We start from the raw sequence: 55,941 nt of genomic DNA on the forward strand, positions 1-55,941 counted from the left end.
CGGTGGCGGTGGGCGCGCTGGTTCCGGTGGCGGTGGCCGATCCGGTTCCGGTGGCAGCGCCAGATTCGGCGGCGGTCGCGGTGGAGGTCCCGATTCCGGTGGCCGGGCCAGATCCAGTGACAGCGCCGGTTCCGGTCCCGGTGGCTGCGCCGGATTCGGTGGCGGCGGCGGGGGCCGTCGCGGTGGCCGTGGCCGTCCCGATTCCTGCGGTTCCGCTCTCGCTCCTGGAGGCGGTCGCGACCACGTTCGCCGTGCCGGACCCGGACCCCGTCGCGTTCGCGCTCGCGGTCTCGGAACCGATCCCGGATCCGGCCGCCTTCTCGGCCCCAGCCCCCGCGCCGGCCTTGTGGAGCGCGGCGAGCAGGATGCTGACCACCAGCCCCGCTTCCAGTCCTTCGCGCAAACCGATCAGCAGGTTCGGTGCAGCGTCAGCCCAAGTCATGCGCACTAAGGTAAGGCATACCTAATATTGTCGCGCAAGGGGGTGGCGTGCGGGAATCCGCGATGCGTGTGGCGGGCTGGCGTCGGGGAGGCGTTTTCGCGTGATCCGTACAGGGATATTTCGGCTTCACGCCAGATCTTGCCCGGCGGGGACATGCCTCGCGATACCGTCTGCCGGTGTCGATAACCGAGTCACCGCATCGCACGAAGATCTTCGTCGCCGCCGTCGCGGTCCTGCTCGCGGTCGCCGTGGGCGCTGTGGTCGTGGCGTATCAGGGTCGGCCCACGGCGCGCGCCGGGGTGAAGGGGACTGTGGTTCTCGACCAGTCCAGCAGTCTGGACACCGGTTCGGGGTACCTGCTGTACAAGACCACGGTCGCGGGTCCTGATTTCGGGACGCTGGCCGAGCTCAAGGTGTCGGGGAATTCGAGCACTGTCACGGGCGTCCCCACGTTGTCCAACATCCAGTGCGATCGGTCTTACACCGCGGCCGGGGTGCTGCTGTGTCTGCGTGCTGATGAGAACTTGGTGCGTGTGGCGTCGGTCGAGGTCTATGACAAGACGCTGAAACTGGTCAAAAAGGTGAAGGCGGCCGGGATTCCGAACCGGGCGCGGTTGTCGGCCGACGGCCGGATGGCTGCGTGGACCACGTTCGTGGCCGGCGACGCGTACAACGGGCCCGCATTCTCGACCCGGACGTCCATGCTGGATCTGAAGACCGGGGTGCTGACCGATTCGTTGGAGTCTTTCGCGATCACGGTGCAGGGCAAGCCGTACAGCAACGTCGACGAGAACTTGTGGGGCATGACGTTCGCGGCGGATGACAACACGTTCTATGCGACGCTCGGTACCGGCGGTAGGACGTGGCTGGTGCGGGGGAACGTCGCGGCGCACACGCTGACGACAGTGATCGACAACGTCGAGTGCCCGTCGCTGTCTCCGGACGGGACGCGGATCGTGTTCAAGAAGCGGGTTTCGAGCGACGCGTGGAAGATGTGGCACCTGGAGGTGCTGGATCTGGCGACGATGAAGGAGACGCCGCTGGCGGAGCAGCGCAGTGTGGACGATCAGGCCGCCTGGCTGGACGATCACACGGTGATGTACGGGGTGCCGCAGAAGGCGGGGACCGGGTACGACGTGTGGTCCACGCCGGCGGACGGGTCGGGGACGCCGGTGTTGTTGGCGCCGAACGCTTTCTCGCCGTCGGTGACTTCGGGGTGAGGTTGCTGGCGTCGCTGATGTAGCCGAAAGGCCAGGGTCAAGGTGACCCTGGCCGTCGAAGCGAGGCAATCAGTCGCGTCTAGTGCCTCGTGCCGCGTGTCTCGTGTCTCAGTTGGCCGCGGTGAACCGGCGGCGCCGGAAGGCCGGCTTCTCGATCTCGTCCAGCATCGCGACCGCGAAGTCCTCGGCGGAGATCTGGTCGCCGGCGGGGGAGTCGGTGCCGGTCTGGTAGGAGCCGGTGCGCTCGCCGGGCTGGACCACCGGGGCCGGGCTGAAGAACGTCCAGTCGGCGGTGTCGCCGAGGCCGCGGACGTACTCCAGGGCCTCGGCCGCGATGAGGGCTTCGGCCTTGTAGATCTCGGGGAACTCGGGGTCGTCGACCAGCCGGTGGCCGTTCACCAGCAGCGAGCCGGCGCCGCCGACGACGAGCAGGCGCGCGCTGCCGAGCGTCTCGGCCAGGGTGCGCAGCTCGGCGAGGAACTCGCGGCGGTCGCCGCCGGTGCGGCTGGGCCCGATCGCGGAGACGACGACGTCGGCGTCGGCGGCGACGCGCTTGGCGAGCTCGGCGTCACCGGCGTTGCCCTGCACCGCGCGCACGCCCTCGAGCAGCTCGCCGCCGGTGCGCGTGACGCCGGTGACGTCGTGGCCGCGGGTCAGCGCCTCGGCCACCACCCGGCTGCCGATCATGCCGGTGGCCCCGTAGACGGCGATCTTCATGGTCGTGTCTCCCTCACAGTGGCTCCAGCCGCGGGGTGCGCCTGGCTGCGTCAGACAGTAACCATTGGTAACTGATTACTTCAACGTGCTATAAGTACCTCATGGTTACTATTGCCGGACCAGCGCGACCACGCCTGGTCGACGAGCTCCGGCCCGCGCAGGAGGCGTCCGCGGACCGCGGCGACCTGTTCGACGCCGACTGCCCGACGCGCCAGATCCTGGACCGGATCGGCGACAAGTGGACGGTCCTGGTCGTCCTCCTGCTGTCCGACGGCCCGATGCGCTTCACCGAGCTGCGCGCCAACCTCGTCCGCGTCGCCCCGAAGGTCCTGACCCAATCCCTGCGCCGCATGGAACGCGACGGCCTGGTGACCCGCGAGATCTTCGCCGAAGTCCCGCCCCGCGTGGAGTACACCCTCACCGACCTGGGGCACTCGCTCGCCGAGCCGATCGCCGTGATCGGGAACTGGGCCGAGGCGAACATGCCGCGGTTCACGGCTGCGCAGGCGGCTTACGACGCGGCGCACGGAGATTGATCGCGGCGAGGTGAGTGGTCGGCTTGCGGCGCGCTGGTTGATCGTCGCGAGTTCGATCGCGAGCGGATCTCATCTCGGGTCGCTGGCGTGCCGAAGACTGTTGCAGTGATCTGAGTCAGGCGACCGTGCCTCAGCCGCCCTTCGCCGCCACCAGCACCTGCATCACCGGCGCCGGCACCTCCCGGTCCGGCCCGGAATCCGCCCCGGCGAGCTTGCATCCGTTGAGCTCCACCACGCTCCAGTCGCCCGCGCCGGAGTTGGTGAACAGGACCGCGTACTCCGTCGCCGGGCTGGTGCAGTTCTTGGCGTTGGTGGCGGTGGGGGCGTTCGTCAGGCCGTCGTAGATGGTGGTGGCCGGGGTGCCGGTGATGATCGTGGCGGTCTCGAAGTCGCCGGCGGGTTTGGTCTTGTCGGTGGTGTCCGTGAGCTTGTAGTAGCAGACGCGGAAGGGCTTGCCGGCGTTCTGCCCCGCGAAGAACGGCCTGTTCGCCGCCGATCCGCTCAGCTGCGCGCCGACGAACGCCATCTCGGCGAACTGCTGCTCGCAGCCGCTCGCCTTCGCGCCGGGCGAGACCGTCTGGCGGATCCGCTCGGTGGACGTGACCTTGGTCGGCACGGCCGCCAACACGGTCGCCAACACGGTCGTCACGTTGCGATCCGGCGCGGAGCACACGCCCCAGAACGGGATCTCGACGCGGTAGACCGTCCCGTCCGCGTCGATCAGCGCGAGCCACTGCGGGGTGTAGCCGATGGCGGCGCAGCTGTAGCTCCCACCCTGCGGAGTCGGCTCCGGGGGTCTGACGTAAGCGGCTCGCAAGGCACTGACAAACGCGTCCACCGAGCCCGTCGACCGCACCGTGTTGACCACTGAGAACTGTCCCTGGCCCGCGACGTCCTGGAAGTCCTGCACGCACTCCAGCAGCGAGACCGGATGCGCGGAGGCCGGAAGCGGGCCGATCTTCGGGGCGGGTCCCGTGTAGCCGGACTTGATCTGCGCCACGTAGTCCGTGCAGTCGTTCTTCGTCGTCACCGGCGCGAACGTGTTGGACGTGCTCACCGTGCTCACCGCCAGGCCCGGACCGCTGCCCGAGCCGACCGGCCTGCTGGCGCACCCACTCACCACCAGCGCCGACACGACGACACCAACACCTGCCAGAACCGTCCGCCGCATGGCCGCCCCTAAGAAACCTGAACCCCCAAGAACTGGTGCCACTTCGACGCACCGCACCCGCCCACGGTTCCCCTCAATCCACAATCCACCCAACCAAAAACAGATCACAGTACTGAGATAGGCGACGGCGCCTGGCAACGAAGCCTGGCGAAACCACGTCCAGCCAGCCACCAGCCAAAGCATCAAGCCGGCATCGGCAGCAACATGATCGGCGTGGTCGTCGGCTGCGCCGAACCCCCAGCCGGCTCCACCGTCAGCCCGATCGTCTGCGCGTCACCCAACCCGTGCGCCAGCACCGAGCCGGAAGCCTGCGCACCGGCGGGCAACACCCCGCCGGACCGCGTCCCCGACGGCCCCATCATCCACAGCTGATAAGCCTTCCCCGGCTCCAACTTCGCCAGCCCGTTGATCGTGATCGCCGCCTCGTCGCGCGACCGCGACACCAGCACCATCCCGGTCCCGCCGGTACTGACGTTCACGCTGTCGGCGTGGGCGTCCGGCGCCGACAGCAGCGTCGAGATCGCCGTGCTGCGCTGGTTCGCCTGGTCGATCTGGTTCTGCTGATCGCCGACCCGCACCCCCAGCACCGCGACCGCCACCGCAAGCCCGGTCGCCACGCCCCACCCCAGCGCCGTGAACCACCGACGCCGCGGCCGGGCGGCGGTCTGCCGAGCCGCGGCCGGGCGGTCGGCCGGACCGTGCGCGACCAGCGGCGGGATCTGCCGCGTCACCGCGATCTGCGCGTCCACCGCCGCCTTCAGCCGCGCCGGCGGCGTCTCGGCGGCGGCCGAGGCCAGCAGCGCCGCGGTCTCCTGCAGCTCGGCCACCTCCTGCACGCAGGTGGGGCACTGAGCCAGATGACGTTCGAAAGCCTCACGCTCGGCCGGCTCCAGCGCGTGGCACACATACGCTCCGGTGAGCGAGTGGACTTCCGGGTCCATGGCGTTCATCCTCCCACCCCCAGGCAGTCGCGAAGCCGGGCCAGACCGTCGCGCAGACGGGTTTTCACAGTGCCGAGCGGGCTGTTCAACAGATGCGCCACCTGCGAGTACGTGTAGCCGCCGTAATACGCCAACGTCACCGACTGGCGTTGTAGTTCTGTAAGCCCCTCCATACATCGTCGGACGCGCTCCCGGTCCAGCCGCGCCTCCACCGCCTCGACCACCTGGTCGAACGGCGGCTCGACCATCAGCTCGGCGGCGCGTGCGTCGCGGCGGGCGGCGGCGTCGGCGGAGCGGACGCGGTCCACGGCGCGTGCGTGCGCCATGGTCAGCGCCCACGCCCGGACCGACCCGCGCTCCGGATCGAAGCGGCTGGCGGTGCGCCAGATCTCGACCAACACCTCCTGTGCCACCTCCTCGGCCTGCGCCGGATCGCGCACCACACGGCGCGCGACACCCAGAATCGGTGCGGCGAGCTGTTGGTAGACCGTGTCGAAGGCCTCGCGGTCGCCGAGGGCCACGCGGCGCAGCTGCGATTCCAGCGTCGTCTGCTCCTCCGGCGTGGACTTGGAGCCGGCACGTCCGAGCATGGGCTGTCGTCTCCAGTTGTCGAAGTCGTCGGGGGCGCGGCGGCGCTCGGCCTGTCCCAATTCTCGCCTCACGACTGCTATTCGGTGCCCAAGCCGTCCCGGATTGGTCCGGACGTGTCGGAAATCCAATCCGCGCGGCGTACCGCTCCGAACGGCTGGCATGAGGCGCTTCGGGAGGACGACCGGCACGGCGGCGGCGGGGAAAGCGGGGAAGACGGGGACAGCGGCGCGAACGACGGCGCGAAAGACCGCCCAAAAGACCGCCCAAAAGCTGGTGCGAACGGCGGCCCGATCAGTGCCCGGAGCGGCGATCGGCCTGATCACAGCCGGACTCGCGGTCGGAGTCGGGGAGCTGGTCGCGGTCTGGTCCGGACCGCAGACGGCCCCGGCGATCGCGGTCGGCTCGGCGGCGATCGACCTCACGCCGACGCCGCTGAAGGAGTTCGCGATCCGGAACTTCGGCACCGACGACAAACTGTTCCTCCTCACCGGCATCTACACCACGCTCGCCCTGATCGCTCTGGCCGCCGGCATCCTCGCCCTGCGGCGCCTGGCCGTAGGCGTCGCGCTCGTCGCGGTGTTCGGAGCGGTCGGCGCCTGGGCCGCGCTGTCGCGTCCGACCTCGCGGACCGGCGACGTGTGGCCGTCGCTGCTCGGGGCCGCGGTGGCTGTGGCCGCGATGGTGCTGCTCGTACGCAGCTATCAGGCGGCGCGCGCCTCAGGCGAAGAAGAAGCTACGACTGAGCCGACCGCCACGCCCTCACGCCTCCCGCTCTGGGCTCAGAACCGCCGCGGATTCCTCGCGCTGGCCACCGGCACCGCCGGCGCGGCCGCCCTGAGCGGCCTGGTCGGACGCGTCGTGGTGGACCGCCGCTACAACGTCGCGCTGAAACGAGCCCGCGTGAAGATCCCCGCGCCGACCGTCCGCGCGGCCGCGATCCCGCCGGGCGCGCACCCGAACGTCGCCGGGCTCTCGGACTTCATCACGCCGAACTCCGCGTTCTACCGCGTCGACACCGACCTGGTGCTGCCGCAGGTGGACCCGGACGCCTGGACCCTGCGGATCCACGGCATGGTCGACCATCCGCTGGAGCTGACCTTCGCCGACCTGCTGGCCCGGCCGCTGATCGAACACGACCAGACCCTGTCCTGCGTCTCCAACGAGGTCGGCGGGCCCTATGTCGGCACCGCGCGCTGGATCGGCGCCGCCCTGGCCGACCTGCTGCGCGAGGCCGGCGTCCAGCGCGGCGCGGACCAGCTGGTCGGCCGCTCGATCGACGGCATGACGATCGGCACGCCGGTCGAGTCAGTGCTCGACGGCCGCACCGGCCTGCTGGCCGTGGCGATGAACGGCGAGCCGCTGCCGATCGCCCACGGCTTCCCCTGCCGCATGCTCGTCCCCGGTTTCTTCGGCTACGTCTCGGCCACCAAATGGCTGGTCGATCTGGAGCTGACGACCTTCGCCGGCTACGACCCCTACTGGGTCCAGCGCGGCTGGTCGAAGATCGCGCCGGTGAAGACCGCGTCGCGCATCGACGTGCCCAAGCCGTTCGCGCGGGTCCCGTCCGGCCCGGTGACGGCCGCCGGCGTCGCGTGGGCCACGCACCGCGGCATCGACGCCGTCGAGGTCCGCTCCGACGGCGGTCCCTGGACGCTCGCACGCCTGGCGCAGGCCGACACCCCGGACACCTGGCGGCAGTGGACGTGCGACCTGAACCTGACCCCCGGGCTGCACAAGCTCGAAGTCCGCGCGACCGATGCGACGGGGGCCGCGCAGACCGAGCAACGCGCCGACACCTTTCCTAACGGTGCCACCGGCTGGCACTCGGTCGTGATCACTGCGATCTGACTCTCGGGAGTCACGAAAAAACGCGACCAATCCGGATCGGTCCGAGCTCCGAATACCACTCGTCAACAGCACCCATACATCCCTGAATCAAGGAGCTGAATATGTTCTCCACCCGCAGCAAGACCGCAGCCGTTCTGTTGTGTTCGGCGGCAATCGCGGTAAGCGCGAGTGCGTGCAGCAGTAGTTCCAGCAAGCCGGCCGCCGCGGCGACATCGAGCACTTCGATGGCTGCTGCCAGCACGGGCTCTGCCGGCAGCGCCACCAGCGCCTCCGCGCCCTTCGGCTCGGCCTGCTCGGCGGTGCCCGCCACCGGCGCCGGCAGCTTCACCGGCATGGCCACCGACCCGGTCGCCACCGCCGCCTCGCACAACCCGGTGCTCTCGACGCTGGTGACGGCGGTCCAGGCGGCGGGCCTGGTGGACACCCTGAACTCCGCGCAGGGCATCACGGTGTTCGCGCCGACCAACGACGCGTTCGCCAAGATCCCCGCCGACACGCTCAAGGCGGTGCTGGCCGACAAGACCAAGCTCACCAAGATCCTGACGTACCACGTCGTCTCCGGGAAGCTCTCGCCGGACCAGCTGGCCGGATCGCACGCCACGCTGGAGGGCGGGACGGTGAACGTCACCGGCTCGGGCCAGTCGTTCCAGGTCAACGGCGCCAACGTGGTCTGCGGGAACGTGCAGACCGCCAACGCGACGGTCTACATCGTCGACTCGGTGCTGATGCCGACCAGCTGAGGCTGCTGACCGGGCCGGATCGTCGGCCCGGTCCTCAGCTCCGCTTCGGCGGCCGGGGGAGGAACGCGCTGGTCCGTGCGGCGTAGTCGGCGTAACCGGGACGCGTCGCCGACAGGTGGGCCTCCACCAGGGGCTTGCCGCTCCCGGAGGTCAGCAGCCAGGTGATCAGCACCGGCGACAGGACGGTCAGCAGGACCGGCCAGGCGCCCACGGCGATCAGGAACAGCCCCCACCACACGCAGGCGTCGCCGAAGTAGTTGGGGTGGCGGGTGTAGCGCCACAGACCCTCGGTCATCAGGCGGCCGCGGTTGGCGGGATCGGATTTGAAGCGCGCCAGCTGCCAGTCGCCGACTCCTTCGAAGCCGATGCCAAGCAGCCACAACAGCACGCCGATCACGGCACAGGCGTAAGCCACGGCCGAAGTGCCCTTGCCGACCAGGCCGACCTGCACCGGCAACGAAACGAACCAGACCAGGGCCCCTTGCAGCAGGTAGACGCGGGTGAACGCGGCCCACGCCGGATTGCCGCCGGCCTTGGCCAGCATCGCGGCGTAGCGGGGGTCCTCCGGGGCGCCGCGTCCGCGCCGGGCGATGTGCAGCGAGAGCCGCAGTCCCCACACGACGGTGCAGGCCGTCAGCAGCCAGCGGCGCCATCCGTCGCCGTGATCGGTGGTCAACGCGGTTGTCACGACGGCGACCAACGCGAACGCTGATCCCCATACGGCGTCGACGTATCGGTGACGGTTCCGACGGAGGGCGACCACGAACACGGCGCTGAACACGATCAGAAGAACCGCCGCGTCGATCGCCGAAACGGCGGCGAACGCCGACACGGATTCAGCCCGCATTCTCAGTGTCCTCCGGTCTTTGTCAGGTCTTTGACTTGCCGGTCGCGTCCGTCGCGTCGGTCGCGTCTGGCGCTTCGGCGGGTTCCGGGCCGTGGCACGACCGGCAGCCCGCGCAGGAACAACGCAACACCCTGCCGTCGGATGCGGGCGGCGACCGCGAGCGGCGCCAGCGGGTGCCGTGCGGCCAGGCGCAGCAGCTCGCGGGTGGTCGCGTCGCGGCGCCGGCCGTGCACGCTGGCCACGAACGGTGTCGCGTCCGGCACGTCCAGCTGGATCGCGACGCTGAGCTGGTCGTCGGGTTCGGGCAGCCGCATGCGGTAGACGCCGCCTTCGATCGGTAGGAAGGGCGAGACGTAGAACTCCTTCGCGACGTTCGCGCGGCCTTCCTCGTCGGGGAACAGGAGGTAGGCGTGGCGTCCACCGTAGGTGTTGTGGACTTCGGCGACGACGCAGAGCAGACGGTCGTCGGCGTCGCGGACCCAGTAGACGGTCAGCGGGTTGAACACGTACCCGAGTACGCGCGCCGCGGTGAGCATCAGGACCCTGCCGCCGGTGAGGTAGACGCCGTGGTCGGCGAGGAAGTCCTCCAGGCCCGCGCGGATGCTGATGTCGGTGCCGGTGAAGTGGTCGGCGGCGGTGAAGCCGGCGAGCGGACGCAGCGGGCCGGGTAAGTGCGGGAGGTGGTCGAGGTCGACCAGCCACAGGTAGGACGAGTACGTGAAGTCGTTGGCCACGCGGCCTCGGCGCACGTGGCGGATGCGGCATTCGTAGAGCGCTGATGTGCCAGCTGCGGTGCTCGCGACGTTGTTCACCAGGTCACCCCGAACGCTGCTGCGGCCGCGACGCCGGAGGCGCAGCCGTCTTCGTGGAAGCCCCAGCCGTGATAGGCGCCGGCGAAGGCCGTGCGGTCGGTCGTCAGCGTTGCGAGGCGGGACCGTGCCGCGACGGATTCGGGGGTGTAGGTGGGGTGTTCGTAACGCATGCGGTCGATGACGGTCGCCGGATCGATCCGGTCGGCGGCGTTCATCGTGACCAGGTACTCGACCGGTGTGGTGAGGTGGTGGAGCTTGTTCATCGCGTAGGTCACGACGGCGCGGTCCGCGGATCCGTTGGTGCAGGACGGCAGCAGGTAGTTCCACGAGCTATACGCGGCGCGCGTCGACGGGAGCAGCGCGGTGTCGGTGTGGAGCACGGTCTCGTTGACCGAGTAGGGGATGGCGCCGAGGATCGCCGCCTCCGCCGGGGTGGGGTCGGCGAGGAGGCGTAACGCCTGGTCGGAGTGGGTGGCGATGACGACTTTCGCGACGGTGTGGAGGTCGTCGGCGTCGTCGCGGATCTCGACTCCGTCTGCGGTGCGGCGCACGGTGCGGACCGGGGTGCTCAGGTGCACGGCGTGCAGGTTCTTCACCGCGCGCTCGACGTAGGTCTTCGAGCCGCCGGTGACGGTGCGCCAGCTCGGCGAGCCGGTGACGGCGAGCATGCCGTGGTGGTTGAGGAACTGGAACAGGTAGGCGGCCGGGTAGCGTTCGGCGGTTTCGCGTCCGGAGGACCACACGGCTGAGACCAGCGGGAGGATGAAGTGGTCGGTGAAGAAGCGGGAGTAGCCGCCGGCCGTCAGGAACTCTCGCAGTGTGGTTCCGGATGCTGCCGGGTCTGGTGTGGTTTCCAGTAGCTGACGTGCGTCGCGGTGGAACCTGCGTACTTCTAAGAGCATCCGCAGGAACGCCGGGCGTAATGCCTGGCCGGGGGTGGCGAACAGGCCGCGCGGGCCTTTGGCGCCGGCGTACTCCAGGCCGCAGCCCTCGCAGCGCACGCTCATCGACATCTCGGTCGGCTGAGTGGCGACGCCCAGCTCGGCGAACAGGCGGATGAGGTGCGGGTAGGTGCGGCGGTTGTGGACGATGAAGCCGCTGTCCACGGACAGTATGCGGCCGGTGTCGGCGACCTCGTGGGTGTGGGCGTGGCCGCCGAGGCGGTCGTCCGCTTCGAACAGCAGGACGTCGTAGCGGCTTTGCAGGACGTAGGCGGCCGTCAGCCCGGCGATGCCGGAGCCGATGACCGCTACCTGCTCGCGGTGGTTGTGCCGTGCTGACGCCGTTCCGGTCACCGGTGCCTCCCTTGACGATGTCTCGACAGGAGGTATTCGGTGCCGGCGGGGATCCGGATTGGCGGATCGGGAGGCGGGGGCAAACGGATCGGGACTTGGGGGAGTGGATCGGGAAGCGGGGCAATCCGTGCGGCGTGCCGCTCCGAATGACCGGTGAGAGCTGCTGGAATGGATGGGTGAGTAAGCCGTTGCCTACGTCGTCGCCGTCGTCGTCGTTATCGTCGCCGTCAGAACCGCCGACCGCGGTCGCGCTGTTCACGCGTGACCTGCGCGTTCACGACAACCCCGTGCTCGCTGCCGCAGCGGCGTCCGGGGGCGGCCGGGTCGTGCCGCTGTTCGTGCTCGACGACGGGATCCTGCCGCGGATCAGCCCGATGCGGCGACGGTTCCTTGAGGAGTGCCTGGCCGATCTCGACGCCGGGCTTCGCAAGCTCGGCGGGCGGCTGGTCCTGCGGTCGGGGGAACTCGTCGCAGAGGTCTGTCGGGTCGCCGCCGAGGTGGGGGCGACGGAGGTGCATATGGCTTCCGATGTCACGGCGTACGCGCAGGAGCGGGAGCGTTCGCTTGCCGCAGGGCTGAATGCCCAAGGCGTGCTGCTTCAACTGCACGACCGGGTCCACACTATCCAGGTACCGGGGGAGTTGCGACCGACCGATCGCGACTACTTCTCGGTGTTCACGCCGTATTGGCGCCGGTGGGCTGAGCTGCCGTTGCGGGCTCCGGCTAATGCGCCGCAGCTGACCGTGCCCGATATCGCCGGCCTGGCTGTGCCCGGTTTTATCGCGGGTTCCGAACTACCTGGCGGCGAGACCGCCGGCCGGCTCCGGGCCCGCGAGTGGCTGGCGAACACCGTCGACCAGTACGAGGACATCCACGACGACCTCGCTGCCGACGTCACCTCGAAACTGTCGCCGTATCTGCACTTCGGCTGCGTATCAGCCACCGAACTCGCGGCGCGCGCGACCCGCGACCACCCCGGCGCCGGCACGGAGGCGTTCCTGCGTCAGCTGTGCTGGCGCGACTTCCACCACCAGGTCCTCGCCGCGCGTCCCGCCGCCGCCCACACCGACCTGCGCCCGCGCGGTACCTGGCCCGACGACCCCGAGGGCCTGGCCGCGTGGACGGCGGGCGCCACCGGCATCCCCATCGTCGACGCGGGCATGCGCCAACTCGCCGCCGAAGGCTGGATGCACAACCGCGCGCGCCTGATCACCGCCGGCTTCCTGACCAAGACCCTCGGCATCGACTGGCGCCACGGCGCCGCTCACTTCGCCCACCACCTCCTCGACGCCGACGTCGCCAACAACACCCTGAACTGGCAGTGGGTTGCCGGCACCGGTATGGACACCCGCCCCAACCGGGTGCTGAACCCGCTGCGCCAGGCGGCGCGCTACGACCCCGCAGGCGACTACGTGCGCAGGTACGTCCCCGAGCTCGCGGACCTCGCGGACCCGATGCAGGTGCACCAGCCCTGGCGCCTCGGCCCGGCCGAACTGAGCAAGCGGGGGTATCCCGCGCCGATCGTGGGGGTCGAGGGCGGACGCGTTGCCAGGCGCGAGATCGAGCCGGGTGAGGCGCTCTTCTGAGCTGTCGCCGACCTCAGAGCCCTGATGAAGTCGCGACGCTCGCGCTCTTCCCGGCCGCGCCGGTGTCCCGACCGGGATGGCGATGGCTAAGTCCGGGTTTCCGGTGGATTGCGGCATGCGCTGCGGGAAACGCCAGGTTATGAGTTCCAGGCCTATAACTGAATCTTGATATCAGCATCTTGCGGTCTCCGATACCCGTCGGTAGCTTCCCCGGCGAAGGCGAAAGCCACCCTCGCCACCCACCGGAAGGCCGCATCCCCATGTCCTACGCGATATCGCGTCGCTTCACCCTGTTCGTCGCCGTCTCGGCCGCCGTCGCCGGCGCGGCCGTGTTCGTCGGTCCCGACGCCCAGGCCGCCCACGCCGACATCACGTGCTCCCAGGCTTACCTGCCGCTGCCGGACCCGGCCTGCACCCCGGGCGTGCTGAACCCGGACGTCACGCAGGACACGATCGACTCGACGATCTGCGTGTCGGGCTGGACCGCCACGGTCCGTCCGCCGACGTCCTACACCAACGCGCTGAAGGTCCAGCAGATAGCCGAGTACGGCTACAGCGACACCAGCACGAGCGACTACGAGGAAGACCACTTCATACCGCTGGAGCTCGGCGGCGCGCCGCGCGACCCGCAGAACCTGTGGCCGGAGCCGCACTACAGCACCGACAGCTCGGGCGGCACCTCGTACACGAAGGACGGGGTCGAGAACAAGCTGAAGAAGGCGGTCTGCAACGGGAGCGTCAGCCTCTCGGACGCGCAGAACGCGATCGTGACGGACTGGACCACGGCGCTGTCGAGCCTCGGCCTCTGATCCGATCCGGCTTAGGGCTTACCGGTACAGCGGCAGGCTTCCGCTCAGCCGCTGTACCGCCTTCTTCGCGCCGACCACGGCGACGCCCACATACACGTGGTCCTCGGCCGAGGTGACCTCCATCGACTCGATGTACGTACCGTAGTCGCGCGCGGCCTGCGCGGCGGAGGTGAAGTCGACGAGGAAGACGTCCGGCTCGGCCAGTGCCTTGGCCACGATGCCGTGCAGGGCCTGCGTGTCGGCCTTGAGGATCGGCAGCGGGACCTCGGTGATCGCGGCGTGCACCTGGCCGTCGCGGTCCTTGACCTCCGGACCGAGCGCGGTCTCGCCGTAGGCGTCGCCGATCGAGAGCGCCAGGACGGCCGCGGCGTTCATCGCCAGGCCGGTGGGCAGCGCGTCGTCGATGACGATCGCGCACTTCTCGAAGCGGGGGAGGGTGTTCTCGGGCGACGGCATGCGGTACTCCTCGCGAGGGATGGACGCCGGCGTTCAGTCGGTGTTCGCGCCGTTCGGGCGAACCAGTGCCGGATCTGAGCGCCGACAGTAGCCGCTGGTGCGCTCCGATCGCTCAAGATCCGAATTAAGTTCTGCTAGGTTGCCGGAGTGACCGATCTGGACGCCATTGATTCGGCGCTGCTGGCGCTTTTGCAGAACGATGGCCGGCGCACGAACCGTGAGCTGGCCAAGACGCTGAACATCGCCCCCTCGACCTGTCTGGAGCGGATGCGCTCGCTGCGCCGCCGCGGCCTGATCGTCGGCTACCACGCGCAGGTCGACCTCGCGGCCATCGGCCGCACGCTGCAGGCGCTGATCGCGGTGCGCGTGCGGCCTCCGAACCGCGCGGTGATCGACGGCTTCCGGGCTTTCGTCGAGGAACTGCCCGAGGTGCTGTCGGTGTTCGTGGTCTCCGGCGGCGACGACTTCCTGATCCACGTCGCCGTGAAGGACACCGACCAGTTGCAGGCGTTGGTGCTGGACAAGCTGACGCGGCGCAAGGAGCTTGCGGACGTGCGGACGTCGTTGGTGTACGAGCACTTGCGTAAGACCGAGATCGCGCCGCTGTGAGGCAGCCACGAGCTGCCTCACAGGCTTGACGCGCTTCACGTGCTTGACGTGCTTCACGTGCTTCCGGTCAGAGGCTGACCGCCGTGATGTCGCCGCTGGACGTGGTCGCCTTGATGGTCAGCGCGGCCGCGGCGCCGACGCTGTTCTTCAGCGCGTTGGTGATGCGGCCCTGAGTGGTGCCGGCGTCCAGGGTGGCCGAGACGCCGCTGGCGGCGTGCACGGACAGGTTTCCCATGTCGGTGCGCAGTTCGACGGCTCCGGTCAGGGCCTCGGCGATGGTGATGTCGCCCATGCCGTTGCGGATGTGTGCCGGCCCCGTCAGGCGTCCGACGGTGACCTCGCCCATGTGCATCGTGAGCCGGGCGCTCGCCGCCTCGGCGAGGTCGATGGCGCGGTATCCGCCCTCGAAGGCGACGTCGCCGAGCCGCCCGGTGCCGTGGAGCTCGGCGGCGCCGGCCTTGCCCAGGATCTGCGAGCCGGCGGGCAGGTGGATCGTCACGTCCACGGAGCCGGTGCCGAGGTAGCGGTTGGCCTCGACCGTGGTGATGCGCAGCACGCCGTCGCCGAACTCGACCGAGGTCTGCTCGACGGCTTTGGCGTCCCGCTTCTTCGAGGCCTGCATGGGCAGCACCTCGACGGTGGTCTCGGCGCGCTCGCCGGCGATCAGCCGGACCCGGCCCGCCGGGATGTCCAGGACGACGGCGATCGGGGCGGGGGTGGCGAAGGTGGTCATCATGGTCTCCCTGGTCTGCTTCGCGGGCCCTTGCGGCCCGCTGTCGTGTCTCCACCTTCGGCGGGCGCGCTGACACGGAACTGACTCGGCGCTGACAGGGATGCTGACATGGCTGGTTCAGTGGCGATTCTCGCTGCTGAACATTCGCTGTTCAGTGCGCGGAACTAATCGTTGCCGGGGTCGAGAATTCCGACCCCGGCAACGATTAAGAATTACCCATTCTCTCAGTTGTTCTCAAGCACTTCCGCGAACGCGATGATCACGCCGCCGGTGGCGTGCTGCTTCGTGGCGCCGACCAACGGACCGGCCTCCGCGGCGGCGGCACTGGCCGCGGCGTAGTCCGCGAAGTACAGGTCCAGCAGGCGGTACGCCGGGATCGGGCTGCCGTCTTCCTTGGGCCAGACCTTCGCGGCCTCCAGCCGGGTCAGGCCCGGGAGCTTGCGGGCCAGCGCGAGCTGGTCGGCGTAGGCGGCCTCGAAGGCGTCCGGGTCGGCGGGATTGGAATAGATGAAGCTGATTTTGGTGGGGTTGCCGTGCTCGGCCATAATGACCTCCCGTTATGGTGGCGGTAATCGACGTGGGCGGGCCGGATTTGATGTGGCGTATGGTGGTCCCGCTCACTGTTCGTCGAGAATATTTCAGAGGAATGGGCAGCGACCATGACCGCTCCGCCGGAAAACCTTGCAGATCGTCCAGCGACGCCCGGCGACGTCGGTGCGCCCGGTGGCGTGCTCGGCGGCGATCCGGACGGCCGGCCCCACGACCTGCTCTCGGAGCTGCTGCGAAGCGTCCGGCTCAGCGGTGAGCGCATCGTCGCGCACACCCCGCCGCCGTCGTTCTCGATCGGGTTCGCCGACCGGGGGAGTCTGCACATCGTCGAAGCCGGCGAGGTCCTGCTGGAGATCGACGGCTATCCGCACGCCGAGCACCTGCGCCGCGGCGACTTCGTGCTGCTGCCCCGCGGCGACTCGCACTCGATCAGCGACGTCGGCGGTCGTGCGCATGCCATCGCGCTCGCCGACGGAGTAGCGGACGACGTCCCCGAACCCGCGCGCTGGCTCTGCGGCACGTTCACCATCGGCGACCCGCAGGCCAGCCACCTGCTCGGCAGCCTGCCGGCCGTGATCATCCTGCGCGGCTCCGGCGGCTCCGGCGGCTCCGGCGGCTCCGGCGGCCCGGCGCTGGAGGCGCTCGAAGGGCTCGAAGTCGCGCGCCGCATGATCGTCCTGGAGATGCAGTCACCGTCGCAGGGCTCCGCGGTGATGGTCTCGCGCATCCTGGACCTGATCTTCATCCAGATCATGCGCACCTGGGCCTCCGGCGCCGACGCCGAACCCACCTGGCTGGCCGGCGCCTTCGACCCGCAGATCGGCCTGGCCCTGAGCGCCATCCACCGCGAGCCCGGCCACGACTGGACCGTCGACGAGCTGGCGCGCGCCAGCAACCTGTCCCGCTCGGCGTTCGCGGCCCGGTTCGTGGCCCGCGTCGGCAAACCGCCGGCCACGTACCTCGCGCACGTCCGCCTGGACGCAGCGACCACGCTGCTGCGCGACACCTTCCTGCCGGTCGCGAACGTCGCGGAGAGCGTCGGCTACGCGTCGGAGGCCGCGTTCAGCCGCGCGTTCAAGAACCGCTACGGGACGCCGCCGGCGCGGTGGCGGCGGGATGTGCGGTTCCGCTGAGGCTGCGCGCCGGATTTACCCCCGCTGTCGCGGCGCGGCAAGCGGCGCCGCCAGCACCACCCGCGCAGCGCTCGCCGCGATCAGCTCGTCGTCCCACGGCCGTACCTCGATCGTGGTGTCGCGCACGCACGGCAGCAGGTGGTCCAGCAGCACCGCGTGCAACGGCTCGCCGAGCAGGTCCCACAGCGCTGTGATCTCCCCGATGATGACCACGCTGCGCGGCCCCAGCAGGTTCACCACGCCGGCCAGGGCCCGGCCGAGCAGCGTCGCTGCCGTCTGCACCAGCTCCACGGCCGCCTCGTCGCCGTCGCGGGCGGCCACGCCGAGATCGTCGAGGTCTGATGCGGCCGACAGGATGCCGGCCTCGTGCGCCCTGCGCAGCAAAGCCTCTGTGCTCACCAGCGATTCCAGGCAGCCGCGGTTGCCGCACACGCAGACCGGTCCGTCGGGCTGCACCGGCATGTGCCCGAACTCGCCGGCGGCGCCGAGCGCGCCCCGGTACGGCGCGCCGTCGAGCACCATCCCGAGGCCGATGCCCTGGCCGATCGCGGCGAGCAGGAAGTCGGCCTCGTCGGCGCCGGGGCCGTAGAGCCGTTCGGCGGCCGTCACCGCGCTGATGTCGTTGTCCACGAACACCGGCACGCCCAGCGCCTCGCGCAGCCGCGCGGCCAGCGGCAGCCCGTTCCAGCCCAGCCGCACCGACATCCGCAGGGTCCCGCTCTCCGGGTCGACGATGCCGGGCACCGCGACCCCGACGCCGGCCAGCGGCAGTCCCTGGCGCCGGGCCTCCTCGATCTCTGTGCGGATCAGGGTGATGAGGCTCTGGAGCGCGTCCGGGGCGGCCGGGTCGAAGGCGCGGCGGAAGCTGTGCACGACCTCGGCGTCCAGCCGGCAGGTGACGCCGGTGACGTGCTCGTGCGCGACCTGGATCCCGATGGTGTGCGCTGATTCGGGCACCAATGCGAGGGGGATCGAGGGACGTCCGCCGCCCTGCGACGGCCGCGGCGCCTCCTCGACCAACAAGCCTTCGGCGAGCAGCCGCCGCGTGCCCTGCGTGATCGTCGCCGGGCTCAGCTCCAGCAGTTCGGCGATCTGCGCGCGGCTGAGCGGGCCGCGCCGGGCCAGCAGCGCGAGCACCGCGGTGCGGGTCATGTCCCCGGAGACGAAGCCCGCGCCCCACCGCATATCAACCGCTTTCTTCGCCGGACGGCCCCGCGCCACGTCGTCGGCCGTGCCGGGCGCACTGATGGGGAAGCTGCTGGGGAAATCGTAGTGGTCCGTGCCGGGCGCCGTGCCGGGCCGCCCCTTGACAGTGCGTTCGTCTCGGCCCTAGCTTCCGTCCAGTTAATTTACACCCGAATTAATTGAGGGAGTACCTGATGCGTCATCCCCTCGTGCGTTTCCGGCGCACCGCTTCCGTGCTCGTGGCCGGCGTGCTCGCGGCCACCGTGACCAGCGCGTTCGCCGCCTACGCCGCCGCGAGCCCGGCCCCGGCCGCCGCCGTCGCCGACAGCGCGGCCGCCAAGGGCGCCCCGCCGAGTGGTTTCCACGGTGTGAACTGGGCCGACCCTCGCGACAACTACGCCAGCGACGCCGTCGTGCCCAGCGGCCTGAGCGTCACCGACGACTACCGCACCGTCTACCGCGTCACCCAGAAGATGGTCGACGGCTTCCGCGCCAACCTCGGCGCCAACACCCTGCGCCTGCCGATCAACCCGGCCAGCGTCGGCACCGCCTGGTGGAACTCCTACCGCGCCACGATCGACGCCGCGACGGCCTCCGGCGACAAGGTCATCCTCAGCTACTGGGAGGCGCCGACCCCGAAGAACGGCCGGATCGACGACGTCGCCGCCTGGAACACCATGTGGGACACCGTCACCGCCGCGTACCGGACGAACCCGCGCGTCTACTTCGAGCCGATGAACGAGCCCTTCGGCTACACCCTGGACGAGTGGGTCCAGGTCTGCACCGGCTGGCTCGCCCGGCACGCCGACGTCCCGCGCGACCACGTCGTCATCTCCGGCAGCGGCTACAACGACAACGTCACCGGCGTCGGCGCGGCCCCGGCCCTGAACGGCACGCTGCTCTCGCTGCACTTCTACGGCTACTGGGCCAGCTCCACCACCGAGGCGGACTGGATCAACAACCTGCTTCCCCGCATCGGCGGCTACGCCTACCGCACCATCATCGACGAGGCCGGCTCCCCGATGACCACCGGCCTGAACTACGGCGCCCACAACGGGAACCAGTACACATCCTACTTCGCGGCCGTCACCGACACCGCCCGCGGGATGGGCATGGGGATGGTCTACTGGCCGGGCCTGCGAACCGGCGACACGTACTCGATCGAGAGCCTGGACGCCAAGGGACGCCTGCAGAACAACAACGCCAGCGGTGTCAGCCAACTGAAGTGGGGCTACGGCTTCGGCGCCGTCCCGCCGGTCAACGAGCAGCCCGCGGCTCATTGAGGATTGAGCCGCGCTGAGGCCCAACACCCGCCGTGGCAACTACGATGAATGAAAGCATCATCGAGCACTCATATCAGCTGTCGAATCTCATCGACTGGTAAGCAGTGCTCGATGACGCGTCATCGGGCAGGCACGGCGCGATCGGGTGGAAGCGCCAGTGACGGCTGGTGTCGAAGACGGCCTTCATATCGAGCGGCACGTGAGTGCGGTCCTGACCGCGGTCGCGGTCACCGCGCGGGCCGTCGCGCTGGTCTGCGCGGTCATCAGCCTCGTCGTCGGGCTGCGCGAGGGACAGTTCGCGCACATCCGGCTGGCCGTCGCGGCCTATGCGGCGGTCGGGTCGTGGGCGCTGGTGTACCTGGCACGGGCCCGCGGCGGCCCGCCCGCGCTGTGGATCAGCGCGGTCGACGTGGCGCTCCTGGCCGGCGCGCTGATCACGCTGCGGGTCGCCGGCGGTGCCGGCTACTTCGACAACGTCAGCAACTCGGCGCTGGAGCCGTTCGTGTCCGCGGCCCTGGTCGGAGTGGCGATCCACGCCTCGACCAGGCAGACGCTGGCGGCCTGTGCCGTCCTCGGCCCGGCGTACCTGGCGACCGTCATCACCCGGCTGTCGGTCGCCGACGTCGCCAACGCCCTCGGAGACCTGGCCTGGCAGGTCGGCATCGCGCTGGTCTGCCTGGCCGGCGCGCGCCGCCTGCACCGCGCGGCGGCCGCCGTGAGCGCCGGCGCGCGGTCGGTGCTCACCGAGCGGGAGCGGCTGGCCGAGGACCGGGGCCGGGATCTGGAGCGCCGCCGCCAGCACGCGGACCGGCGGCGGCGTCATCTGGAACTGCACGACGGCCCGCTGGCGCTGCTGACCGCCATGTCCCGGCCCGCGCCGGTCGGCCATCCCGACGCCCTGGTGCGGGAACGGTGCGCGGCGAACGCTGACCTGCTGCGCGGCCTGTTGAGCGAGAAGGACGATTCCGGCAGTGAATCAGTGCCCGAACTCCGCCTCGCGCTCGTCGGCACCGGAGCCGACTGCGCCGCGCTCGGCCTGCGGGTGCGCTACCAGTTCGGGGCCTTGCCGCCGTGGCTGCCGGAGCCGGTCGTCGAGGCCTTGTGCGGGGCGACACGCGCCGCGCTGAACAACGTCCTGGCGCACGCCGGCACCCGCACCGCCTGGGTGACCGTCGAGGCCGCCGGTGACGATCCGGAGGCGGTGACCGTGGACGTCGTCGACCGCGGCTGCGGGTTCGACCCGGGCACGACCACGGCCGGCGTGGGCCTGCCGACGGCGATCGCCGGCCGGATGGCCGAGGTCGGCGGGGCGGCGGGCGTGGACAGCGTCCCGGGCCACGGGACCTGGGTCCGGCTGCGGTGGCCGGCGTGATCCGAGTGGCGGTGGTCGACGACGACCGGCTCGCCCCGGCGGGAATCAGGGCCCTGCTGGCCGGGCAGCCGGACATCGAGGTCTGCGCGGTGCACACGACGCTCGCCGGGCACCTGGCCGCCGCCGTCGAGGCCGACGTGGTGCTGCTGGACCTGCTGCTGCAGGACGGCGTCGCCCCGGCTCGCAACATCGCGGCGCTGGTACGCGCCGGCCGCACCGTCCTGGTCATGTCCGTGCACGCCGACCACCGGGAGGTCTGGGCGGCGATGCAGGCCGGTGCCTGCGGCTACCTGGTCAAGGACGACGATCCGGACCAGCTCGCCGACGCCATCCGGACCGTGCACGCCGGCGCCGTGGCGATCACGCCGGAGCTGGCCTTCGTCATCAGCCTCAGCCCGCCGGTGCTGTCCCCGACCGAGCACCAGGTGCTGCTGCTGCGCAGCCGCGGCCATACGTACGAGGCGATCGCGCACCGGCTGAACGTGGACAAGTCCACGGTCGCCACGCTGCTGCGGCGGGCCGGGGAGAAGTTCGCAAGGCGGGCCGCGGATACCGCTGTCGATTCTGCTGCTGGAACCCTGTCTCAGCCCTCGACGACGTCCAAAGCCCGCACCGCCTCGGCGAGGCACCGGATCCCGTAGTCCAGCCGCCGGAAGTAGGTGGCCCGGCTCAGGTGGACGCGATGCGCCGTCACGTCATGCCCGGTGCTCCTTCCGAGGTAGTACAGCCGCAGGATCTCGGCGGCCTCCTGATCGACCGGCGAGGCGGATCCGGCCATCGCGTCGATCTCCGTGCGGACGAACGCGTTGACCGCCTGCAGGGACCCGAGCCCCGGCCACGTCTCCAGCGAAAGGTCCGACGGCCGCCGCGGATTGCGCAGGTGGGTCAGGACCCTGCGAACCGCGCCGACCAGAGCGTCTTCCACGCTTTTCATCGTCCGGCGGGCTGCCGGGGGCGGCAATGTCGCACCGGTGTGACAACGGTGAGCTGAGACGAACGTGAGACTTCCACGCCGTCGACCGATGGCTTAATGATTCGAAGCCGCCCAGGTCGAGCGGTGCGCCTACATGACGGAGGAGCCTTCATGCGGATCAGGAACGCCATAGCCGCCGCAGCGGTGCTGGCCGCTGCGATCGGACCGGTTGTCACGGCCTCGGCGGCGAGCGCCTACGACCACGGCTGGAAGTGCACCGGCTACGGCGACGGCCCGACGCCTCAGGCGGCGCACAAGGCGGCCATGGAGGACATGATCGGCAACGTCACGGTCGGGAAGTGGATCTACACCGACGGCCAGAACGCCGACGGCTCGTACTGGGAGCTGATCTCGGCGGACTGCGTGGCCGTCAACTAGTCCACCAGGTCCGCCGGCTCACCAGGTCCGTTGGTTCACCAGGTCCGCAGCACGGTGAAGCCTGCCGAGCGCCAGATACAGGGTCCGCTGGCGCTCGGCAGGCTGTTGGTTTCTCGCCGACCGCGTTGAGCGCCCGGCGTATCAGGCTGCTGTCCTATTCGGGTGCCGCCTCACTCCGGCGCCGGCGGTCGGCGGCGATGACCGCCTCGGCGGCGGCGCGGTCGGCCCAGGTGCCCGGGTGGGCCTGCCGACCGGGCTCGGTGTCCTTGTAGATGTCGAAGAAGTGTCCGATCTCGTCCAGCCGCTCCTGGGCGACGTCGGTCAGATCCTGGACGTCCTCGTAGCGCGGATCGCCCGCCGGGACGCACAGGATCTTGTTGTCGACGCCCTTCTCGTCATGCGAGCGGTAGACCGCCACCGGCCGGACGGCCACCTCCACCCCCGGGAACGCCGGCTCGTCCAGCAGCACGACGGCGTCCAGGGGGTCGCCGTCCTGGGCCAGCGTGTCGGGGATGTAGCCGTAGTCGGCGGGATAGCTGGTCGAGGTGAACAGCTGCCGCTCCAGGCGGATGCGCCCCAGGCGGTGGTCCATGACGTACTTGTTCCGGGAGCCGGCCGGTATCTCGATCACCACGTCGAATCGCATCATGGTCTTCACGTCGAACGCGGTACCCGGGGGAGGTCAGGTGGAAACGCAGGAAATGCCGCTGAGCGGTTGATTGGCTCCGTTGACGACCATGCCCCAGGAGGTCGAGGCTCCCGGCGCGAGGGATCCGTTGTAGGACACGGAGTTCGCAGTCACCGCCTGGCCGGATTGTGTTGCCGTCACATTCCAGGAGTTTGCGATGGTCTGCGTTCCGGCGAACGAGAAGCGCACGGCCCACGCGGAGGTGGCGACAGTCCGGGTATTGGTCACGGTGAACGCGACTTGATAGCCGCTCGACCAGGTCCCGGTCACCGAGGAAGTCACCGAGCAGCCCGCGCCGGCGCTGGAGCTCGGCGTGGAACTCGGGCTTGAACTCGGGCTCGAACTGGGGCTTGAACTCGGCGTGGAACTGGGGCTTGAGCTCGGCGAACTCGACCCCGACCCCGACGACGTCGTGTACGGCACCTGCGTATAAGCAGCACCGCAGTTGCTCCCGCAGGACGAAGGCAACGAGAAGCTGTACACCTGACCGCCGTTGATGAGGGTGTCCGAAGCGTCGGTCACCCGGATCTGGTAGCTCGACCCGGCGGCCACCGTCGGTCCGATGATGTACGCCTGCCCCATGTCGCTGTCCATCGTCGCCGAGACCCACGTCCCGTTCGCCGACAGGTACTGCACGCCGTGGATCCCGTTCGCCAGGTGCGACACCGAGATCGCCGGCCAGTACACCTGGGCCCCCTGCAGGAAGCCGATGTTGATGTCGCCGGTGTAGTTCGGCGCGTTGATGAACTGCCACGTCACCTGGCGGTTGTTCCAGTGGTTCAGCAGGTCGCCGACCGCGCCGCCGTTCAGCTGGAAGCGGTTGATCGAGTCGGTGTGCAGGTCGATGTGGTACGGGTCGTCGCGGCACCAGGCGTTGGAGTCGCCGCAGCTGTCGGCGACCAGCATGTTCAGCGTCGCGCCGTTGTACTTGTCGGCGGTCCACGAGCCGTTGCGGCAGAAGGGCTGGTTCTGCGCGCCGTCGTTGGTGCCCGTGCAGAAGTCGCCGATGCTCACCTTCACCCACCGGCCGCAGTTCAGCCCGTTGTCGAACATGCCCAGGACGCCGGCCTGCGACGGCGGTACCGGACGCGGGAACTGGCCGTAGTTCCCGGGGGAGTTGAAGGCGTTGAGCGCGATGAAGTCCTGGGAGTCCAGGTTCGCCTGCGGCATGCCGCACCCGCCGTACGGCGCGCCGAGCCCGTCGAAGTGGGTCGAGTTGCCGGTCACCGGGCTCGGGGTACCGCCGACGCCGAGCGCCTGCGCGGGGCTGCTGGCCAGGGCCGCGGCCAGCGCGACGATCAGTGCGGCGAGCGCGGCCAACGTGGTGTGCAGGACCGCTCGACGGCGTCGGCGCGGGTGGCGTGGGCGACGTGAGCGGGACGGTGGAGCTGGTCTGGTGTGGCGCACGGTGGCGGCTCCCCTCAAGAGATCTCGGCAGTCGCATGGTCTGCCGGAGGTTCGAAGAGCGTCAAAGTCCTGCGACGCCGCCCCTGGTCACGGCCGCTCCGGCGCGAAACTTTCGCGTAACGGGCCTGCGAGCCACGTCGCGCGCCGTCCTGCCAGTACGGGCTCTGACATGCCCGTTCGACTTCCTTCGACGATCCGGCCGCCCGACGCCGTGCGCCGGCTCACGTAACGGTCCGCGTCGCCAGAGCTACGCTCCGCCCGACACAGTCCGCCACATCTGTATTTGTCGAAAGGCGAATGGAAAGGCGAGCGATGTGAGCAGAAAGATCCCCAGGAAGCTGGCCGGCGTGCTGCTCGCGCTGGCCGGTCTGATCGGGACCATCACCTTCGCGCCGCAGGCCTCGGCGCACGGCGCGATGATGATCCCCGGAAGCCGGACGTTCTTTTGCTACGAGGACGGCCTGACCTCCACCGGCCAGATCGTCCCGCAGAATCCGGCCTGCCAGGCGGCGGTGGCCCAGAGCGGGACCACCCCGCTGTACAACTGGTTCGCCGTCGGCAACCGCAGCGGCGCCACCAGCGGCGGTACGGTCGGCTTCATCCCCGACGGGAAGCTGTGCAGCGGCAACAGCAACTACTACGACTTCTCAGGGTTCGACCAGGTGAGTGCCGACTGGCCGGTCACGCATCTGACCTCGGGCGCGGGCATCACCATCAACTACAACCGGTGGGCCGCGCACCCCGGGACGTTCAGCCTCTACATCACCAAGGACGGCTGGGACCAGACCAAGCCCCTGACCTGGGCCGACCTGGAAACGGCGCCGTTCTCGACGATCACGAACCCGCCGAACACCGGCACCGTCGCCACGTTGCAGAGCTACTACTCCTGGAACGCGTCGCTGCCGGCGAACAAGACCGGACGGCACATCATCTACTCGGTGTGGGCCCGCTCGGACAGCCCCGAGACGTTCTACGGCTGCTCCGACGTCGTGTTCGACGGCGGCACCGGCCAGGTGACCGGCATCGGCGCGACGGCACCGCCGCCGCCCTCGGTGCCGTGCACGGCCACGTACTCCGTGACCAACTCCTGGAGCGGCGGCTTCCAGGCGCAGATCACGGTGACGAACCCGTCCAAGAACCCGATGAACAAGTGGACGGTCGGGTGGGTGCTGGCGAACGGCGAGAGCGTGGTCAGCGCGTGGAACGGGACGCTGTCGCAGTCCGGGTCGCTGGCGACGATGAAGTCGGCGGACTGGAACTCGCAACTCGCGGCCGGAGCCAGTACGAGCTTCGGCTTCGTGGCGAATCAGACCACTGCTCCGGCCCCGCCGGAGAGCCTGTCCTGCACGAGTCCGTAGGCCCGTAGCACTGCTGAGCACTGCTGCGGCGGCGCGGCCGGGAACGAGTCGGCCGCGCCGCCGCCCGCCACCTCTGATGAAGGGTCCTGTCATGCCCGCGCTTCGACGCGCTCTGATATCGGCTGCCGCTGGTTGCCTGCTCGTTGCCGGCCTTGCGGCGTGCAGTCACTCGACGGCCCCCAAAAGCATGAGCGGTATGGACATGAACGGCATGAATGGCATGAACGGCATGAACATGGCCGGCTCCGGCGACGACATGCCGGGGATGGGAGAGCCCACCGGCCCGAAGATCGCCGCCGCGGCGGTTGCCGACTACGGACTCCACGGCGCTGTCGGCGGCTACTCCTACGTCGTCGACTCGGCCGCGCCGTTCACGTTCCACATCACCGGCCCGAGCGGCAAGACGGTCACCCGGTTCCAGCCGTACGAGGGCCAACTGTTGGTGTTCTACCTGGTCCGCAGCGATCTCGGTGACTTCCGCCAGCTGACGCCGTCGATGCGCGCGGACGGCACCTGGACCGTGCCGCTTTCGGCGTTGACGCCTGGTTCCTACCACAGCTACGTCACGTTCGCGGCGCCCGACTCCAACGCCGGGACGCCCTTGTCGTACTCGTTGTCCCAGCCGCTGACCGTCCCCGGCAATGCGAGCGTCGCCGCGCTGCCTGCCGCATCCGACACCGCGATCGCCGACGGCTACTCACTCCGGCTCACCGGATCGCCGCATCAGGGGACTGCGACGAGCCTCGGCGTTGCCGTCGCCAAGAACGGAAAGCCGGTCCAGCAGTTCGACCGTCTCCTCGACGGTTACGCACACCTGACCGCCTTCCACGCCGGCGACGCCGCCTTCGCCCGAGCGCTGTCCACCGGACGCTCCGCCGGTGGCACGGCTGGCGCCGGGGACCTGACGGCGACGATCCAGTTCCCCGAGCCCGGAGCGTGGCGGCTGTTCGTCCAGTTCAAGACGTCGGGTGCCGAGCACACGGCGGCGTTCACGGTGGAGGTGCCCTGATGTCCCGCGATCACTCTTGGCTGCGCAGCATCCGCGTCCTGGCCGTCGTGGCGGCGGCGGTGCTGGCGATGTCGGCAATGTTCGTGCTCGGATCCCGGCCGGCCGAGGGCGCCGGGACCGGCTGTACGGTCGGCTACCAGCCGAACCAGTGGAGCACCGGCTTCACCGCCGACGTGACGGTCACGAACGGCGGTCCGGCGGTCAGTGCGTGGAGCGTGACCTGGTCGTGGACGGGGAACCAGCAGGTCACGTCGGCGTGGAACGCGCTGGTCGGCCAGAGCGGACAACAGGTCACGGCCAGCAACGAGCCCTACAACGGATCGGTCGCGGCCGGGGCGACGGTCGCCTTCGGGTTCCAGGCCACGTATTCGGGGACGAACGCTGTCCCGGCGAACTTCGCGTTCAACGGCGTGGCGTGCGGCGGCGCCGGGTCGCCGAGTTCGCCCTCCAGCTCACCGTCGACTCAACCTTCCAGCCAACCCTCCAGCCAACCGTCGAGCCAGCCGTCCAGTCAGCCTTCCAGCCAACCGAGCGGCGGATCATGTCCGGCTGGCGCAGTGTTCTGCGACGGTTTCGAGAATCAGACCTCGACCACACCGTCCGGCCGATGGTCGGTCGTCACCCCGAACTGCTCCGGCACCGGAACCGCCGCGATCACCACCGCACAGGAGCACTCCGGGACCAAGTCCCTGGAGATCGACGGCCACGGCACCTACTGCAACCACGTCTTCGCCGGCGACACCACCGATATGGCCGCCGCCGCGCCGACCTGGTACGTCCGCTTCTGGATCAAGCACACCGCGCCGCTGCCGACCGACCACACCACCTTCCTGGCGATGAACGACTCCGCGCACGGCAACACCGACCTGCGGCTCGGCGCCCAGAACGGCGCGCTGATGTGGAACCGGCAGTCCGACGACGCCACGCTGCCCGACCAGAGCCCGGCCGGGGTCGCGCAGAGCGTCGTCCTGCCGACCGGCGCCTGGGAGTGCCTGGAGTTCTCGGTGGACCGCGCCGGCGGCCAGATCCACACCTGGTACAACGGCAGCCCCGTCCCGGGCCTGACCGAGGACGGCGTGCCGACCCCGAACCTGGACGACCAGTGGCTGGCCGGCACCGGGGCGTCGTGGCGTCCGCAGCTCACCGATCTGAAGCTCGGCTGGGAGAACTACAGCAGCGGCGACGACACCCTGTGGTTCGACGACGTGGTGCTGAGCACCAGCCGGATCGGATGTTGAGAGCTCGAACATCAGCCTGTTGAGATCTGATCGAAGGGAGTCAGCACTTTGAAAGTCTGGAGACCGGGTACGGCACTCGCGGCCGGCCTGCTCGCCCTGACCACAGCCGTTGCCGCAGCCCCGGACGGAACCGCCGCGGCGGCCACGGCCCCGCAGGTCGACGTCACGGTCAACACCCTGGAAGGCCTCGGCACCATCCCGACCACCGGCTACGGCCTGAACAGCGCGGTGTGGGACAGCCAGATGAACGTCCCGGCCGTGCAGAACCTGCTCGGCCAGGCCGGGATCGGGATGCTGCGCTACCCGGGCGGCTCCTACGGCGACGACTACCACTGGCAGACCAACACCGCGCCCGGCGGTTACGTCGCGCCGGGCACCGATTTCGACTCCTTCATGGGCACCGTCAAGACCATCGGCGCCCAACCGATCCTGATCGCCAACTACGGCACCGGCACGCCTCAGGAGGCCGCTGGCTGGGTCCAGTACGCCAACGTCACCAAGGGCTACGGCGACAAGTACTGGGAGGTCGGCAACGAGAACTACGGCAACGGCTACTACGGCTCCGCCTGGGAGGCCGACAACCACAGCAGCAAGAGTCCGACCACGTACGCGCAGAACGTCATCCAGTACAGCAAGGCCATGAAGGCCGTGGATCCCACGATCAAGGTCGGCGCCGTGCTCACCTTGCCCGGCAACTGGCCCGACGGCGTGGTCGCCTCCGGGGACTCCGCCGACTGGAATCGCACGGTCCTGTCGATCGCGGGCTCGGCGGTGGACTTCGTCATCGTGCACTGGTACCCGAACGGCAGCGGCGCCTCCAGTGCGCTATCCGAACCGGCTCAGCTGCCCGGGGCACTGGCGCAGCTGCGGAGCGAGATCACCAAGTACGGCGGGGCGAACGCCTCGCGCCTCGGCGTCGCGCTCACCGAGGTGAACGCCGGCGTCGACGAGGACACACAGCCGGACGCGCTGTTCGGGGCGGACACGTACTTCACGGCGTTGGAGCAGGGCGTGTTCACGGTGGACTGGTGGGACACGCACAACGGCCCCCAGGCCATCAGCACCGCACCCGACGGCGCCACGGACTACGACGACTGGGGTGTGCTGTCCAGCGGGACCTGTGTGGGGTCGGTCTGCGAACCTGCGATGAACACGCCGTTCCCGAGCTACTTTGCTATCAGCATGCTGAGCAAGCTCGGCCATCCGGGTGACCAGATGGTCAAGGCCGGTACCGACCAGCAGTTGGTCGCGGCGCACGCGGTGCGGCAGGCGAACGGGAATCTGGCCGTGATGTTGGTGAACAAGGATCCTGCGAACGCCTACACCGTGAACCTGCACTACGCCGGTTACACGCCGAGTACCGCCACGCCGACGGTCTACACGTACGGCGACGAGGCCACGTCGATCACCTCGGCGGCGCAGGGCAGCAGCGCGGTCCAGACGTTGGCGCCCTACTCGATCGAGACCGTCGTCCTGACCCCGTCCGGCAACCCCGTCAGTACCCTGGCGGCGCCGGGCTCGCCTGCGGTCTCACAGGTCACCGGCTCGCAGGCGACCGTGAGCTGGACCCCGTCGGCCGGCGGCACGGCCACGCGCTACGAGGTCTACCGGCAGTTCGGCACGACCAGCGAACTGCTCGCGGAGTCGACGTCCACCTCGGCGACGATCAGCAACCTCGTCCCCGGCAGCGGCTACACCCTGAACGTGCTGGCCACCGACCAGAACGGGAACCTGTCGCCGCCCTCGGACCCGGTCTCGTTCACCACCGGGACCCCGGCGAACAGCACCTGCGCCGTGGACTACCAGGTCACCACCGGCTGGGGGAACGGCTACGTCGCCGCGCTCACCGTCACGGACACCGGGCCGAGCCCGATCGACGGATGGTCGCTGACCTTCAGCTTCCCCGGGACCGGCGAGACCCTGGGATCCGGCTGGAACGCGAACTGGTCCGGCAGCGGGCAGAACGTCGAGGCCACCAGCCTGAGCTGGAACGCGAACCTGGCGGCCGGCGGCGGCAACTCGGCCAGCATCGGGTTCGTCGGGAACAACAACGGCGCCTATCCCTCACCGGCGGCGATCAGCCTGAACGGTACGGTCTGCACCACTACATACAGCTCCTGACACCTGTTGCGATACGCAGTGCTGCCGAGGTCGATGCCTTCGACCTCGGCAGCAGTGTCAGGATACCGATATTCCAGTACTGAGGTTCGGCTGCAGCGCCGCCTCGACCGCGACGTGTTCGATCTCGCGGACCAACTGCTCGATCTGCGCCGGCGACATGCCGCGGGTGTCCGCCTCGACGATCAGGCTGAGGCCGTCCGGACCCTCGTCGACGTGCAGGAACAGTCGCTCCACCGGGTCGTTGCGGCGCTGGACCCACTCGAAGCGGCTGGCGGCGCACGCCTTCGCGAACTCCTCGGCGGTGGTGGGCCCGGCCGGCTGCGGGGCCGTGGATCCCGCCGGGGCTTCGGGGTCCGCGGGGCTCGGCGAGGTCATCGTCGTGGCGCGGCGGTCGTTGAAGAACGACGCGATGTCCAGCTCGGCACCTCGCGCCTGTCCGATCTCCTCGATCAGCTCATTGAGTCGCTTCGGGTCGAAGTAGCTGTGCTTGAGGGCGTTCATCGCGGCGGATCCCGCGCGGTCGATGACGTCCTCGACGATGGAGTCGGCGACGTCGAGCAGGACGAGTCCGGCCTGGGCCGCGTGGCAGGTCACGTCGGCGAGTTGGTGCCGGAAGCGGTTGCCGATGACCGGCCGGAACAGGACCGGGTGCACGCCGGTGACGTGCGCCAGCGCGATCGCGTAGACCGCGAAGATCACCCGGGTCGCGTCGGCGCCGGTGCGCTCGCCGAGCGCGGCCAGGGCGGGGCGGAGCGCGGGGGAGTGGTACTCGGCGCTCCAGTAGCGCGGGCGGCGCGGGTCGTCCGACGGCGGGAAGGTCGGGGTCGGCATCACCCGCAGGATGTCGGTGAAGTGTCGCAGGGTCCTGTCGCTGTGGCGCAGGCCGGCCGGGGATTTCTGCCACTCGGTCTGCTGTAGCTGCTGGAGCCCGGTCGGCGGGGCGCTGGCCCGGACCGCGACGTCGCGGAACATGACCTCGGCCCCGCCGCCGTCCAGGGCGAGGTGGTGCATGGCGACGGCCATGCGGGTCGCCTCGCCGTCCTGGCGGACCACGGCCATCCGGACCGGCCACTCGGTGCGCAGGTCGTAGGGCGTGTACTGGTAGTGGTCCGAGATGGCGGCGGCGAGGTCGTCGGCGGCCTGGGCGCCGGGCGGGGCGTCGTAGACCTCCAGGTGGGTGGAGCCGAAGCGCAGGAGTTCCTGGTGCGGATTGCCCTGCGGGTCGAAGCGCAGGAAGGTGCGCATCGAGGGGAACCGGATGTGCAGGTAGGCGAGTTCGTCGGCGACGGCCTCGACGGTGGTCCCGGCTTCCAGCGGCCGCCAGCCGCCCAGCGGGAGCCAGTTGCCCTGGCGCGTCATGGACTGCCAGATCTCGTGCTGGCCCCAGGTCAGGGCCGCGACGCCCGCGGTGTCGCCGGTGAAGTCCACCGGGACGCGTTCGTCGGGCTGCGGCACCGGATCGGGGTCGGCGCCCAGGCCCGGCAGCCGCGCGCCGGCTATCTCAAGGATCTGATGCTGCCAGGTCAGGACCCTGTCGTCGGCGAGCCGCTCCGGCGCGAGGTCGCGGTCGGCGCCGAGCACCAGGATGCGGCGGATCGTCGCGAGCTCGGCGGCGGCGAACGCGGGCCCGATGGCGGACTCGTGGTCGTCGTCGGGGTCGACGCCGGGTTGCAGGACCAGCAGGACGTCGGTCTGCACGCGGCCGCGCAGGCGCGCCGAGGCGATGAGGCAGTCGCGGATCTGCGGTGCGACCGTCAGGATGCGTTTTTCGAGCGCTTCGGGGTGCAGCTGCTGGCCGTCGTCGAGGTCGACCGGGTCATGGAAGGTGAATACGGGCTCTGAGTCCGGGGTGCGACCACTGGCTTGCTGCGAGCCAAGATGCATAGGCCAACACATATCATTCACATAAGCTGCCGGGGAATAGAACTTCCGATTGTGGGGGGTTGCGCAACCGCTCCACCCCCGGGGTGGAGGGGCGTGGTCCACCTGCGGGGCTGGGCCTGCCGGGTGGAGATCCGGATTTCCACCCGCGCGCCGATGCCCGCGCGGGCCCTCGATCGCCAAGCTGGGAGGGCCGGGATCATTCGGGCCCCGGCGGTGGTGTGAAGGGGATTGCTTCGTGTTGCACATGGCTTTGAGGGGGCGGACGCGGCTGGTGGCGGCGGCTGCGGCGCTGGTTTTGGGTGGTGGGTTGGTGTGTGCGGTCGGTCCGGCGGCGGCTGCTTCGGGTGGTGCTTCGGGTGTTTCCGGTGTTTCGGATGCTTCGGGCGGTGTCTCCGGCGCTTCGGGCGGTGCGTCCGGCGCGTCGAGCGTGTCTGGTAGCCGCGATTGCCGAGTCAGTACTTCGCTGGGGCGGGTGCAGGGCGTGGCCGAGGGGGCGACGTGCGCGTACCTCGGCGTGCCGTATGCCGCGCCGCCGACCGGGGCTCGGCGCTTCCTGCCGCCGGCGCCTGCTGCGCGGTGGCGTGGCACGCTGGCGGCGACCAGCGCCAAGCCGGGCTGTCCGCAGGACTTGAGTGGCGGTGGCGCCGGTGACGAGGACTGTCTGTACACGCAGATCTGGCAGCCGCGCACGGGCGGCGCGAACAAGCCGGTGATGGTCTTCCTGCACGGCGGCGCGGACGAGTACGGCGCGGCGAGCGAGCCGGTGTTCGACGGCTCGGCGTTGGCGGCGCGCGGGGACGCCGTCGTGGTGAGCGTCGACTACCGCCTGGGGATGCTGGGCTGGACCGAGCTCGGTGGCCTGGACTCGCGGTATGCGGGGTCGGGGAACAACGGGCTGCGTGACGAGATCGCGGCGCTGACGTTCGTGCAGCGGCAGATCCGCGGGTTCGGTGGCAACCCGCGCGACGTCACGGTGTTCGGCGAGTCAGAGGGCGGCATCTCGATCTCGGCCATGCTCGCGGGCGACCACCCCGAACGCCTGTTCAAGCGCGCGATCGTGGAAAGCGGCCCGGGATACCTCGTGCACACGCAGCAGTACGCCGGCGACGCCGCGAAGCACGTACTGGGCACGGGGGACATCACCAGCGTGGCGCAGCTGGACGCGATGAGCACGCACCAACTGCTGGAGCTCCAGAGCAAAGCCCAACAGGGGGTGTCAGGGCTCGCCGACGCGCTGTTCTTCGGGCCGTCGATCGACGGCACGCTGATCCCGGGGCCCGTCGCGGACCGGATCGCCGCGGGCAGCGCGCGCAACGTCGACCTGATGGTCGGCACCACCGAGAACGAGACGGACTACTGGGCCTTGTTCGCGCCGCAGGTGTTGGACCTGCCGCTGTCGGCGTACCGCAGCTTCCCGGCGGCGCTGGCCGCGCAGAAGCAGCAGATGTTCGACCGCTACTCCGCCGACCGCCCCGGCCTGCCGCAAGGCCGCGTGGTGAACGCGATGCTGACCGACCAGATCTTCCGCGTCCCAACCCTGCGCATGGCCCAGGCTCAGGCGAGGTGGCGCCCGACGTACGTCTACCAGTTCGACTGGCACGTCCCCTACGCCGTCGGCGCACCCGAGGCGCAAAACCTCGGCGCGATGCACACCGAGGAGGTCCCCTTCGCCCTCGGCAACCTGGACCTCAGCGACTACCCCCGAGGCGCCGCCACCCTGGCAGCCGAGCGCCCCCAACTCACAACCCTGTCGACCCACATGATGGACGCCTGGTCCACCTTCGCCCACACCGGCCACCCCGGCTGGCCGAGCTACACCCCGGCAAGCCGCGCGACGAAGATCTGGGATGTGCCCGAGCGAGTGGAGAACGGCCCGCAGGAGGCCGAGCGGGAGATGTGGGATGGGTTCTCGTTCCCGGCGTGGGACATGGAGCCTTGGAGTAGCGCGCCGGCGAAGGGCTGAGGGCTGAGAGCGATGGGCGGCGGCTGCGACTTCGGTGGCAGCCGCCGCTGCCGCGCGACGGGTCATGTCGCTGGGGCACGAGCCAGCGCTGCGAGTGCTGGAGCATGGCGAGGCGACCGGCCGGCTTGGCAGGCCTGAGTGGCCCGGTTGCCAAGTCGGCGCGCTGGTCGGCAAGGCGGTGCTGAGCTAGCAGGTGGAGCTGTTGGTCGGCTAAGTCGGCGGCACGGTGGTCGGTAAGCGTCGCGAATGCTGCTGCGGGGCGACGCGACCGGCAGGCTTGGCGAGCTAGTTTGCCGGAGCTGGCCTGGTGAGTGGCTCGGTCGGGCGAGCCAGTGCCGCGCTGTGCGTGTTCGGGCCGTTGTTCCGGTTCTTATGCCACCGAGGGGCGGGTGTCCGTCCAGTCGACCATCAGGCGGCGTTCGGCGAAGAGCCAGCGGCCGTTGGGTTGTTTGGCGAAGTGGTCTAGGTAGCGGATGCTGGCGAGCATGAGGGTGCGGGTGCCGTCTTTGTTGATGGTCAGGTGGTGGGCTATGCAGTAGCTCTCGCCGGTGGCGGTGTCGCCGGTGAGGGTGATGGTGCTTTGGCCGTTGAAGTGCGTGGTGGCGGCGTAGGCGTTCAGGGCGTCGAAGACCGGGGCCAGGGAGTCGCGGCCGTGGAGTTCCTGGGTGGGCTCGGGTGCTTTGGCGTCCATGTAGACCAGGAAGTGGGTGTCCTCGGTGAACAGGGCCATCTGGCCCTTGGCGTCGCGGCGGTCGGCGCAGTGGGCGTAGGCGTCGAAGAGCTCGCGGAGGGCCAGGCGGTCGGCCGCATCGGCGGGGGAGAGTGTCGCTGGGGATGTCATGGGGGATCCCTTCGTGCAACTATTTGACACATGTATAGAAACAAGCGCGGGGCCGTGGCGCAAGTCGGGGAGCGCTGAGCGCCGTGGCCGGACGCACCGACCCGCGCGTCAGCCGCACGACCGAGGCCCTGACCAGCGCGATCGTGGAGCTGGCGGGGGAGCGCCCGGTTTCGCGCGTCACGGTCGCGGAGCTGGCCGAGCGGGCCGGGGTGACGCGCGCGACCTTCTACAACCGCTACGCCAGCCCTCTCGACCTCCTTGTTCAGGTTCTGTATGGGGATCTTGAACTGGGTCATGCGAGGGAAGGTGAGTTGCGTGCCGAGGGCGGCCATACGGCCGCAGAGTTGCTGCGCATGTCGGTCGCCGAGGTCGCAGAGCACGTCGAGCGCTTCCGCCCGATCTATCAGCATGCGCTCAACGATCCGGCCGACCACGGCGTCTACGCGGCACTGGTCCGCCACTTCATCGACTACGCACTCGACTTCATGCAGCGCTCGACGCACCCTGACGCCCCACGCGCCAACCACGGCATCGTCGCGTCCTTCGTGGCGCATGGATTCGCGGGCGCGATCGAGGCGTGGCTTGCTGATGATGACGCGACTCGGGACGACCTGGTGGATGCTGCGGTGGCGTGTGCGCCGGTGTGGTGGAGCTGACGGCTGTGGAGTTGAGGGCTAAAGGGGCTTGATCATGATGGCGTGGCCGTCGCGGCGGGAGGCGATGATGCGGCGGCCGGGAGTGAGGTCGGAGGTGAGGAGGTCATCGAGTGGGATCTGTGCGCCGGTACTGTTGCGGAGCAGCGTCGAGGCGTCGACGCCGAGGGTCATGATGCCGCCGTCCTCGCTCGCGATATGTATCGAAGCGGCGTCAACAGCGGTGATCCGCCCGACGACCGCTGCTGAAGCTGCCGGATGCTGGAAGCGCACGTCGATCGAAACCCGCACCCCATCAGGAGATCGATTCGGCAGGCCCGTGTGGGCCAAAGCTTCGTGCATGAGCACTACGTCGCCAGGTTGGTAGTCAGCGCGCAGCCAGGAATCGTCCAGCGGCGGAAGCGACTCAGCAGGCACGCATCCCCCGCGATGGCTCCCGCGCACCACCGCCAAACCCCCGAGCTCCGCACCGATCGCCATCAGTGGAATCCACGCCGTGGTCATCGCAAAGCCCGGATTCAGCAACGCGTCCTGATGCGCCTGCGTCGTGCCGCCCGGCGGCATGATCCGGTAGCGCGCCAGCGGGATGAAACCCACCGGCGCGCCGGCGATCGCCGCGAAGAACGCCGCGACCGCCGGTACCGCGACCAGACGCTCCCACAGCTGTTGCGAGTTCAGCGCGTCCTGGAGCTCGGTGTCGACCGAAGCCGTCAAAGGCTTGCCGGCCCACGCCGACGAGGCGTCGAGGAGGCCCTGCTCGACGAGCGTGCGGACAACTTCCTCAGCCGTGGCCCGCACCGCAGCCGCATCGAGCACGCCCCGAAAGAACAGATACCCCTCGTCCGCGAACAGCGCCCGAAGCCGAACCCGATCCCCGAGCAGCCCGTTCGCCACCCGCATCTCACCCATCGAGCGGATCTCGACGGAATCGGGCCACCGGATTCTCCAAAGTCCCGACCAGCTGCAACGCCCCGGACGGATCGTTGAGATCTACCATCTGTTGGTTGTTCCGCAACTGAAGCCGATTCAGACAGGACAACGCGAAATCTGGCGCGAAAAGGTCGAAGCGCCGAAACTCCGCAAAGGGGCTGTTCGTATGCGCTATTCGGTTCGCAACGCGGTCGATGCCGTCGGCCATAGTGTGCCGATAGCGATCGAGTGTGCGTTCGTTGAACAGGTGCTTGGCGGCGTCCTCGACGGCGGGGGAGAAGATGGCGCGCGCGGTTGCGACGGCCGAGGCCTGGGGGCTCAACGTCCTTCCCCCACGCTCTGCTCCGCGGCGGCGATCTTCTCGGTCCGCAGATCCTCTTCGGTGGCTCCGAGGCGCCAATAGCCGGAGAACTCCACGCGCCTGCGGTCGACGCCGCGCTCGCCGACGAGGTGGCGTCGCAGGGTCTTGACCATCCCGGCTTCGCCGGCGATCCACGCGTAGGGCGCTCCGTCGGGGAACGCCGCACCGCCGATCTCCTCGGTCAGCAACGCGCCGGGGCGGCGCGTCGGATCGCGGACCAGCCAGGTGATGTCGGCTTCGCCCGGGCTCAGGAGTTCCTGGGTGTCCTTCAGATCCGGGACCTCGATCCAGGCCCGGGCGCGCAGTCCGGCCGGCAGCCATTCCAGGATCGCCGCGGCGGCCGGCAATGCGGTCTCGTCGGCGGCGATCAGCACCCAGTCAGCGTCCTGAGGAAGCTGGAAACCGATGCTGCGGTTGTCCTCGAACGCCGGTCCCAGCAGCACGACCCGGTCGCCCGGCACGGCTTCGGCGGCCCAGCGCGACGCCGGTCCGGCCGGGGTCGCGCTGGAGTTTCCGGTGCCGTGCAACACGAAATCGACGTCTACCTCGTCGCGTTCCCGGTCCTGCGAGCGAACCGTGTAGGAGCGCATGACGCCCCGCTCGTCGGCCGGCATGGCCCGCCATTGCGCGAACCAGTCGTCACCGGCGTCGAAGGGCACGATCGGCGCGTCCTGCCCCGGCTGCGGCAGGAAGAGCGAGAAACTCTGGTCCCGGCCGCCGCTGGCGAAGTCGCGCAGCTGGGCCCCGCCGAAGGTGATCCGGATCATCGAGGGCCCCAGGCGGCGCGTGACCACGACGCGGGCCTGGAAGAAGCGGAACTTGCCGTGCACGAGCGGGGACGGCGATGGTGCTTCGGCAATCGGCGCCGCTGCCGACGCGACCGAGGAGATGGCCGCGGCCGAGGCCGTGGCGGCCAGCACCGCGCTCACCGAAGAGGTAGAGGCCGGGTTCACTGAGGAGGTCGAGTTCATAACGATCAGCTCACCTTCTTGCAGGTCTGAATCGCCTTGGCGAGGTTTTCCAGCAGCGGAGCGGAACCGGTCCAGGAGAAGCGCGGCACCGCGTCCCAGGGCGCGACCTGGCCAGCCTTCACCGCGGGCAGGGCGTTCCACGACGGCTTCGAGGCCAGCGCCTTCGGCTGCAAGGCGGTGGACCGGCTGTCGAGCAGGATCAGGTCGGCCGCGTACTTGTCGGCGTTCTCCCAGCTCAGGCTTTCGAAGTAGTCCCCGGTGTCGAGCTTGGTGGGGACGATGAACTCGACGCCGAGCTCGGCGAAGTACATCAGGTCACTGGCGATCTTCGGATTGGACGCGTAGAACACGTCGGGGCTGCCGGACGCGGCCAGCACCTTCAGCCCGCCGGCCGCCTTCGCCGCGCTGCGCAGCGTCTCGGATGCGGCCTGGAACCGGGCCTTGCCGTCGGTGACCTTCTTGGCGCTCAGGTCCGCGCCGAGCGACTGCGCCAGGTCGGCGTAGCGCTGGATCGGGGTCGGCAGCGAGGCCCGGGCCACGTTGATCGCCACGCTCGGCGCCAGCTTGGCGATCTGGTCCTTGCTCTCGTTCGGCACGTACCACAGCGCACCGGGTTCATACATGTGCGTGACCAGCAGCTGGGGGTTGAGCGCGGCATACTTCTCCACGTTGAACTCGCCCCAGGCGTTGCCCAGCACGGTCACCTTGCCGACGTTGAGGTCGCCGGCCTGCGCCGTGGGCTTGCCGTCGGGCTGCGTCGTCTCCCCGAAGACGCCGACGATCTGCTGGTCCAGGCCGAAGTCGACGAGCGCGGCGGCGGTGCCGGTGAACGCCACGACCCGGGTCGGCGCGGAGGACAGCTTCACCGTCGTTTTCCGGTCGTCGGTGAAGGACCAGGAGCCGGAGCTGCCGGCCGAGCCCGAAGCAGAGCTCGAACCGCTGCCGCAGGCCGTGAGCGCCGCAGCGAGGGCGCCACCGCTGACGCCAGCCAGGACGCCACGACGAGATAAAAGGGAAATAGCGGATGAATATGGCATAAATGTCGCTTTCTCAGGATTGAGGGGCGCTTACCCGGCGCCGGTGAAGTTAGGTTAGCCTAACCTCATCACTCGCCCAAGGGGGGTCACCTCCGCGTCGTCGATTCGGAGCCAGGTCTTGTCCGCCACCGCGCCACCGCAGGCCCCTGAGGCCGCCGTCCCGATACTTCGCAGGCGTCCACCGGGCCAGCGCGACTTCACCAGGGGCGCCGGCCTGGCAGCCTCGACCCTGCTGCTGCTCGCAGTGCTCGTGCTCAGCATCTGCCTCGGCGCCAAGTCGCTCTCGCTCGGTGACGTCTGGCAGGGCCTGTCCGACTCGGGCTCCCCGTACTACACAGTCGTGCACCAGATGCGGTTGCCGCGGACCCTGCTCGGCCTGCTCGTCGGCCTGGCCCTCGGTCTGGCCGGCGCGGTGATGCAGGCGCTGACCCGCAACCCGCTGGCCGATCCGGGACTGCTCGGCATCAACGCCGGGGCCTCGGCCGCGGTCGTCACCTCCATCTGGCTGTTCGGGATCGGGACCTTTGACGGCTACGTCTGGTTCGCCCTAGCCGGCGCCGCGATCGCCACCACCGCCGGCTACCTGGTCGGCGGCGGACGCGGGGCGACGCCGGTCCGGCTGGCGCTGGCCGGGGCCGCGCTGAACGCCACTCTCTTCTCCTATGTCAGCGTCGCGATGCTGCTGGACTCCGCTTCGTTGGAGGCCATGCGGTTCTGGACCGTCGGCTCGCTGGCCAGCGCGACGCCCTCCACCGTCGTCAGGGTGCTGCCGTTCGCCGCCGTCGGCCTTGTGCTGGCTCTGGCGCTGGCCCGGCCGCTCAACGCGCTGGCCCTCGGCGAGGACTCGGCGCGCGCCCTGGGCTCGCGGCCCACGGCGGTGCGTGCGGCGGCGATCGTCGCGGTGACGCTGCTGTGCGGGGCTGCCACCGCCGCATGCGGGCCGATCGTGTTCGTCGGGCTGATGGTGCCGCACGTCGTGCGCACCATTACCGGGCCGGACCTGCGCTGGATGCTGCCGTACTGCGCGGTGCTCGCGCCGGTGGTGCTGCTCGGCGCGGACGTGCTCGGCCGGATCCTGGCCCGGCCCGGCGAGATCCAGGTCGGCGTGGTCACCAGCGTGGTCGGCGGCCCGGTGTTCCTGTACTTCCTGCGGCGCGCGAAGGCGGTGCGGGCATGAGGGTTCTGCGAACCGCCGCCTTCTCGGTGCGCTACCGGCCCCGGACGCTCACCGCTTCCGCCGCCTGCGCACTGCTCGCGTTCGCGGCCATGGTCGTCACCCTTGGCAGCGGCGACTACAGGATCCCGCCGGGCGAAGTGCTGCGTACGCTGTTCGGCGGCGGCACGGTGGGCGACCACTTCATTGTCGTCGAGCTGCGGCTGCCGCGCGTGGTGACCGCGTTGCTGGTCGGCGCCGCGCTCGCGTTGGCCGGCGCGGTGTTCCAGTCGCTGGTCCGCAATCCGTTGGGCAGCCCGGACATGCTCGGCTTCACCGAGGGCGCGGCCACCGGAGCGCTGGTCGTGGTGGTGGCCGGCGGTAGCAGTCTGGCGCTGGCCTGTGGGGCGGTGATCGGCGGCGTGCTCACCGGTGTCGGGGTCTATGCCCTGGCCTGGCGCCAAGGCGTGCACGGTTACCGGCTGATCCTGGTCGGCATCGGAGTCTCGGCGATCCTGAGTGGGGTCAACGGGTATCTGATGACGAAGGCGCAGCTGATGGACGCCGCGCGGGCGATGCTGTGGCTCACCGGAAGCCTGGACGGCCGGGGCTGGAGCGACGTCGCGCCGCTGGCCGTGGCGATGGCCGTGCTCGTACCGGTGTTGCTGGTCGGGTGCGGCAGGGCGTTGCACGTCGCCGAGATGGGGGACGACGTGGCGCGGGCGCTCGGCGTCCCGGTCGACCGCGCGCGGCTCACGGCGCTGGCCGCCGCGGTCCTGCTCACCTCGTTCGCCGCGGCGGCGGCCGGACCGGTGGCCTTCGTCGCGCTCACCTCGCCGCAGCTCGCCAAGCGGCTGACCCGCGCGCCGGGGCCGAACCTGATCCCCTCGATGCTGATGGGAGCGGTGCTCCTGACGTGCGCCGATCTCGTTGCGCAGCATGCCATCTCCGGGCGGCAGCTGCCGGTCGGGGTGGTCACCGGCGTGCTCGGCGGCGGGTATCTGATCTGGCTGCTGGCGGCCGGGCGCAAGGCGGGGCGGATCTGACGATGCCGAATTCGAAGCCGACCACGAACTTCAAGGAGACACGCAGCATGATGACCGAGAACGGTCAGGCGGTGGCGACCACGTCCCGGCTCAGCGGCACCGGCCTGACGCTGGCCTACGACGGCCGGACCGTCGCCGAGGACCTCTCGGTCGCGATCCCGGACGAGTCCTTCACGGTCATCGTCGGCCCCAACGCCTGCGGCAAGTCGACCCTTCTCAGGGCCCTGTCGCGACTGCTGAAGCCCAAGGCCGGCAGCGTGGTGCTCGACGGCGCGGACATCGCCTCGATGCCGACCAAGCAGGTCGCCCGGATCGTCGGCCTGCTGCCGCAGTCCTCGATCGCGCCGGACGGCATCACCGTCGCCGACCTGGTCTCGCGCGGCCGCCACCCGCACCAGGGGCTGCTGCGGCAGTGGTCGCGCGAGGACGAGCGGATCGTGGCCGGGTCGATGGCCGCGACCGGCGTCACGGACCTGGCCGAGCGCGCCGTCGACGAGCTGTCCGGCGGCCAGCGCCAGCGGGTGTGGACGGCGATGGTGCTGGCGCAGCAGACGCCGCTGCTGCTGCTCGACGAGCCGACGACGTACCTCGACATCGCGCACCAGATCGAGATCCTCGACCTGTGCGCACGCCTGCACGAGGAGGAGGGGCGCACGCTGGTGGCCGTGCTGCACGACCTCAACCAGGCCGCGCGCTACGCCACGCACTTGATCGTGCTCTGCGATGGACGTGTGGCGGCTTCCGGCGCGCCCGAGGAGATCGTGACCGCCGAGTTGGTGGAGTCGGTGTTCGGTCTGCCGTGCCGGGTGATCGAGGATCCGGAGACCGGGACGCCGCTGGTCGTCCCCGGGGCCCGGCGGACGCGCGCCGCGTCCCCCGACATCTCTCGGTAGTCCGAAAATATCGGAGGAAAAAAGGTTCGGACACCGATATGAATGGCCTCAGAAACAATGGCTTTCCGAAGCCTTTCGGACCGTCCATATATCGGACAGGAAATAGACGGGAATCCGAGACCGTGCCACTCTCTAGCCATGTCCCGCGATGGAGTGGCCCTGGTCGGTCGGCCGTACGTCGACTTCGGACGCCTGTCCAGCACGTGCTGTAGGCGGGCCGTCTGATCCGCCTGCGCTTTTCGCGGCCCGGTTCACGCCTGTCCTGGCGCTGAACAGCCACCTTCTTTCTTTCCTCAATTCGAGCGGCTGCGCCAAGCCGCCCGCCGGTGTGCCCGGCGATCCTTTCGGGAGCCTTCCTGTGATGGACATCAAGACTCTGGTTCGTACGGCCGCGGCGTTGACAGCCGCCCTCGGGATCGTCGCCTCGGCCGCCGCGTGCGGGTCGTCGAAGAGCTCTGGTTCGACCGCCAAGGCCGCCGCCACCTCCGGTGACTCCGGGGGTTCGGCCGCCTCGACGCTGCGGCTGGGCTACTTCGCGAACGTCACACACGCCACGGCCGTGGTCGGCGTCGCGCACGGCGACTTCGCCAAGGCCCTGGGATCCACCAAGCTCTCCACGCAGATCTACAACGCGGGCCCGGCGGAGATGACCGCGGTGCTCGGCGGGCAGCTGGACGCCGCGTACGTCGGTCCGTCCTCGGCGCTGTCGGCCTTCGTGCAGTCGCACGGCGAGGCGCTGAAGATCGTGGCCGGCGCCACCGAGGGCGGCGCGGAGCTGGTCGTCAAGCCGGGCATCAACTCCGCCGCGGACCTCAAGGGCAAGACCCTGGCCACGCCGCAGAAGGGCAACACCCAGGACGTGGCGCTGCGCTACTGGCTCAAGCAGCAGGGCCTGACCGCCAACCCGGACGGCACCGGCGACGTCTCGGTGGACCCGCAGGACAACGCGACCACCCTGGACCAGTTCAAGGCCGGGCACATCGACGGCGCGTGGCTGCCCGAGCCGTGGGCCTCGCGGCTGGTCACCGAGGCCGGTGCGAAGGTGCTCGTCGACGAGCAGAGCCTGTGGCCGAACGGCCAGTTCTCCACCACCACACTGGTGGTCGCGACCGGTTTCCTGGACAAGCACCCGGACACCGTCAAGGCCCTGATCGACGGCCAGATAGCCGCCAACTCCTGGATCGAGTCGGACCCGACCGACGCGCAGAAGCTGGTGAACAGCGAGCTCAAGCGGCTCACCGGCAAGGCGCTGACGGACGCCGAGGTCCAGCGGTCCTTCAGTGAGCAGAAGGTCACCAACGACCCCGCCGCCTCGACGCTGCAGACCTCGCTGGACCACGCGGTCGCGGTGAAGCTGCTGAAGTCGACCGACCTGCACGGCATCTTCGACCTGTCGATCCTGAACGCCGAACTGGCCAAGAACGGTCAGCCGGCGGTCTCCGACGCCGGATTGAGCAAGAAGTGACAGGCGCGCGGGAATCCGTTGAAGCTGTCGAGTCGGTAGAGGTCGTCGAGGCTGCTGAGGCCGCCGAGCTTGAGGGACCAGTCGAGCCGGAGGAACCTGTCGAGTCGGTCGAGGCCGAGGAGCGTCAGGAGTCTGAGGAACAGCAGGAACCTGTAGCTTCCGAAGAAGCTGAAACGCTCGAAGAGGCTCCGCAGGCCGAAGGGGTCGTCGAAGCCACCGACGCCCTGAAGGACGTCGAAGCCGGCCTGGACGCCCTGGAGACCTCCGCCGAGCGCGAGACCAGCAGGCTCGTATCCGTCTTCCGCGCCGTCTACCCGCCGCTGCTCGCCGTCGTCCTCATCATCGCCGTCTGGCAGGTGCTGTACGTCGCGAAGATCTGGCCGGACTGGAAGCTGCCCGGACCCTCGGAGGTCTTCACCTCCCTGAAGTCCACCTTCAGCAGCGGCGACGCCTGGCCGTCGGTCGGCCACAGCGCCGAGCACGGCGCGATCGGCTTCGCCGCCTCGGTGGCCATCGGCACGCCGCTGGGACTGCTGGTCGGCCGGTTCCGGCTGGTCCGGGCCGGCGTCGGCCCGATCCTGTCCGGGCTCCAGTCGCTGCCGTCGGTGGCCTGGGTACCCCCGGCGCTGATGTTCTTCGGCCCGCAGCCGGCGATGCTGTACGGCGTGGTGCTGCTCGGCGCCGTGCCGTCGATCGCGGTCGGGGTGGTGTCAGGGCTTGACCAGGTGCCGCCGCTGTACCTGCGGGTCGGCCGGAACCTGGGAGCCCGGGGCCTGGCCTCGGTGCGCTACGTGCTGCTGCCCGCGGCGCTGCCCGGCTATCTGGCCGGGCTGCGGCAGGGGTGGGCGTTCGCGTGGCGGTCGCTGCTGGCCGCGGAGATCATCGTGCAGTCCGCGGATCTGGGGCACTCGCTCGGCTTCCTGCTGAAGAACGCCCAGGACTCCAACGACATGGCCGGCGCGTTCGCGGCGATCGTGCTGATCCTCGCGGTCGGCGTCGCGGTCAACCAGCTGCTGTTCGTGCCCTTGGAGCGCAGGGTTCTGCGATCGCGGGGACTCGCGTGAGCTGAATTCCGCCGCGACATTGTGTCGGGCCCCGATGTTTATTACATCGGGGCCCGACACTTTTTTGTGCTTGTCTCATGCGCTCTCGAATACCAGGCATCGGACTTCCGGGATGCGAGACTGTTCGAACTTCCATTGACGGGCGTGCAGTTCCACTGTCATTCTCATGCTATGCACCAGGGCCGACTTCTTGTGGCTCGCCGTCACGTCGATCTGCGACGGACCGCGAGCGCCATCTGTCCTGACCACCCGTAGCCAACGCTGCCCGGGTTTTTCTTTTCGGTTCGCGCCGCCGATCTGGCGCCCCCTTCGCATGTGTGCGTGTTCTGCTGAACTGCTTTAGCGCGCCGTTTTTCCCTCGCCCTTTTCCAAGGAGTTCCACCATGCCCTCGATCCTGGCTGTCTCCGGCAGCCCGTCACCGACCTCGCGCACGGTGTCGGCCGTCGACCACGCACTCACCTGGCTGGCGGACCGCGGCCATCGGACCGCTCACCTGGCGGTCCGCGACCTGCCGGCGGCCGAGCTGCTGGCCGGCGTGCGCAACACCGTGGCCGTGCAGGAGGCCTTCGAGGCCGTCGCCAACGCCGACGGCGTCATCGTGGCCACGCCGGTCTACAAGGCCGCCTACACCGGCCTGCTCAAGGCGTTCCTCGACCTGCTGCCGGAGAACGCGCTGGCCGGCAAGGTGGTCCTGCCGCTGGCCACCGGCGGTACGGTCGGGCACCTGCTGGCGATCGACTACGCGCTGCGTCCCGTGCTCACCGCGCTCGGTGCCGACCACGTGCTGCCGGGCCGGTTCCTGCTGGACATCGACATCGCCCGGAGTGAGGCCGAAGGCGTGTTCCTCGCCCCGCAGACCGAGAAGCGTCTGGTCGAGACGCTGGAGCGGTTCTCCGGGGCGCTGGACCTGCGCGGGATCGGTTTCTCGGCGGCGCTGCCGCAGGCCGGGACGCAGACCGGGCCACACACCGGTTCGCAGGCCGACACCGCGACCGGCGATCTGATCCTGGCCAACGGCGCGTCCGCGGCGGTCGGACGATGAGCGTCCTGAGCACGGTCCCGTACTCCAGACGCGGCTTCCTCGGCCTGGTCGGGACCGCCGCCCTGGCCGCCGGGTGCAGCTCGGCATCCGGCGGTTCGGCCAAGAAGACCACCAAACTGCGCTACCAGGGCTCGGCGGGTTCCGTCACCCCGCCCGAACTGGCCGCGGACCTGGGGTATCTGGGCTCTGTCACGCTGGACTGGGTCGGCAACACGATCAGCGGGCCGCAGGACATCCAGTCCGCCGCCACCGGCCAGACCGACTTCGGCGGCGCCTTCAACGGCGCGGTTGCCAAGCTGCACGCCGCCGGCGCGCCGATCACCGCCGTCATCAGCTACTACGGCGTGGACCAGTACTCGTACAACGGCTTCTACACGCTGGCCGGAAGCCCGATCGCCGGCGCGTCCGACCTGTTCGGCAAGAAGATCGGGATGAACACCCTCGGCGCGCACGACGAGGCGATCCTGGACATCTACCTGGGCCGCAACGGCGTCACCGAGACGGACGCGAAGAAGGTCGAGCCGCTGGTGGTGCCGCCGGTGAACACCGAGCAGTCGCTGCGCGCGCACCAGATCGACGTCGCCGTGCTCGGCGGCATCCTGCGCGACAAGGCGCTGGCCGACGGCGGCGTGAAACCGCTGTTCACCGACTTCGACCTGCTCGGCTCGTTCAGCGCCGGGACCTACGTGTTCCGCAACGACTTCCTGGCGAAGAACCCCGACACCGTGCGCGCGTTCACCTCCGGCGTCGGCAAGGCGATCGAGTGGGCCCGCAGCACGCCGCGCGCGGAGGTCGTCGACCGCTTCACGAAGATCATCAAGGCCCGCGGCCGGAACGAGGACGCCTCGGCGCTGAAGTACTTCAAATCCTTCGGCATCGCCGGGACCGGCGGCGTCATCGCCGAGAAGGAGTTCACCACCTGGATCAGCTGGCTCGAAGGACAGGGCCAGATCCCCCAGGGCAAGGTCAAGGCCGCCGACGTCTACACCAACAAGTACAACTCCTTCGCGAACGGGGGCAGTTGAGATGGCCGCGAACGGCACCACGCTCACCGTGGTCGACGCCGTGCAGAAGATCCGCATCGACGGCGTCACCAAGACCTTCGCCGTCCGCGACGGTGCCACGTTCACCGCGCTGGACGACGTCACGCTGACCGTCGCGCCGGGGGAGTTCCTGGTCGTGGTCGGCCCGAGCGGCTGCGGGAAGTCGACGCTGCTGGACCTCATCAGCGGCCTGACGAAGCCCAGCAGCGGCCGGATCCTGCTGGACGGCAAGGCCGTGACCGGCCCCGCGCTGGACCGGGGCATCGTCTTCCAGCAGTACGCGCTGCTGCCGTGGCGCACCGCGCAGCGCAACGTCGAGTTCGCCCTGGAGGCCCAGCCGCGCCTGGACCGGCTGAACCGCAAGGGCCGCGCCGAACGGGCCCGTGAATACCTCGACCTGGTCGGGCTGTCAGGGTTCGAAGACCGCTATCCGCATGAGCTGTCCGGCGGCATGCGCCAGCGCGTGGCCATCGCCCGGGCGCTGGTCGCCGATCCGGCGGTGCTGCTGATGGACGAGCCCTTCGCGGCCCTGGACGCCCAGACGCGTGACGGGCTCCAGGAGGAGCTGCTGCGCATCTGGCACAAGACCGGCACCACGATCGTGTTCATCACGCACGGCATCGACGAGGCGGTCTATCTCGGGCAGCGGGTCGCGGTGATGACCTCGCGGCCGGGCCGCATCAAGCAGATCGTGGACGTGCGGCTCGGCGACCGGCAGGCCGAGGACGACGTGCGCTCCAGCCCGGAGTTCGCCGCCTACCGGCACCGGGTGTGGAGCCTGCTACGCGAAGAGGTCACCGCGGTGAGGGAGGTTGTTTCCGTTGGCTGAGATCCCGTTCGCGCCGACGGTCCAGCTGCTGAAGCGGACCGTCCCGACGCCGGTCGCGCGGGTGGCCGGGGCCCTGACGACGGTCGGCAAACGCACCGTCGCGATCGCCGCGTTCCTCGTGCTGTGGGAGGTCGCGCCGCGCGTCGGCCTGGTGGACCGCACGTTCCTGGTGCCGTTCTCCGAAGCCGTCAAAGCCCTGATCGAGCTCGCGAAGGACGGCCAGCTCTGGGACAACACCCGGGCCAGCCTGGTGCGCTCGCTGTCCGGCTTCCTCATCGCGATCGGCGTGGGGGTGCCGTTGGGCCTGCTGATCGGCTGGTACAAGCCGGTCGCGGAGATCCTGGGGCCGCTGCTGGAGCTGTTCCGCAACACCGCGGCGCTGGCGCTGCTGCCGGTGTTCATCCTGCTGCTGGGCATCGGCGAGACCTCGAAGATCGCCATCGTCGTCTATGCCTGCACCTGGCCGATCCTGCTGAACACGATCAGCGGCGTCCGGACCGTCGATCCGGTCCTGATCAAGTCGGCGCGGTCGATGAGCCTGCCGGCGCACCGGCTGTTCGCCAAGGTGATCCTGCCGGCCTCGCTGCCGACCGTGTTCACCGGCATCCGGCTGGCCGGCGCCTCCTCGATCCTGGTGCTGGTGGCCGCCGAGATGGTGGGCGCCAAGGCGGGCCTGGGCTACCTGGTCAACGCCTCCCAGCAGAACTTCGCCATCCCCGACATGTACGCCGCGATCATCGCCATCTCGGTGATCGGGCTGGTCTTCAACCACCTGCTCGTGCTGCTGGAGCGGCGGCTGACCCGCTGGCGTCCGGCGGCAGGACTCTGATTTCCGCACTCTGAGGGGCCATCCGACATGAGCACCGACCGACGACAACTCCACCTGAACGCCTTCCTCATGGCGCCCGGGCACCACGACGCGGCCTGGCGGCACCCGGCCAGCCAGCCGCACCGCGTCACCGACATCACCTACTTCCAGCAGCTCGCGCAGACCGCCGAGCGCGGCAAGTTCGACTCGATCTTCTTCGCCGACGGACTCGCGCTGTGGGGCGGCCGGGCCGGGGCCAACGTGACCGGCGGCCTGGAGCCGCTGACGGTGCTGCCGGCGATCGCCGTGGCCACCCAACACATCGGCCTGATCGCCACCGCCTCGACCACCTTCAACGAGCCGTTCCACCTGGCGCGGCGGTTCTCCTCGCTGGACCACGTCTCGGGCGGCCGGGCCGGCTGGAACATCGTCACGTCCGGGACGGTGAACGAGGCCAACAACTTCAACCTGGACGAGCACCTCGACCACGCGGTGCGCTACGAGCGCGCGGCGGAGTTCCTGGAGGTCGCCACGCGGCTGTGGGACAGCTGGGCCGACGACGCGGTGGTGCTGGACAAGGCGGCCGGGGTGTATGCGGACCCTGATCGGCTGCGCGAGATCGAGCACGCCGGCGAGTTCTTCAAGGTGCGCGGACCGCTCAACGTCCAGCGCTCGCCGCAGGGCTGGCCGCTGCTGGTGCAGGCCGGATCCTCCGAGGACGGCAAGGACTTCGCCGCGCGATACGCCGAGGCGGTGTTCACCGCGCAGCAGACCCTGGCCGAGGCGCGGCGGTTCGCGGCGGACGTCAAGGCCCGCGCCGCCGCCCACGGCCGGGTCGGGCTGCCGGTGATCCTGCCGGGGATCTGCCCGATCATCGGGGCCACCGAGGCCGAGGCGCTGGCGCTGGAGGACGAGCTTACCGAGCTCCAGGTCATCGACTACGGACTGGGTCAGCTCTCGACCATGCTGAACGTCGACCTGGCCGGCTACCGCCTGGACGAGCCGCTGCCGGAGGAGGTCCTGCCGACCGAGGAGCAGGTCAACGGCAACAAGAGCCGGTTCACGCTGGTCGCCGAGCTGGTGCGGGCCGAGCGGCTGACGATCCGGCAGATCATCGCGCGGCTTGGCGGCGGCCGGGGGCACCGGGTCGTGGCCGGTGCGCCGGAGCAGATCGCCGACGCGCTGGAGTCGTGGTTCCGGGCCGGGGCCGCCGACGGGTTCAACATCATGCCGCCGATCCTGCCGACCGGGCTGGAGGACTTCGTCGACCACGTCGTGCCCGTGCTCCAGCGCCGGGGGCTGTTCCGCACCGAGTACACCGGCACCACCTTGCGTGACCACTACGGGTTGTCGCGTCCGGCCGATCACTTCTCCCAGCCGCTGCTCGCTTCCGCGTCGCAGTACTGATTCGCACTCTGATTCGCGCTCTGTTCCGCGCTCTGTTCCGCGCTCTGTGAAAGGACGATCCTCGATGACATCCACACCCACCCCGACCGACTTCGACATCCGGCGCATCGGCGGCCGGATCGGCGCCGAGATCACCGGCGTCGACCTGTCCGGCGAGATCCCCGAGGGGATCCTGAAGGAGATCAAGGCCGCGCTGCTGGAGCACAAGGCCCTGGTGTTCCGCGGCCAGGACCTGGACGACGAGGGGCAGCTGCGGTTCGCCTCGCTGTTCGGGCCGCTGACCAGCGCGCACCCGACCGTTCCGGGCATCGCCGAGCAGCCGCAGATCCTGCCCGTGGACAGCGAGCGCGGGGCGGCGAACGTGTGGCACACCGACGTCTCGTTCGTGCAGTCGCCGCCGAAGGCCTCGACGCTGCGGGGGATCGTCATCCCGCCGTACGGTGGCAACACCCTGATCGCCAACACCGGCGCGGCGTATCGCGACCTGCCGAAGCCGCTGCGGGATCTGGCCGACACGCTGTGGGCCGTGCACACCAACGACTACGATTACGCGGGCCCGAGCCCGAAGGCGGACGACGAGAAGCGCCAGCAGTACCGGGACGTGTTCGTCTCCACGAAGTACCGGACGGCGCATCCGGTGGTGCGCGTGCACCCGGAGACCGGCGAGCGCGGGCTGTTCATCGGGGCGTTCGCGCAGACCGTCGAGGGCTTGAGCACCACGGAGTCGAAGGACGTGCTGCGGCTGCTTCAGGCGTACGTCACGCGTCCGGAGAACGTGCTGCGGGTGCAGTGGAACCCGGGCGACGTGGTCGTGTTCGACAACCGGATCACGCAGCACTACGCGCCGGACGACTACGACACGCTGCCCCGGCGGCTGAACCGCGTCACCATCGCGGGCGACGTGCCGATCGGGATCGACGGTGCGGCCAGCCGGATCCTCGAAGGGGACGAGGCGGCTCACTACACTCCGGCGGCTGCTTCCTGAGCCGGTTGCCGGAGTGCTGAGGTCCTGAGTGTGGCCGGCCGGCGTTTGGGAGGGCGCCGGCCGGCTGCTTGCTGCTCAGTGCTGCTCAGCCCGCCTCGGTTCGGTTCGGCTCGGGTCAGCTCAGCTCAGGTCAGCTCGCGGGAGGAACGAGGTCGAGCGGATGTGGCCGGTGAGCTCTTCCAGCGTCCAGGAGTGCTCGGCCGTGAACGCGGCGCGGCCGACGACCTCGAACCCGGCTTCGCCGAGCACGTCGGCATCGGCCAGGTCCCGTCGCGCCTGAACCAGACCCGCGGGAACCCGGTGCTCGGCACGCGAGGTGCCCGCCGGGGACGAGCCAGCCGAGCATCCGCCGCGCGATCAGGTCGGGATCGAGCCGGTGGAAGGCGTTGCCGATGACGGCCAGCTCGAAGGAGTCCGGTGGCGCGTCGAGCCTCTCGGCACTGGAGACGATGGGCCGCAGTCCCTTGATACCCGCGGCGTCCGCCTTGGCGCGCACCGTCTCGACCATGTCCCGTTCCTGGTCCACGGCCCACACCTCGGCGAAGTGCGGACTCAGCGGGAAAGCGAGCTGGCCGGTGCCGCAAGCCAGATCCAGCAGACGCCCGCCGCCCGAGACCCGGCTCGCGGTCACCAGGTGGTCGAGCAGGGCGGCCGGATAGGGCAGCCGGTACCGGTCGTAGTAGCCGGCGGTGCCCCGGTAGAGGTCGGTCGCGAAGTGGATCTCTTCGGCCATCGGTGCGTAAACCCCCTCATCTTCGGTCGTTGACGTGCCCGTCAACCGTTGCTAGTTTCCCGCATCACGGTTCACCGAACCGATGCCACCACTTCCTGCACGACGGACGCTCCATCGGCGTGCCGCGGCGATCCCGCGTGCGCCGATACCCCACATCGGAAGGAAGCACATGTCCCACGGTTCGTCTCAGCGGCGCCGGGTCGCCGCGGCTGTCGTCGGCACCGCGGTGCTGGCCATCGGCTCCGCGGTGTCCACCGCCACCGCCACCGCCTCTGCCGCCCCGAACGCTTCGGGCTCGGGCACCGCGCACGTCAACCGCGGCCACGGCTACATGCCGGACGTCGCCGACGCGCAGGCGGCTCGCACGGCCACCCGGCACGGCTCCAAGACGCTGACCTACGGCGGCGGCATCGACGGCATCGGCGTGATGGACGGGCAGCCCCAGGTCTATCTCGTGTTCTACGGCAGTCAGTGGGGAATGCAGGGCGCTGACGCGAACGGCAACCTGACGTTCGGCAACGACGCCGACAACGGCGCGCCGACCGCGCAGATGATGTTCAAGGGCATCGGCACCGGCGGCGAGCAGTGGTCCGGCACGATGACCCAGTACTGCGACGGCCCGCTGGTCGCCAAGGGCGCCACCAGCTGCCCGGCCGGCGCCGCGCACGTGCCCTACCCGAGCCCCGGCGTGCTGGCCGGCGTCTGGTACGACAACTCGGCGGCGTCCCCGCAGGCCGCCTCCGGCCACCAGCTGGGCGCCGAGGCCCTGGCCGCCGCGCACCACTTCGGCAACACGACCGCGGCCTCGAACCGGCACGCCTACTACGTGATCCTGTCCCCGCACGGCACCAACCCGGACAACTACCAGGGCGCCTACTGCGCCTGGCACGACTACAACGGCGACAGCACCCTGACCGGCGGCGCGGTCGCCTCCGACGTCGGCGACTTCGCCTTCAGCAACCAGCCCTACAACATGGATTCCGGCGCCGGCTGCGGCGTGAACTTCCTGAACACCGGCACGAAGGGCACCCTCGACGGCTGGACCATGACTCTGGGCCACGAGTACAGCGAGACCATCACCGACCAGAACCCGCCCGGCGGCTGGACCAACACCAGCACCGGCCAGGAGAACGCCGACGAGTGCGCCTGGCTCAAGGGCGTGACCGGCGGCGCGGGCAACGTGCCGATGGGGAACGGGACGTACACCGAGCAGGGGAGCTGGTCGAACGACACGAACTCGTGCGCGCTGACGCACGCGACCGTGAGCTGAGGCCGACGCGCAGGTGAGGCCGACGCGATAGTCGGTGACCGGGCCCCGCACGTGTCGTGGGGCCCGGTCACCGGGACGCACTCATCGGTGGTGCGGCCGACCTGGCAGAGCTCACATCGGCCGAGCTCGCACCGGCAACGGCGCGGGTGACAGCGCAGGTGTCGGCGAGACAGGACCGGCCGTCGATCTGGCCGCAGCAACTCCTCAGCCGTGCTCCGGGCCGATGGTCCGGATGCGGCAGGTCTGCCGCGAAACTTTACGCCCCGTCCACCTATCGCAGTGCGCGAAGATACCGCGCGTGGTGAGGATTGCGGAGCTGTAACTCAGTGTACTGCGACCACGAATCCCACTGTCGAGGAGTTCGGATGCGCGCACGCCCGGACTACGCCTGCCAGACCGCGAACCACTTCTGCCAGGACGTGCACGGGAACCTGGTGCTCCAGGACATCAACGGCAAGCCTCCGCTGACCGCGACGACGCCGGCGACCGTGAACATCTGCTACCCGATCACGACCCCGACCGGCACGGTCACCTGCTTCCCGTGGCCGTACATCAGCGACCTGTCCATCGACGTGCGCGACGCGGGCGCCGCCAGTCCCCAGGTGCCGCCCTATCTGCAGTCCCTCCTGGGCAATGGCGGCCCCACCGGTTGGATCTGCGGCACCGTCGCGCAGACGGACATCGCCGAATACGGCTTCGCCACCATCCCCACTCCCAAGCCCGGCACCCGTCAACCGAAGTGCGGCACCTTGAACTGGGCCGCCTGGTAGAGCGGGTAGAGCGGTAGAGCGGTAGGCCGGGCGCGCGACGAGCACGAAGAGCGCGACGAGCGGGCGAGCCAGACGCAGCCGGGGTACTTCGGCCGCCGTCGGAGCGCCCGCTCAACTCCCCTTGGAGCGCTCGCTCAGCCCGGGTAGCTGACCCCGATCTGCTCCCGCACGGTGTCCATCGTCCGCATCACCGCGAGCGTCTCCGACCACGGCGCCAGCGGGCTCTGCTGGAGCCCGGCGCGCAGGCAGCGCTGGGCCTCGATGGCCTCGTGCACCATGCCGCCGGCCAGGAACGGCGCCTCGACGCGCTCGACCAGCGTGTCGCCGCGGAACACCGAGAACCCGCCGGGTGACGTGTACCCGCGCCCGAACTCGATCCGTCCCTCGCTCCCGGCCACGGTCGCGCTCCACGTGCCGTCCGCCGAGATCGAGCACGTCAGCGCCGACACCCCGCCGCCGGGATGCACCAGGGTGACGGCCGTGGTGTCGTCCACGCCCTCGGGTGTCAGCGTCGCCACCGCCTGCACCACGCTCGGCGTCCCGAACACCAGCTGCGAGATCGCCAGCGGGTAGACGCCGAGGTCCAGCAGCGCGCCGCCGCCGAGCTCCGGGTTGCGCATGCGGTGTTCGGGGCCGCCGGTGAAGCTGACCGAGAAGTCGGCCGTGACCAGGCGCGGCTCGCCGATCGCGCCGGCCCGCACCAGCTCGACCATGCGCAGCACGGCCGGGACCGTGCGCGTCCACATCGCCTCCATGAAGAAGACGCCCGCGGCCTCCGCACGGCGGCACAGGTCCTCGGCCTGCGCGGCGTCCAGGGTCAGCGGCTTCTCGCAGAGCACTGCTTTGCCGGCGTCCAGACACAGCGCGGCCGCCGCGTGGTGCGCCGAGTGCGGGGTGGCGACGTAGACGATGTCGACGTCGGGGTCCGCCGCCAGCTCGGCCCAGGAGCCGTGGGCCCGCGGGATGCCGTGCCGGTCGGCGAAGGCCTGCGCGGCGTCGAGGGTGCGGGAGCCGACCGCCACGACCTCGGCGTCGTCGAGCGTCAGCAGGTCGGCGGTGAAGGTCGCGGCGATGCCGCCGGTCGCGAGGATGCCCCAGCGGATCTTGTTCTGCGTCACGGCGTCAGCATAGCCGCGCGCCGGAGCCGGCCTCCGAGACGATCAGATCTCGGAAGCCGGCTCCGGCCGAGCTGACTACTTGATGGAACGCTGACAGGTCAGGGATACGTGACGATGTCGGACGGTCCGCCGAACGCCGAGCTCACCGCCTTCCCGGTCCCGTTCACGACCGAGTCGATCCCGCCGGACCCGGTCAGGAACACCGTCAGCAGGTCGTGCAGCTGCACCCCGGAGGTGTGCGGCACCTGGAACGCCATCGCGTTGTGGATGTCCACGCCCTGGTCGAAGTAGCTGTAGCTGCCGAGCCCGTAGCCCTGGAAGGAGCTCACCGAGTTCGGGATGTACAGCGCCGGGTACCCCTTCTGCGACGCCGAGGCCATCCAGGCGGCCTGGTTGGGCACCTCGTACGGGTTCTCGTTCTGGAAGAAGATCACCGTCCCGCTCTGCCCGTTCCAGTCGACCTCGTTCTGCTGGAAGTGCTCCACCGCCAGGCCGTAGGCGGTGACGTTGTTCCCGTTCACCACCAGCCCGGTCGGGCTCTGGTCGCCGCTCCACGTCCCGGCGCCCGCGCCGTGGTCCGCGCGCCAGATCCAGACGTCGTCCAGCAGCGAGTCGTTGCTGTTGTCCACCAGCGGCGTGGTCACCGAGCCCGCGGTCGCGCCGCCGACGCGGAAGAACACGTCGTCCAGCGCCACCGGGTCGGAGTTGTGCCGGGTCGCGGAGCCCGCGGTGCCGACCTGGAGCAGCGAGGGCGAGGTGGTCGCGCCGGCGTCGAAGATCAGGCCGCTGACCTGCACGCCGCTCACGTCCGCGACGCTCAGCGCGGTGTTGCCGCTGCTCGGGACCAGCGTGGCGAAGCCCAGGCCGACGATCTGGGTGTCGGGGTGGGTCACCGTGATGGTCGACGGGATGTTGTAGACACCTGGCGTGAACAGCAGGTTGTCACCGGCGTTCAGCGCGGCGTTGATCTGGGCCACCGTCGCCGAGGGCTGCACCACGAAGAAGGTGTTCAGCGACAGCGAGGTGCCCGGCGTCTGGCCGCCGGTCCAGGACGGACCGTTGGAGTTGGTCGCCAGCGAGGGCACGAACACGTTGTAGTTGCCGCCGGAGTCCTGGTACAGGTACGGCGCCTCGCGCGTGACCGGGCAGGTCCCGAGCGTGGTGTACGGCGCCGGGCCGCCGGACAGGCCGGAGTTCGACGCGAAGCTCTGCGCCGGCGCGCCGGGGTCCCCGCAGAACACCTGGTTCCACACCCCGTTGCTCCAGCCGTCCAGCGCCGAGTTCCGGGTGATGTACTGCTGCTGCGAGCCGTTGGTCACGGTGCCGCCGGTGAACTGCGAGTCGGCGATGAACCCGCCGCTGGCGTAGCCGGGGCCGCCGACGCAGTAGTCCATCAGGCTCACGTTGCCGTTGATGTGGACCCGGCGCATCGGCGCGGCCTGCGACACGGCCCAGAAGTCGTCGCCGTTCTGGCAGCCGCTCATGCCCATGACGTTGACCGTCAGGTTGGTCAGCGAGCGCCAGAAGTTGGTGGTGGCGTTGCAGGTGTTGCCGGAGCACTGGTTGTAGGAGTCGACGGTGCCGTTGATGACCACGTCGCCGGGGTTGCGTCCGAGCCCTGCGACGG

General features: G+C 69.8%; 54 protein-coding genes and 2 pseudogenes (1 of these 56 only partly in view). 32 read left to right on the forward strand and 24 right to left on the reverse strand.

The genetic code is table 11. The features are described from left to right. Positions 1–442 (reverse strand): annotated as a pseudogene (locus tag GWK61_RS12995) (hypothetical protein); the annotation flags it as partial. Positions 443–618: 176 nt separating this feature from the next. Here GWK61_RS12995 and GWK61_RS13000 point away from each other — a divergent pair. Continuing rightward, positions 619–1,662, forward strand: a complete 1,044-nt coding sequence (locus GWK61_RS13000; protein ID WP_194908603.1) for a TolB family protein — start codon at positions 619–621, stop codon at positions 1,660–1,662. A 108-nt stretch (positions 1,663–1,770) separates the two neighbouring features. Here GWK61_RS13000 and GWK61_RS13005 read toward each other — a convergent pair whose 3' ends face one another. Beyond that, on the reverse strand, positions 1,771–2,379 hold the full coding sequence (locus GWK61_RS13005) for an NAD(P)-dependent oxidoreductase (RefSeq protein ID WP_194908604.1): 609 nt from the start codon (positions 2,377–2,379) through the stop codon (positions 1,771–1,773). 101 nt (positions 2,380–2,480) lie between these two features. Here GWK61_RS13005 and GWK61_RS13010 point away from each other — a divergent pair, with 101 nt between their 5' ends. Next, positions 2,481–2,915, forward strand: a complete 435-nt coding sequence (locus tag GWK61_RS13010) for a winged helix-turn-helix transcriptional regulator (RefSeq protein WP_194908605.1) — start codon at positions 2,481–2,483, stop codon at positions 2,913–2,915. 130 nt (positions 2,916–3,045) lie between these two features. On the opposite strand, the gene GWK61_RS13015 is transcribed toward GWK61_RS13010, so the two are convergent. From GWK61_RS13015 to sigK, 3 genes are all read right to left on the reverse strand, one after another. Beyond that, positions 3,046–4,086, reverse strand: a complete 1,041-nt coding sequence (locus GWK61_RS13015) for a hypothetical protein (RefSeq protein WP_194908606.1) — start codon at positions 4,084–4,086, stop codon at positions 3,046–3,048. Between the two features lie 182 nt (positions 4,087–4,268). Further along, positions 4,269–5,027 (reverse strand): anti-sigma factor, encoded by a 759-nt coding sequence (locus tag GWK61_RS13020; RefSeq protein WP_194908607.1) that lies wholly within the window; start codon positions 5,025–5,027, stop codon positions 4,269–4,271. Between the two features lie 5 nt (positions 5,028–5,032). After that, positions 5,033–5,617, reverse strand: a complete 585-nt coding sequence (gene sigK, locus GWK61_RS13025; protein WP_194908647.1) for an ECF RNA polymerase sigma factor SigK — start codon at positions 5,615–5,617, stop codon at positions 5,033–5,035. 160 nt (positions 5,618–5,777) lie between these two features. On the opposite strand from sigK, the gene GWK61_RS13030 reads away from it, so the two are divergent. Next, entirely contained in the window at positions 5,778–7,466 is a 1,689-nt protein-coding gene (locus GWK61_RS13030; RefSeq protein ID WP_194908608.1) for a molybdopterin-dependent oxidoreductase, read from the forward strand. Between the two features lie 101 nt (positions 7,467–7,567). Beyond that, on the forward strand, positions 7,568–8,206 hold the full coding sequence (locus GWK61_RS60685; RefSeq protein ID WP_194908609.1) for a fasciclin domain-containing protein: 639 nt from the start codon (positions 7,568–7,570) through the stop codon (positions 8,204–8,206). A 34-nt stretch (positions 8,207–8,240) separates the two neighbouring features. Here the strand turns inward: GWK61_RS60685 and GWK61_RS13040 are convergent, their stop codons facing one another. The 3 genes from GWK61_RS13040 to GWK61_RS13050 are packed head-to-tail and all read right to left on the reverse strand — an operon-like array spanning position 8,241 to position 11,160. After that, positions 8,241–9,053 (reverse strand): DUF1295 domain-containing protein, encoded by an 813-nt coding sequence (locus GWK61_RS13040; protein ID WP_194908610.1) that lies wholly within the window; start codon positions 9,051–9,053, stop codon positions 8,241–8,243. A gap of 2 nt (positions 9,054–9,055) precedes the next feature. Continuing rightward, positions 9,056–9,865 carry a DUF1365 domain-containing protein gene (locus GWK61_RS13045; protein ID WP_323747538.1) on the reverse strand — a complete coding sequence of 270 codons (810 nt, stop codon included), beginning with the start codon at positions 9,863–9,865 and terminating at the stop codon, positions 9,056–9,058. After that, positions 9,862–11,160, reverse strand: a complete 1,299-nt coding sequence (locus GWK61_RS13050) for an NAD(P)/FAD-dependent oxidoreductase (RefSeq protein WP_194908611.1) — start codon at positions 11,158–11,160, stop codon at positions 9,862–9,864. Before GWK61_RS13050 ends, GWK61_RS13045 begins: the two co-directional genes overlap by 4 nt. A gap of 188 nt (positions 11,161–11,348) precedes the next feature. Between GWK61_RS13050 and GWK61_RS13055 the strand changes: the two genes are divergently transcribed. Both GWK61_RS13055 and GWK61_RS13060 read left to right on the forward strand, forming a co-directional pair. Continuing rightward, positions 11,349–12,746, forward strand: coding sequence for a cryptochrome/photolyase family protein (locus GWK61_RS13055; protein ID WP_228562243.1), 1,398 nt, complete (start codon positions 11,349–11,351; stop codon positions 12,744–12,746). 260 nt (positions 12,747–13,006) lie between these two features. Further along, a complete protein-coding gene (locus GWK61_RS13060) occupies positions 13,007–13,555 on the forward strand; it encodes a hypothetical protein (protein WP_228562232.1) in 549 nt (182 codons plus the stop codon). A gap of 18 nt (positions 13,556–13,573) precedes the next feature. Here the strand turns inward: GWK61_RS13060 and GWK61_RS13065 are convergent, their stop codons facing one another. After that, positions 13,574–14,011: a DUF2000 domain-containing protein gene (locus GWK61_RS13065; RefSeq protein ID WP_194908613.1), complete on the reverse strand. Its 438-nt coding sequence runs from the start codon at positions 14,009–14,011 to the stop codon at positions 13,574–13,576. A 156-nt stretch (positions 14,012–14,167) separates the two neighbouring features. On the opposite strand from GWK61_RS13065, the gene GWK61_RS13070 reads away from it, so the two are divergent. Further along, a complete protein-coding gene (locus tag GWK61_RS13070) occupies positions 14,168–14,620 on the forward strand; it encodes an Lrp/AsnC family transcriptional regulator (RefSeq protein ID WP_194908649.1) in 453 nt (150 codons plus the stop codon). Between the two features lie 67 nt (positions 14,621–14,687). Here GWK61_RS13070 and GWK61_RS13075 read toward each other — a convergent pair whose 3' ends face one another. After that, positions 14,688–15,353, reverse strand: a complete 666-nt coding sequence (locus GWK61_RS13075) for a DUF4097 family beta strand repeat-containing protein (protein WP_194908614.1) — start codon at positions 15,351–15,353, stop codon at positions 14,688–14,690. Positions 15,354–15,577: 224 nt separating this feature from the next. Further along, positions 15,578–15,898, reverse strand: a complete 321-nt coding sequence (locus GWK61_RS13080; protein WP_194908615.1) for an EthD family reductase — start codon at positions 15,896–15,898, stop codon at positions 15,578–15,580. Between the two features lie 114 nt (positions 15,899–16,012). On the opposite strand from GWK61_RS13080, the gene GWK61_RS13085 reads away from it, so the two are divergent. After that, positions 16,013–17,035, forward strand: coding sequence for an AraC family transcriptional regulator (locus GWK61_RS13085; protein WP_194908616.1), 1,023 nt, complete (start codon positions 16,013–16,015; stop codon positions 17,033–17,035). A gap of 15 nt (positions 17,036–17,050) precedes the next feature. On the opposite strand, the gene GWK61_RS13090 is transcribed toward GWK61_RS13085, so the two are convergent. Next, positions 17,051–18,220 (reverse strand): ROK family transcriptional regulator, encoded by a 1,170-nt coding sequence (locus GWK61_RS13090; protein ID WP_194908617.1) that lies wholly within the window; start codon positions 18,218–18,220, stop codon positions 17,051–17,053. Positions 18,221–18,414: 194 nt separating this feature from the next. On the opposite strand from GWK61_RS13090, the pseudogene GWK61_RS13095 reads away from it, so the two are divergent. The 3 genes and pseudogenes from GWK61_RS13095 to GWK61_RS13105 all read left to right on the forward strand — a co-directional run. Continuing rightward, positions 18,415–19,497: pseudogene (locus GWK61_RS13095) on the forward strand (cellulase family glycosylhydrolase); the annotation flags it as partial. 205 nt (positions 19,498–19,702) lie between these two features. Further along, positions 19,703–20,875 carry a sensor histidine kinase gene (locus tag GWK61_RS13100; RefSeq protein WP_194908618.1) on the forward strand — a complete coding sequence of 391 codons (1,173 nt, stop codon included), beginning with the start codon at positions 19,703–19,705 and terminating at the stop codon, positions 20,873–20,875. Then, a complete protein-coding gene (locus GWK61_RS13105; protein WP_194908619.1) occupies positions 20,872–21,516 on the forward strand; it encodes a response regulator in 645 nt (214 codons plus the stop codon). Before GWK61_RS13100 ends, GWK61_RS13105 begins: the two co-directional genes overlap by 4 nt. Here GWK61_RS13105 and GWK61_RS13110 read toward each other — a convergent pair. Continuing rightward, positions 21,459–21,800, reverse strand: a complete 342-nt coding sequence (locus GWK61_RS13110; RefSeq protein ID WP_194908620.1) for a hypothetical protein — start codon at positions 21,798–21,800, stop codon at positions 21,459–21,461. The genes GWK61_RS13105 and GWK61_RS13110 overlap by 58 nt on opposite strands. A gap of 159 nt (positions 21,801–21,959) precedes the next feature. On the opposite strand from GWK61_RS13110, the gene GWK61_RS13115 reads away from it, so the two are divergent. Further along, on the forward strand, positions 21,960–22,226 hold the full coding sequence (locus GWK61_RS13115) for a hypothetical protein (RefSeq protein ID WP_194908621.1): 267 nt from the start codon (positions 21,960–21,962) through the stop codon (positions 22,224–22,226). Positions 22,227–22,380: 154 nt separating this feature from the next. Here GWK61_RS13115 and GWK61_RS13120 read toward each other — a convergent pair whose 3' ends face one another. Together GWK61_RS13120 and GWK61_RS13125 are read right to left on the reverse strand one after the other, a co-directional pair. Continuing rightward, positions 22,381–22,872 (reverse strand): inorganic diphosphatase, encoded by a 492-nt coding sequence (locus GWK61_RS13120; RefSeq protein ID WP_194908650.1) that lies wholly within the window; start codon positions 22,870–22,872, stop codon positions 22,381–22,383. A gap of 36 nt (positions 22,873–22,908) precedes the next feature. Continuing rightward, positions 22,909–24,234, reverse strand: coding sequence for a cellulose binding domain-containing protein (locus tag GWK61_RS13125; RefSeq protein WP_228562234.1), 1,326 nt, complete (start codon positions 24,232–24,234; stop codon positions 22,909–22,911). A gap of 401 nt (positions 24,235–24,635) precedes the next feature. Between GWK61_RS13125 and GWK61_RS13130 the strand changes: the two genes are divergently transcribed. The 4 genes from GWK61_RS13130 to GWK61_RS13145 all read left to right on the forward strand — a co-directional run bounded on the left by GWK61_RS13130 (position 24,636) and on the right by GWK61_RS13145 (position 30,047). Further along, entirely contained in the window at positions 24,636–25,679 is a 1,044-nt protein-coding gene (locus GWK61_RS13130; RefSeq protein ID WP_194908622.1) for a lytic polysaccharide monooxygenase auxiliary activity family 9 protein, read from the forward strand. A gap of 202 nt (positions 25,680–25,881) precedes the next feature. After that, positions 25,882–26,688, forward strand: a complete 807-nt coding sequence (locus GWK61_RS13135; protein WP_194908623.1) for a DUF8832 domain-containing protein — start codon at positions 25,882–25,884, stop codon at positions 26,686–26,688. Beyond that, positions 26,688–27,926 (forward strand): cellulose-binding domain-containing protein, encoded by a 1,239-nt coding sequence (locus GWK61_RS13140; RefSeq protein WP_194908624.1) that lies wholly within the window; start codon positions 26,688–26,690, stop codon positions 27,924–27,926. Before GWK61_RS13135 ends, GWK61_RS13140 begins: the two co-directional genes overlap by 1 nt. A 48-nt stretch (positions 27,927–27,974) precedes the next feature. Continuing rightward, positions 27,975–30,047: a cellulose binding domain-containing protein gene (locus tag GWK61_RS13145; RefSeq protein ID WP_194908625.1), complete on the forward strand. Its 2,073-nt coding sequence runs from the start codon at positions 27,975–27,977 to the stop codon at positions 30,045–30,047. Positions 30,048–30,104: 57 nt separating this feature from the next. On the opposite strand, the gene GWK61_RS13150 is transcribed toward GWK61_RS13145, so the two are convergent. After that, positions 30,105–31,931, reverse strand: a complete 1,827-nt coding sequence (locus GWK61_RS13150; RefSeq protein WP_194908626.1) for a condensation domain-containing protein — start codon at positions 31,929–31,931, stop codon at positions 30,105–30,107. Between the two features lie 244 nt (positions 31,932–32,175). Between GWK61_RS13150 and GWK61_RS13155 the strand changes: the two genes are divergently transcribed. Continuing rightward, on the forward strand, positions 32,176–33,894 hold the full coding sequence (locus GWK61_RS13155; protein ID WP_228562235.1) for a carboxylesterase/lipase family protein: 1,719 nt from the start codon (positions 32,176–32,178) through the stop codon (positions 33,892–33,894). A 370-nt stretch (positions 33,895–34,264) separates the two neighbouring features. Here the strand turns inward: GWK61_RS13155 and GWK61_RS13160 are convergent, their stop codons facing one another. Further along, positions 34,265–34,735 carry a nuclear transport factor 2 family protein gene (locus GWK61_RS13160; RefSeq protein ID WP_194908628.1) on the reverse strand — a complete coding sequence of 157 codons (471 nt, stop codon included), beginning with the start codon at positions 34,733–34,735 and terminating at the stop codon, positions 34,265–34,267. An 83-nt stretch (positions 34,736–34,818) separates the two neighbouring features. Here GWK61_RS13160 and GWK61_RS13165 point away from each other — a divergent pair, with 83 nt between their 5' ends. Beyond that, positions 34,819–35,391, forward strand: coding sequence for a TetR/AcrR family transcriptional regulator (locus GWK61_RS13165; RefSeq protein WP_323747541.1), 573 nt, complete (start codon positions 34,819–34,821; stop codon positions 35,389–35,391). Between the two features lie 18 nt (positions 35,392–35,409). Here GWK61_RS13165 and GWK61_RS13170 read toward each other — a convergent pair whose 3' ends face one another. Genes GWK61_RS13170 through GWK61_RS13185 form a run of 4 tightly spaced genes read right to left on the reverse strand, consistent with a single transcriptional unit; the run spans position 35,410 to position 38,687 of the window. Next, a complete protein-coding gene (locus GWK61_RS13170; RefSeq protein WP_194908629.1) occupies positions 35,410–36,282 on the reverse strand; it encodes a phytanoyl-CoA dioxygenase family protein in 873 nt (290 codons plus the stop codon). Positions 36,283–36,289: 7 nt separating this feature from the next. Next, positions 36,290–36,640, reverse strand: coding sequence for a hypothetical protein (locus GWK61_RS59460; protein WP_323747542.1), 351 nt, complete (start codon positions 36,638–36,640; stop codon positions 36,290–36,292). Continuing rightward, positions 36,637–37,650 (reverse strand): siderophore-interacting protein, encoded by a 1,014-nt coding sequence (locus GWK61_RS13180; protein WP_194908630.1) that lies wholly within the window; start codon positions 37,648–37,650, stop codon positions 36,637–36,639. Before GWK61_RS13180 ends, GWK61_RS59460 begins: the two co-directional genes overlap by 4 nt. Positions 37,651–37,655: 5 nt before the next feature. Further along, positions 37,656–38,687 carry an ABC transporter substrate-binding protein gene (locus GWK61_RS13185; protein WP_194908631.1) on the reverse strand — a complete coding sequence of 344 codons (1,032 nt, stop codon included), beginning with the start codon at positions 38,685–38,687 and terminating at the stop codon, positions 37,656–37,658. A 118-nt stretch (positions 38,688–38,805) separates the two neighbouring features. Here GWK61_RS13185 and GWK61_RS13190 point away from each other — a divergent pair, with 118 nt between their 5' ends. From GWK61_RS13190 to GWK61_RS13240, 12 genes are all read left to right on the forward strand, one after another. Beyond that, the gene (locus GWK61_RS13190) at positions 38,806–39,864 is read left to right on the forward strand and encodes a FecCD family ABC transporter permease (protein WP_194908632.1); all 1,059 of its coding nucleotides are present in this window, start codon (positions 38,806–38,808) and stop codon (positions 39,862–39,864) included. Next, a complete protein-coding gene (locus GWK61_RS13195; RefSeq protein WP_194908633.1) occupies positions 39,861–40,886 on the forward strand; it encodes a FecCD family ABC transporter permease in 1,026 nt (341 codons plus the stop codon). Before GWK61_RS13190 ends, GWK61_RS13195 begins: the two co-directional genes overlap by 4 nt. Positions 40,887–40,933: 47 nt before the next feature. Beyond that, complete coding sequence (locus GWK61_RS13200; protein WP_194908653.1) at positions 40,934–41,779, forward strand: ABC transporter ATP-binding protein; 846 nt, start codon at positions 40,934–40,936, stop codon at positions 41,777–41,779. A gap of 361 nt (positions 41,780–42,140) precedes the next feature. Further along, positions 42,141–43,244, forward strand: coding sequence for an ABC transporter substrate-binding protein (locus GWK61_RS13205; protein ID WP_194908634.1), 1,104 nt, complete (start codon positions 42,141–42,143; stop codon positions 43,242–43,244). A 224-nt stretch (positions 43,245–43,468) separates the two neighbouring features. Then, the gene (locus GWK61_RS13210) at positions 43,469–44,308 is read left to right on the forward strand and encodes an ABC transporter permease (protein WP_194908654.1); all 840 of its coding nucleotides are present in this window, start codon (positions 43,469–43,471) and stop codon (positions 44,306–44,308) included. A 171-nt stretch (positions 44,309–44,479) separates the two neighbouring features. After that, positions 44,480–44,563 carry a putative leader peptide gene (locus tag GWK61_RS60690; protein ID WP_369125583.1) on the forward strand — a complete coding sequence of 28 codons (84 nt, stop codon included), beginning with the start codon at positions 44,480–44,482 and terminating at the stop codon, positions 44,561–44,563. 128 nt (positions 44,564–44,691) lie between these two features. Beyond that, the gene (gene ssuE / locus GWK61_RS13215; RefSeq protein WP_194908635.1) at positions 44,692–45,351 is read left to right on the forward strand and encodes an NADPH-dependent FMN reductase; all 660 of its coding nucleotides are present in this window, start codon (positions 44,692–44,694) and stop codon (positions 45,349–45,351) included. Then, a complete protein-coding gene (locus GWK61_RS13220; protein WP_194908636.1) occupies positions 45,348–46,376 on the forward strand; it encodes an ABC transporter substrate-binding protein in 1,029 nt (342 codons plus the stop codon). Before ssuE ends, GWK61_RS13220 begins: the two co-directional genes overlap by 4 nt. 1 nt (position 46,377) lies before the next feature. Further along, positions 46,378–47,223: an ABC transporter ATP-binding protein gene (locus GWK61_RS13225; protein WP_194908637.1), complete on the forward strand. Its 846-nt coding sequence runs from the start codon at positions 46,378–46,380 to the stop codon at positions 47,221–47,223. Beyond that, positions 47,216–48,052, forward strand: a complete 837-nt coding sequence (locus GWK61_RS13230) for an ABC transporter permease (RefSeq protein ID WP_194908638.1) — start codon at positions 47,216–47,218, stop codon at positions 48,050–48,052. The genes GWK61_RS13225 and GWK61_RS13230 overlap by 8 nt, the downstream gene beginning before the upstream one ends. A gap of 27 nt (positions 48,053–48,079) precedes the next feature. Then, positions 48,080–49,438, forward strand: a complete 1,359-nt coding sequence (locus GWK61_RS13235) for an LLM class flavin-dependent oxidoreductase (protein ID WP_194908639.1) — start codon at positions 48,080–48,082, stop codon at positions 49,436–49,438. Between the two features lie 64 nt (positions 49,439–49,502). Beyond that, entirely contained in the window at positions 49,503–50,423 is a 921-nt protein-coding gene (locus tag GWK61_RS13240) for a TauD/TfdA dioxygenase family protein (protein WP_194908640.1), read from the forward strand. A gap of 130 nt (positions 50,424–50,553) precedes the next feature. Here the strand turns inward: GWK61_RS13240 and GWK61_RS13245 are convergent, their stop codons facing one another. After that, complete coding sequence (locus tag GWK61_RS13245; protein WP_194908641.1) at positions 50,554–51,156, reverse strand: class I SAM-dependent methyltransferase; 603 nt, start codon at positions 51,154–51,156, stop codon at positions 50,554–50,556. Between the two features lie 169 nt (positions 51,157–51,325). On the opposite strand from GWK61_RS13245, the gene GWK61_RS13250 reads away from it, so the two are divergent. Then, complete coding sequence (locus tag GWK61_RS13250) at positions 51,326–52,426, forward strand: hypothetical protein (RefSeq protein WP_194908642.1); 1,101 nt, start codon at positions 51,326–51,328, stop codon at positions 52,424–52,426. Between the two features lie 365 nt (positions 52,427–52,791). After that, positions 52,792–53,196: a hypothetical protein gene (locus GWK61_RS13255; RefSeq protein ID WP_194908643.1), complete on the forward strand. Its 405-nt coding sequence runs from the start codon at positions 52,792–52,794 to the stop codon at positions 53,194–53,196. Positions 53,197–53,330: 134 nt separating this feature from the next. On the opposite strand, the gene GWK61_RS59465 is transcribed toward GWK61_RS13255, so the two are convergent. Beyond that, complete coding sequence (locus GWK61_RS59465) at positions 53,331–54,314, reverse strand: Gfo/Idh/MocA family protein (RefSeq protein ID WP_323747544.1); 984 nt, start codon at positions 54,312–54,314, stop codon at positions 53,331–53,333. A gap of 98 nt (positions 54,315–54,412) precedes the next feature. Further along, positions 54,413–55,941 carry the 3' portion of a pectate lyase-like domain-containing protein gene (locus GWK61_RS13265; protein WP_194908644.1) on the reverse strand. The gene runs 730 nt beyond the window's last position, so the window shows 1,529 of its 2,259 coding nt (coding positions 731–2,259); its start codon lies beyond the right edge, outside the window — the gene reads right to left on this strand; its stop codon occupies positions 54,413–54,415.

The organism is Catenulispora rubra (genome assembly GCF_015356825.1).
GTDB lineage: Bacteria > Actinomycetota > Actinomycetes > Streptomycetales > Catenulisporaceae > Catenulispora > Catenulispora rubra.

Excerpts from the sequence above, each read along its gene's own strand:
- GWK61_RS13005 (WP_194908604.1), bottom strand. The coding sequence starts at position 2,379 with ATGAAGATCGCCGTCTACGGGGCCACCGGCATGATCGGCAGCCGGGTG.
- GWK61_RS13010 (WP_194908605.1), top strand. The coding sequence starts at position 2,481 with ATGGTTACTATTGCCGGACCAGCGCGACCACGCCTGGTCGACGAGCTC.
- GWK61_RS13015 (WP_194908606.1), bottom strand. The coding sequence starts at position 4,086 with ATGCGGCGGACGGTTCTGGCAGGTGTTGGTGTCGTCGTGTCGGCGCTG.
- GWK61_RS13020 (WP_194908607.1), bottom strand. The coding sequence starts at position 5,027 with ATGGACCCGGAAGTCCACTCGCTCACCGGAGCGTATGTGTGCCACGCG.
- sigK (WP_194908647.1), bottom strand. The coding sequence starts at position 5,617 with ATGCTCGGACGTGCCGGCTCCAAGTCCACGCCGGAGGAGCAGACGACG.
- GWK61_RS13030 (WP_194908608.1), top strand. The coding sequence starts at position 5,778 with ATGAGGCGCTTCGGGAGGACGACCGGCACGGCGGCGGCGGGGAAAGCG.
- GWK61_RS60685 (WP_194908609.1), top strand. The coding sequence starts at position 7,568 with ATGTTCTCCACCCGCAGCAAGACCGCAGCCGTTCTGTTGTGTTCGGCG.
- GWK61_RS13040 (WP_194908610.1), bottom strand. The coding sequence starts at position 9,053 with ATGCGGGCTGAATCCGTGTCGGCGTTCGCCGCCGTTTCGGCGATCGAC.
- GWK61_RS13060 (WP_228562232.1), top strand. The coding sequence starts at position 13,007 with ATGTCCTACGCGATATCGCGTCGCTTCACCCTGTTCGTCGCCGTCTCG.
- GWK61_RS13065 (WP_194908613.1), bottom strand. The coding sequence starts at position 14,011 with ATGCCGTCGCCCGAGAACACCCTCCCCCGCTTCGAGAAGTGCGCGATC.
- GWK61_RS13075 (WP_194908614.1), bottom strand. The coding sequence starts at position 15,353 with ATGACCACCTTCGCCACCCCCGCCCCGATCGCCGTCGTCCTGGACATC.
- GWK61_RS13080 (WP_194908615.1), bottom strand. The coding sequence starts at position 15,898 with ATGGCCGAGCACGGCAACCCCACCAAAATCAGCTTCATCTATTCCAAT.
- GWK61_RS13085 (WP_194908616.1), top strand. The coding sequence starts at position 16,013 with ATGACCGCTCCGCCGGAAAACCTTGCAGATCGTCCAGCGACGCCCGGC.
- GWK61_RS13090 (WP_194908617.1), bottom strand. The coding sequence starts at position 18,220 with ATGCGGTGGGGCGCGGGCTTCGTCTCCGGGGACATGACCCGCACCGCG.
- GWK61_RS13115 (WP_194908621.1), top strand. The coding sequence starts at position 21,960 with ATGCGGATCAGGAACGCCATAGCCGCCGCAGCGGTGCTGGCCGCTGCG.
- GWK61_RS13120 (WP_194908650.1), bottom strand. The coding sequence starts at position 22,872 with ATGCGATTCGACGTGGTGATCGAGATACCGGCCGGCTCCCGGAACAAG.
- GWK61_RS13135 (WP_194908623.1), top strand. The coding sequence starts at position 25,882 with ATGAACGGCATGAATGGCATGAACGGCATGAACATGGCCGGCTCCGGC.
- GWK61_RS13140 (WP_194908624.1), top strand. The coding sequence starts at position 26,688 with ATGTCCCGCGATCACTCTTGGCTGCGCAGCATCCGCGTCCTGGCCGTC.
- GWK61_RS13150 (WP_194908626.1), bottom strand. The coding sequence starts at position 31,931 with ATGCATCTTGGCTCGCAGCAAGCCAGTGGTCGCACCCCGGACTCAGAG.
- GWK61_RS13155 (WP_228562235.1), top strand. The coding sequence starts at position 32,176 with ATGGCTTTGAGGGGGCGGACGCGGCTGGTGGCGGCGGCTGCGGCGCTG.
- GWK61_RS13160 (WP_194908628.1), bottom strand. The coding sequence starts at position 34,735 with ATGACATCCCCAGCGACACTCTCCCCCGCCGATGCGGCCGACCGCCTG.
- GWK61_RS13180 (WP_194908630.1), bottom strand. The coding sequence starts at position 37,650 with ATGAACTCGACCTCCTCAGTGAACCCGGCCTCTACCTCTTCGGTGAGC.
- GWK61_RS13185 (WP_194908631.1), bottom strand. The coding sequence starts at position 38,687 with ATGCCATATTCATCCGCTATTTCCCTTTTATCTCGTCGTGGCGTCCTG.
- GWK61_RS13195 (WP_194908633.1), top strand. The coding sequence starts at position 39,861 with ATGAGGGTTCTGCGAACCGCCGCCTTCTCGGTGCGCTACCGGCCCCGG.
- GWK61_RS13200 (WP_194908653.1), top strand. The coding sequence starts at position 40,934 with ATGATGACCGAGAACGGTCAGGCGGTGGCGACCACGTCCCGGCTCAGC.
- GWK61_RS13205 (WP_194908634.1), top strand. The coding sequence starts at position 42,141 with ATGGACATCAAGACTCTGGTTCGTACGGCCGCGGCGTTGACAGCCGCC.
- GWK61_RS60690 (WP_369125583.1), top strand. The coding sequence starts at position 44,480 with ATGCACCAGGGCCGACTTCTTGTGGCTCGCCGTCACGTCGATCTGCGA.
- ssuE (WP_194908635.1), top strand. The coding sequence starts at position 44,692 with ATGCCCTCGATCCTGGCTGTCTCCGGCAGCCCGTCACCGACCTCGCGC.
- GWK61_RS13220 (WP_194908636.1), top strand. The coding sequence starts at position 45,348 with ATGAGCGTCCTGAGCACGGTCCCGTACTCCAGACGCGGCTTCCTCGGC.
- GWK61_RS13225 (WP_194908637.1), top strand. The coding sequence starts at position 46,378 with ATGGCCGCGAACGGCACCACGCTCACCGTGGTCGACGCCGTGCAGAAG.
- GWK61_RS13235 (WP_194908639.1), top strand. The coding sequence starts at position 48,080 with ATGAGCACCGACCGACGACAACTCCACCTGAACGCCTTCCTCATGGCG.
- GWK61_RS13240 (WP_194908640.1), top strand. The coding sequence starts at position 49,503 with ATGACATCCACACCCACCCCGACCGACTTCGACATCCGGCGCATCGGC.
- GWK61_RS13245 (WP_194908641.1), bottom strand. The coding sequence starts at position 51,156 with ATGGCCGAAGAGATCCACTTCGCGACCGACCTCTACCGGGGCACCGCC.
- GWK61_RS13250 (WP_194908642.1), top strand. The coding sequence starts at position 51,326 with ATGTCCCACGGTTCGTCTCAGCGGCGCCGGGTCGCCGCGGCTGTCGTC.
- GWK61_RS13255 (WP_194908643.1), top strand. The coding sequence starts at position 52,792 with ATGCGCGCACGCCCGGACTACGCCTGCCAGACCGCGAACCACTTCTGC.